This window comes from Cruoricaptor ignavus (assembly GCF_900141665.1).
Taxonomy (GTDB): Bacteria; Bacteroidota; Bacteroidia; order Flavobacteriales; family Weeksellaceae; genus Cruoricaptor; species Cruoricaptor ignavus.
Map to the genome: position 1 here is coordinate 1 of NZ_FQYI01000005.1, position 57,671 is coordinate 57,671.

Sequence of the window (57,671 nt, forward strand, 5' to 3'; positions counted from 1 at the left end):
TCAATGGACTTAAATTCAGCCAAAATAATCAAGCCAATCAACTCTATATCAGATAGTTTTGGTTTTATAGGTTTAAAATAAAAATCTTCAGTTTCGGAAATGTCTCTTAAATTATTTAAAATTAAGTTGTAACTTGCCTCAAGGTTGCTCATAATTGTATTTGATTGGTAGTCAATACAATATACTAATTTTTAGTCACTTGAGCAACCTTTTTTATAATGCACTACGGGTTAAATTAGTACGATGCTTGTTCAATAAAGTCCCTTTTCAATTCTTGCTCTATTTCTTCCTGTTTCCAGCGGATACACTGTTCAAAATGCTTTATATGCGCTGCATAGTCTAAAAGGTTTGGTAAAGTTTTAATCGTTGCCACAACCTTTTCTAGAAAATTAATTTTTGACTGAATAATTGGTACACGGCTTCCTGACCAACTTTCCGTTCGGCTAAAGCTTATTTCTTTTAATAATTCCGTGTCCTTATTAACAAGCAATAATTCCCTGAAAAACTCAAAAAACCAATCATTGAACTTATCGTAAACCACATTGAGTAAAGCTATAACAACAAAATTGTCCTTCGCGTGTTTGCGTAGCATTTGTAAGATGAAGAACTTCATTTTTTCAATTAGATTAACGGAGTTTTCATTGACATTAAACAACGCATTCATTTCTTCCTCTCTCACAAAACCATAGGTATTCGAATCCCTTATCAAAAAAATAAGCCCTTCAATTATCTCGAAACAGTTTTCTAAACGCCACAAAGCCTGAAGCTTCATCCGTTCAAAGCCTGAACCATATCCGAGACTTATTTTCCCTCGTTTAATTCCATCATTTATAGCTTTACTATTAATTCTTAAAACCGCTTCAAGTTCTTTTCCCTCAAAATCAAATCCCGGATCCACTTCTACGATTTTCCAATAAACATCTGTGAGTAAGTCTTTTTGGTCACCAAAATAGTTGCTATAATCCTGAAAGATGCGCCATCCGAAGTTCGATCGATTGATAATTTCTTTATCCAGAATTAGTGAAGTTAAATAGGTAATTATGTTATGAGAAACTAGTTCTATCTTTTCCACTTTATATTTTTCAAATTGGTCACTATATTTTAAAAAATCGGACATTTGAGAAATATATATTTTTCCTTTTGCTGTTTTAAAAACATATATTAATCTTTCAAGCATCAACTGATTTATCTCATTTTGAGGAAGGTAAGATAAAACAGCGGAAACCCAAAAATCACTGCCATTAACATTATTAGCGTCAATAATATTTAATATGTCCTTACCCGCGCAAAGGCTCTCACCCAAAGGTATTCTAACGATATTAGAAGTCAAAACAAATTCAATTTTACTCTCAAAAAACAAATGCAAAGCTTTTAAATAATCGGCCATGCTCTTTCTTGCAAGCAAAATAAAAATTTCAGTAATCGAATAATCAATATCCCAAAAAGTTCGGTCTAACTGCTGCTTATTTAGATTACTTGCCGAAATAAAAAATTTAGAAATATTCGACCAGTTATTTTCTTCAACAAATTTTCTAAAATTCTCTTTCCGTTCGACTTCGCACTCATCTAATGATTTTGTTCTGTCAATTTTAAAAGCCCAAGCTGGTCTCAAAAAATTTGAAAGTTTTACCACATCCGAATGCGTAAAAACCTCCCAATCGTCTGGAGGAGTTCCTTTAGCGTCTATTATTCTGTCGCTGAGTTCTACCACAAATTTGCAGTGTGAGTACTGATTTACATTCAGTTGAGAGATTATCTTGTCATAAAAAGGAATTTCATTCAAATACAGTTGTGCATCAAAATTTCCCCGAGGATTTGTAATAACCTGCAAATAACTATTCGTCGTCAATTCACTAAAGTTCACATTTTCTGCAAAATGACTTAGAATTTTCCCGCGGAGCAATTCTAAATTTGCTGTTCTATAGAGTGAGAAAGTGTAGGAAGTAAACGCCATTCCTTTGCTTTCAAAATCGTTAAAATGCCACTTCAAAAAATCGGAACCGATTCCCAGTAATATGAGATTACAGATTTCTTTATACTTCTGCTCTGTTGCTAAATTCTTAAAAACTTCATAAAATCTTAACTGTCTTTCATAATCAAGATAAGGGTCTGTATGCCGATAAATAGTACAGTCTGTTATGAATTTCAACACTTCTGTAAAGCGTGACGGTTGTTTGCTTACAAGATCTAATGCAAGTTGAATCGAAGATTCAAAGTAGTCATTTTGTTGGTTCCAAAAACGAGATAAAAAAACAAGATACTTGCCCGGTTGTTGATAATCGTTTGTGTTATATTGTAAAGAATATCCCACTTCATTCGTTTTCTGTTCCAAAGAATCAATCCAATCCTTTACAAAAGTTAGACAGTCTAATTGACGATAAAGCCAGAAGATATCAAAAAATTGATATCTTTCGTTGACACCGGAAATATTTTGTTCCAGATATGTCAAATGAGGTTCTATCTGATCTTTTATATGGGAAAAACCAAAAGTATTATTTACATCTACCAATGTATTTCTTATTTTATAAAAATAATTTTCAATAAAACTTTCAACCCATTTTCCATAATTTATAGCGGCGCTTTTTCTATCAATAAAACATTTATAAAAAACATAAGTTCCCAATACTTGATCCGAAATTCTTGCAACTTCATCGCTGTATAAATCTACCAGTTCCTTTTGGTGCAATTCTAAAATAGACGACCACAATTCGTTCCAATTGATAGAAAATTTACTTTGAAGCAATTCTTGAAGCTTATGATCTTGACGGTCAAGTACACCGAAAAATGAAATAATCGCCAAAGCTTGAAGATTAATTGGGTTGGTTAGAATTTTTGTCTCAGTTGCTATTTTTTCAAAATATTCTTCGTAAAGCAGTACAGGATTCTGAAGATAATTGTTCTTTGCTCCGGGTTGTACGGAAGCCGTAGCCATTAAAGCAATTCGGGCATTTCCTTTTGCTATAGCGACTATAGCTTTTTTTATATCATAGTAATATTGGAGATTGGGTAGCGAAGCCAAAATAATTTTTTCAATATCCTCGTCTTTAAATACTGGGATATTTAGTTCATTGAATGCATAATTCTTAAGCTCGCCCTCAACAATATTTTTTACATAATCGCGAGAAGTAACCACGATTTTAAGTTCATAGGATTTTTTCTCCGTGGTAGTGTTAAGCAAATAATTGAAATTATTCATTCCTTTATTAGCATCATCGAGCAAAACGATATACTTCTCCCCAGCAGAAAAAGCATTCTTTAAATCTTCCCAAATCGGCGGAGATGATCCTTCAATTACAATCGGATGATAGCCCTCCTTGCCGAATTCTTCAAGAATTTTCACAGCTAGTCTGGATTTTCCGACACCAGCGCCACCTGTTAACAATAACTTATCGACACTACGGAGCAAAGCCATAGTTTGATTAAGCTGATCTTCACGGCCAATAAAAGGATTGGTAAGTGACGGTTGAATTGCTTTCTTTGTCTTTTCTAAATAATCAGCCAAAGGATAAATAGCGCCTATGGTGGAATGAATATTCAAATAGGCAGAAAGCAAGTAAGGATGACTTGCCAGTTTGAAGCTTAATTTCTGAATGCTGTAAATTTCAAACTCTGTTAACTTATTGTGTGATGCGACCTTTTCTTTTAGCAGAAAATCTTCCTCCGGTTTTATGATTTCATTACAGGCTAAAATTATTTTATGAACCTTATTTTTAGGAATTTTGGTTACAGTCTCATTAAAACAATGGTCAATATCAGATAATAATTTATAAATAAAAGACCGAGAATTTCCAACTCTTTCCTTTGTAGTATATTCTACAAATAGATAACCACTTTTGTATTCAAAAAAGGAGTCTGGCGATCCCTTTTTATTTTTTTCTTTTGCCTCTACCGTTCCCGGAGCAGAAATAAAATTGTAGCCCTCCAATTGTAACAAGTGGGTTACTAATATTGGAAATTTGGCATCGTTAATGGATTTGAGGGCTTGTTCTATTTTCGGGATTAGATTCATTTTATCAAGTAATAATTTTTTTAAGATATTTTACTATTTCAAACTATTTAATTTTTTATCCAACAAATAAAGCGCAACACCAAAAAATTCTTTATGTTTATTTTCTGATCGAGAACTCCAAAACTCTATCTCTTTTTTAATAAAGCTTTCTTTTAACCGTTTATTTCCAAGATATTTACATTCATTATGAATTCTATCTTTTACATTTTTATACACTTGGCTTCTTGCCTTTTTTAAAGATTGCATATTAAGATTAAGAATTTCGTCAATCTCTAACACAGTTTCCTTACTTTCCCCTGTAATTGTACCATCTGCTTGATAAGTGATTATAGCACTACATAAGGGTGATGCAGACAAGATATCAATAGTTTGCAAATCTTTATCACCTTTCTTACTGTCGCAAGTTTGCAACTGACCTCCTTTACCTTGATTGCCAGTACAAGCAGCGAATAGATTTTTATAATCCAAACCTAAATCACTATAATTATTTTGACATTTAAAATGTTCAATTTTACAGCCTGGTGAAGTTTCTTTTTCGGGAATCCTTTTCATGCAATAGCAACAAACAAATCCCTGTTCTTTCATTAAACTTTCACGCAATTCCTCTTTTGCATCGGAAGGAATATTGCTATAATTTGAATGTGGTCGTGATCGATGCTCCGCTAGTGATCTTGGTTCCCTGCCTTTATTTATTTTCCTCATTTAAGTCAGACTCTAAATAATCAATTTGAATTTTTGCATTTATCAATTCAGGGTCATCTGTACCGAGTAATTTAACTAATTCGTCATATTTCTTTTTTGAATCATTCAAATTTTCATTTTCAATCAATCCAAATAATTCAGTAAGCATTTTCGTAACCTCGGGTATTCTTTCTTCAACATTCATAAGTTCATATAGAATGGTACTAATATCTTTTCCATAGTAATTTGGTGTATAGTTTAAAACTTTGGCGTTTTCAACAATTTTCACTTCAGAATATTTGTTATCTGAATTACTTAATAATTGAGGTGAATGTGTTGTAATTATAAAATGTGATGTATTATCTTCAGATATATTATTCTTAATGAGTTCTATATATTTCCGTTGCCAAGAAGGATGAAGATAGGTATCAGGTTCGTCAAATAGGAATAAAGTGTTTTCTCTACCCGATAATTCAATCAAACCTTTCGCAATTATTAATTGTTGTTCACCCTCACTTAAATGAATAAATTTAGCGTCATCATTATTTTTAAAAGTAAATGAAAATTCAGGTTGAAAACCATCTATAATTAATGTATTGAGAATTTCAAAAAATCGTTTTTCTTCAACAAAATACTCACGGATTGAGTAGATCATTTCACCACCTAAAATTGTAATGTTTAACGCAGTATCTTCCCATGCTTCCATCACCACATTTCCTGATTTTGAATACTCAACAGGAGCTAAATGTAAAGGTTCCTCCAAACTGTCCAAAAATCTCAATAACAGTTCTACTTCACCTTCTGCACCCCAAAATTCATTAATTTTTTTCCTTGCCCATTTTGGTTTCCGAAGTTTAATTTTTACGCTTACAACATTTTTAATCTTTGCAATTTTGAGAAGAAAACCAGGAACATCACCAAATTCATAGGATAATAATGATAATAAAATAGTTCCGAACAATTTTGGTTCGTAGTATAAAAAAGGACGATCTAAATGCTTATCTTCAGAACGTAGATTAAATGATAGCTCCTTATTGAAAGGCTCACAAACTCGCTCCATAATATGAGATTGACCAGAATAGTAGATAACAATATTGCTGGGTAAAATTCGTTCAAAACTACCGTAAATTTCAGCAATCTCTTCCCTTTTTAATTTCCTTCCATTTACAATATATTCTTGGTTAGAATTTTCTTTTTTGTTAAAAATTTCAACCTTAATATAATCCGTCTTGAAATCAGAAGTCATGGAAGTTTGTTCCAGAATTTCCTCTAACCGCAACTCGTACTCTAACTTAAATTGAAATTTTGTCTTTTCATTTCGAAATGCATCACTGAATATCTGAGCAATACTTTCTAAAATGGTTGATTTGCCTGAACCATTGATCCCAATAACTATGGAAATATACTTTTGAAAATCTATTTCAAAATTCTCGAAGATTTTATATTTCTTAATAAATAATTTGGTAATCTGCATTTTATTGGGTTTTAAATACGGTTTCTTCAAATTCAATTTCCGCGTTTTCTTTTAAAGCACTTGCTTCATTCTTCAACATTTCAATTCTGTTTTTCATGTCAGAAATATGATGCGAAATTTCTTTTTGCTTTTCGAGTGTTGGAACAGGAATTATAAAATCCTCCAAAAATGCCTTAGGAACTCTTTGCTGTCCAGCAGAACCTGTAAAAAACAACGTTGCATACTGTAGAAGCTTTGGCAATCTAAGAATATGATAAATAAATTCTAAATCTACGCTCTTACTGCTATTTCTTAAAACATGATATTCAGTAGAGCCACAACCAAAACCATTTTTTAGATTATTGACGATCGCTGATTTTCCATTCTGCATACATGGTGTGATACGAGCCCAGATCAGATCACCGTCCTGAAATTTTGTATATCCTTTTGAATTCAATACTGTTTTTTCTCGCAACTCAACCACTTTACCATATTCATCAGAAATACACTCCATTGGGATAAAGGAAATAACAGTATCTTTATCTGGAAGTATTGTTGTAGGATTTATATCTACGAGATTTTTTAATCTTTCGTTTTTGTACTTATTTGAATGAAAAAATAAATCTTCGCCTTTATTATTATAATCAAACCCCCATTTTTCAACATTCTTAAAATCTACTAAATGTAAAAGAGAATCATTTTTAATAGAAATTTTATTTTTTTCAATCCCCAATTCCTCAAATAAATATTTTTCTATATCTGCTTCTAAGTTTTGGGCTTTTAGTTGCAATTCTTGGGCATCGTTTATCTTTCTCTCGTAGGCTTCCACAATCTTTTGTTGTTCTGAAAGGGGAGGAAGAGGAATTAGTAATGAGGAAATAAATTCGTAAGTCGCCTCGTTTTTTATACCCTCAGCTCGTAAAAAAGACAAATGATTTTTAAAGTTTTGACTACGAATTGCCATTACTAAATATTTATCATTAACAATATCCCGATTAATATGATAAGGTTGATAGTGTGTAGTACACACTAATTTCCCGATTGTGTTTATTGCTAAAGCTCCTTGATGAAAATTAATTTTTGAAACTAATAAATCTCCCTTTTCCAAAGCATATAAATCCATATTGGTTTCCAATTCATCCCTCAAGTGAATAACACCATCAGCAAAAGAAATTTTTTTTACTACTGGAAAGTCCTTTTTATAATCAATTTTTCTAATTTTATTTTTGATTGGAGATATAACATTTCTTAACTCCACCAAACTAAAAGTTGAATCAAAATTATTGGGGTTTATATAATAACTTACAAACCATTTATCAAATTTTGAATAATCTACAAATTTTAGCCAGGAAAAATTTTGTACTGTTCTCATTAATTATAAAAAATTTCAGGTTCAGAAACTTCACCGCTTTTTTCGGCAATCGGCAATCGATAGATATTGTCTTCTATCACTTCATATTTCACCTCTCTAAACTTGTTTTCCCAAAGGTGGTTTTGTTCACGGTATTTTTTAAACTCCTCCGCCAAAGGTTCCAGTTCATTTTCAATTTTAGCACCCGTTGTGCTTATACCAGCTTTTTCTACTTCTGCTATAGGAATTTCGTAGTTAAAACCTTCCTTAATTTCTGCTTTTATATCTGCTGAAATTTTCTCCACAATTTGTTTTAATTCTGTGCGTAGTTTTTTCTTTTCGTCTGCGGAAACTGCATCTTTTCCTTTCAGGGAAAGTTGGTTATTTATTTCTTCAGTTCTTGTATTGTATTTTGCCTTTACTTTTTTTTCAGCCCTTGTTTTTATGTTTTTATATTCTTTGGCTTCTTCTTCTGTAAATTTTTTGAAGAACAGCAAACTCGGCTTCACCGTTGCACCCGAAGCAATGAATACATCCTGCGGAATGGAAGTAATCAGCACAATTTTCGCCTGACTTTCCACAAAATCCCGGATCTTTTGCAAATTGGTATTGTTCAGTACGCCTTCCGGCAAAACAATTCCCATTCTTCCTCCGGGTTTTAGCAAATTCAAGCAACGCTCAATAAAAAGGACTTCCGTCAAAGTACTCATAGCTCCAGTTTTATAGAGACTGATTAAAGATTTACCGATGTTGTTATTCACCTGTTTCAGCGCTTCATCATAGGCTTTGCCGTAGCGTTCTCTATATTTTAAAATTCTTGCGGTGTCGGTATATTTATCAGCTTCGGTTATTTTTAAAGATTTTTCTACTCTTGCCCCAAAAGGTGGATTGGTAAGGATAATATCAAACCTGTTTTCAAAAATTCCGTTCACATTCAGCAAACCGTCGTTATGATGAACGCCACCGTGACCGTCACCGTGCATAATCATATTCATTTTCGCAGTCCGGCTCATTCTCGGGTTGGCATCCGTCCCGAAAATACAGTCGTAACTCAAAACGCGCAACCTGCTTTTTTCGTTGTTAATATCCAGTTCTGCATTTAGTTTTGTAAACAAATCGTTTACCGTTTCATCAACTTTAGCTTTATCAGATTCCGACATTTTTTCATATTCAGCAGTATAAAATTGAGTTTTAATTTTTTCTTTTTGCTCCTGAATTTCTTCCTCAATTTTCGCACGGACAAATTCAAATGCTTTAATCAAGAAACCACCACTGCCGCAGCATGGGTCGCAAATCACTTCGCCTTCCTGCGGATCCAATACATCCACCATAAAATCTACCACAGTTCTTGGCGTAAAGAATTGACCAAGTTCGCCCCTAAAAGTTCTTCCTAAAAATTGCTCAAAAGCAATCCCTTTTACATCATCAGAAGTAGTGGAAAGGTTATAAATTTCAAGTTCCTTTACGATAGCTTCAAAACTGTTTTCACGAATTCTAATGATCTCACTTTCTTCAAATAAATCATCATCCTTAAAATCCTTTTTGGTTAGTTCAAATAGTTTCTGATAAAAAGGACTGTCCGATTCTGCACGATATAAATCATCGTATTTTTTTGCTTTTTTGAATTCCTCCAAAGAAAAAATCTGCCCTTCTGAATTTGATCTTTCATATCTGATTTTTATAAATAAAATCTTGCTGATCTCATCAAAAGCTGCCTCCGGTGAAAGTTTATCATTATTTCTAATGATGTTATGACATTTGAAAAGCAGTTTTGAAAATTCATCTCTAGTAAAAGCTTTTGTTTGCTTCAACAGGGCATTGATTTTCTTATCATCCTTGATTTCATCTGCAGTAGGAATATTGACAATCTCCTCTAATGATTTTGGAATATGTCCTTTTACAACTTTAAAAATTCGAGTTTCTTTTTGATTGGTGGTTACAAAAAAGTCGGCTCCAGCCCAGGAAGCATAATTATATCCCTGGAAATAATCTTCCTCGTGAATTGTGATATGTTCTGCCTTGCATTCAACAACAATTACTGGGCTTTTACGCTCAAGTTTATCTTTTTCATTCTTGAAAATGGCAATATCAGCCATTGCTCTTCCTTGGCCTCTTTGGGAATTATTCACCTTAATTTCCTGCTCCATCTGATTGAGCTCATACCCATATGATTTTACGAGTCGAGCGATATATTCCTGCCGAACTTTTTCTTCGGGTTTCAGAACTAACCATTTATCTTTTAAAGGGGCAAATATTTTATTATCCTTAATTTGTATTTCCATAGTTATTTTGTCGAGTTCAACAAATCTTTTATATCTATATCAAGAAGTTTCGCAATTTCAAGTAAAGTTTCCGTGGACGGTTGAATTTCGTTTGTTACCCAACGCGAAACTGTAACCTCACTTTTGCCAAGTTGCTCAGCCAGCCATTTATTTGTTTTTGACTTTTCTGCAAGAATAACTTTTAATCTATTGATTTTCATTATTTGTTATTTGATTAACATTTAGCGATAAATATACACACTATTTCTAAAATTTCATACTTTTGCTATACTAAAATAAAAACGCAAAGCGTAGTCTATCGTTGGGTAACTGAAAACCGCGAATTTTCAAAAAAAACATCCATCTTCGATAGACTTACGCCTGTGCCATATAGGCGTGGGCTGTAAGTCAAATCCTGGATGTTTGGTTCTTCGCGGTACCACAGTTACAGATTGGCTTCAGTTCCACGCTTTGTTATTTAATAAATGCATTTTGGAACGGATGCAAAAAAATAACACTATGAAAAGATTTAGTCTATTAGTCGTGATTGCCATTTCCACAGTCACATTCGCTCAGAAAATTGACTGCTCAAAAATCAAAGATGAGCTAACAAATGTTAAAACTGAAATTGCAGAACTTACCAAGCAAAACCTCTACTACAAAGAAACACTCGATTTGCTTAAACCACTTGCATCAAATTCCGCCAATAATCTTGATATTAGCATTATCAGCGCTGTCGGAAATAAGGAGGGCAAAACGATCACAATTTCCTATCTTTATCAAAATACTGCGACAGAAGCTAGGAAGTACTTTCAGGCATCACAATCATATTTTGTCGATGCACGTGGAAATCAATCCGAAACCTATGAGGTATATGCATCTGCCAATAGATTGCGAGTTGAGCAAATACAACCCAACATCCCAATGAAAGGATTTATCAAATTCAAGGTTGAAGAAGTTGATTTTCCAATCATCAAACATCTTAATTTAAAGTTTAGCTATGTTGGGAATCAAATAGGAAAACCCGAGGAAAATGTTATTTTTCAAAATATTCCTGTTACTTGGAAATAATTAATATAAAAACTTCAAATTATGAAAAGACAAAATCCGACCGGAAAAACTTACTTGATTGGATCTTCGAATCCATCCATTCTCACACCTCCTACCGAATATTACAACGGTCAAAAAATAGAATTTCGCACTTTTGTTTTAGATGAAAATTCAAACAGCACCTCTTATCAAGATTGGTTAAAAATGGATATGGAACATTCAAAAAACGCATGGTACATCCCTGATACCGAATCGGAAACTAGAATTAAACGCAGACGAATCAATAGAAAACAAGTACGAAATTTTTTAGATTTTCGATATTTGCAGAAATAAAAAAACTAGTTTTCATTAAAAAAATCCGCATTTTTAGTGCGGTTTTTTTTAGTCAGAAAAATTGTTTCAGTAAATGGCGGTTCTTTATTTATTGTTCTTCACGGGCTTTCAAAGGTTATCTTCTTATTTTTTTATGATTATGCTCTTCATTTCTTGAATTACTAATCCTCAAACTATCCTTATATTTCTCTTCCAGCCATTTTTGACTTTGAGTACCTTCAATTTTTAAAATCTTGTTTTTTTCCGTAGTGTCATATTCAATACTCAATTTAAGACTTTCAACCTTGAAACTTTTAAAGTATCGTGAAGAATAGATTTCACCGCTTATATGGATTTCTTGCTTTTCTAACAACTTTTTAATCAGTTCCGGCGGCAACCTCATTTTTTCACATTCGGTAACAATAGGAAGAGAATCTTTGACTTCAGGGTGATATTTCAATACTTTGTCAAAAACCTTATTCTGCTTTTCTAATGTATTTTCAAGTTTTGAAACTGAATCCTGCATCTTTCCTTTTTCTCTGTCATTATCAATCCTAAGAATGTTTATTTCTTTTTTCATTTGTTCATTTTCCTTTTCCAATTTCTTAGTTTTAGAACCCGTTATAGCATTCGCAAAATTTTCAATTATTCTTTTTGAAGAAATATTCTTCTCAATGGCTTTCAATTCAGATTGCTTTTGATTCTTTTCCTTTTCCAACTGTTGATTTTGGAGATGAAGGTCTCGGTAATATTCAGATGTGGAAATATGTTTGGCTTCCGAACCCTCTATCCCTCTTCTTAATCCATATTTTGCCATTGCTGCAGCATAGGTATTCTGATAGTGCTTCAGCTTATTTCTTGCCATTACATCATCGGCACAAAGCCTGTTGGCATTTGAATTTTTCTTTTTATATGTATGAGGATTATTGTCTTTTTTTGCTTTTCTTCTTTCTCCTGTGACTATTGGAATTATAGTAGCGTGAATATGAGGTGTTTTTTCATCCATATGCAATACCGCGGAAACCAAATTCTCTTCTCCGAAAGTTTCTTTAATCCAATCGAGATTATCTTTACACCAATTGTCTAATTGTTTGTTTTTCTCGATGGCTTTCATCGTTTCATGAGTTCCGGACAACATTATGCGAATGGCTCTCACCTGATTGATTCCTATCTTTCTTTTGAGATTGGCATTGTCCAACCTGTATTGTATTGCCGAAGTCCTGTTTTTGATTCCTTCAGGATAGGCAATCATTTCTTTATTGAGATGAGTTAGTGAAGCATCTGCGTTTTTCGGATGGATGGTTCTTTCTATATGGGCTGACATTCCGGAATCATTACCTTTGGCTTTTTCTAAATGTAGAACGGTATATGACATTGCTTTTTAATTTAATTTTTAAACAATTCGGGGGTTTCCAAAGGGGGAGTATCCCCCTTGGCTTATTGGGGCTTTTTTAGTGAAGTGCAACGGAGCGTTAAGAAAAAGCCCTAATAAGCTATGGCTTTTCTTTTCAAAAGCCTTCCGTGCAGCCCTCACCTTTTTCTCCTGTAGGTATTGGCTTGTTCAGGAATTCTACTCTCATCAACATCATTAGCCAAATTATTGTTAAGGATATTTTTGCTTTTGAGATAATCGTTCAGGTCTTTGTGGTCGGAATAGGTTACTGAAAAATCTTTTGCTTCCGGAAATTCTTTCAATAATTTCGAAGTAGCTTTTTGTCCGGCAGCATCATTGTCAAGTATCAGGCTTGGTGTAAGTTTATTTTCCCTTATCCATTCTATGGCTTTATTCAAATTCGAAAGGGAATTCAGAATGATACAATCTACTTTAAACTGTTTTTCATTCTTCAAAGTGAGATGAGACAGAAAATCAAACATCCCTTCGTAGACCATGCATATTGTATTTTCCTGATTGCAGCCACTTCCGTCAACCACAGAAATATTCTGCGAAGTGCAGCCTTTGAAAAATTCGGAACGAAGATGATAGCTCCCATTATTATCGAGCCATCCCAATGCCTTATATTTCCTGTCATCTACAGAATAATGAATCTCCTGTAGATATTTCCGAGCAGTATCAATATTGATGTTGCGCTCCTTTAAATAGTGCAACAATTTTGAATCGTGAAGAGATTGTATCTTTTCAATTTTAATGCTGGATTCTCTTGTGTTATTTTGATTTCCTATTTTCTCTCTCATGTTATTGAAAACAAAATCGGTGTTCAGATTTAAGCCTTTCAGGAAAGTAAGTGCCTCAGAAACATTTATTGCTTTTTGCATGGCAATAATAAGGTCTATGATGGTTCCACCTTGGGCAGAGCCATGGTCGTACCATAGATTCAGTTTGTCATCAACTTTCATCGATGCCGTTTTTTCCGTTCTAAATGGAGAATAGTAAAAATAGTTGTATCGAATAGTTCTTTGCGGTTCATGCCCTAAAGCATTAAGAAAATCAATGATTCTGATATTTTTTGCTGTTTTTGTATTCATGTATTTTGGATTTATTGGGTATTTTTTTCTTTCACCAGCAATCTTGCTATTGAAAAGAAAAAATCAGTATTGGATTATTGGGATTCGATGACTGGTTTAGTCTGGTTTACTACTATATAGTAGTAAACCAGACTAAACCAAATAGCCCATTGAATGATTTTGGAATTAATAGTAGAAGCTGGGGTTGAATTTGTAAAATCTCCCCTCCTTAAAAATCATCGTTTTGTTTTGACAAAAGACCTTCAGTTTTTTAGCCTTATTGGTTCCGAAATCATATCCGAAATGAGCATAGGATTCTATCAATTTTGAGATAAGCTCTCCATAGGAAAGTGATTTTTGGTCTTTGAAAGCGAGTGATAGTGCTTCCCGATGGTTTTGCTCTGAAATTTCGTGATAATCAAATCCCTTGGCTTGACCTGTCTGTATATGATAGTCATCCACAGGCTCAGGTAAACCATCGTCATCAATCCTGAAGGCAAAAGGTTCAAACTCAACATCACGAATACTCATCGGTTTTACAATAGAGATATTCGGGTCTTTTTCATCTCTTACCACTTGTAGTATAGTTTCGGCTTTATTCAGTAGTTCAGTTCCCAAATGTCCCCGTGCATTATCATCCGTTTTATTCACATGCAAAACAGTGTGAATATGCAACTGATAGACTTCTGTCCAGATCATCAGTTTAGAAATAATCTCGGTAGATTCATTCGGGGAATTGATATCGAATACCAAATCTCTGATTCCGTCAATAATGACCAACCCCAATGAAGTGGTGCTTTTAATTGCTTCTTCGATAATCTGTATACGGATAGAAGGATTGAATCTTCTCAGACAGACGAATTCAAGATTCTCGGGTTGAATCTCCTTGCTCATTCCCGATAGTTCAATTATCCTTGACAAGACTTTCTGACTGTGATACGGACTTTGTTCGGTATCGAAGTAAATGATTTTCCTCTTATCATCCGGCATAGCCGCATTATAATTGAGCATTAATCGACAGACCAGAGCAGCTGCGGTCATCGCTGTAACACTAAAGGTCTTTCTGCTTTTGGCTTTTCCAACGGTAGCGGAAAAATTACCCAATGTTCCCACAACAGATTCATCAATACGGATGACCACAGGCGGATATTCAAATTTGTCGGTAATCAAAAGCCTTGACGAATGCCATAGACTCTTAATGTCTTTGTTGTTATCCATCATCATTTTCTTCCTCCGATTTTACGTCCTGCCAATTCTAATGCAAGGTCTGCATCCACGATGATTTTACGACCTATCTGCGTGATGGCTTTATCTATTTTTCCACTCTGCTTGATGCGGTTGGCTGTAGGAATGCTGCACCCGAAAAGGCGTGCGATTCCGGAAATTCCGTAAACGTGTTTTTTTATGGAATTATTGAGAGGAACTGGTGCATCTTCTTTATGCCCATCGGTCTTCTGAAGATAGAGAAATTCTTCGCCTGTCATCTGCCAAAGCGGTTTCTGCTTAAGTTCGTTTAAGTTCATATTTTTTACAATGTTATGGTTAAACAAGCCTTGTACTTCGGCGTTATTGTTCGAACACATTGCAAATCTAGGATGGGAAAAGAGTGGTAAGGTGGTGGATTTATGAAATTTATATCATTGATAATCAATGAGTATTAAATATATTTTAAGTGGTAAAAGTGGTTGCTTATGGGATATCAGGAAATAGTATTGAATATTGACTCAATAACGTCTTTAAATTCTTTATTTTTCTTATTGCCTTCTTCAGAACTTACCGCTACGGTTTTATATTTGGAATTATAAGTCTCCCATTTAATTCCTAATTGATTGAGTAGGGCTGTTCTCCATTCTTTATTTTCATCAGACTGAAGACAATCATATAGTTTTGAAATTAAATGATAGGTTCGCTCTTTTTCACGATTCCTAATGATCAGCTTAGCATTTGATGGTCGCAGATTGAGAATGTTATAAAAATCTATAACACCCAAATTCTCGAATTGCATTCCATTACATTCTTTATGAATGGATGATATTAATTGCATATCAAAATATTCTCCATGTTTTAGTTCGGAATTTTCCTCGGAATTTGGTCTTATTTCATCAAAAAAATAATTATTTAAGACCAAAAGAAAAGAACTTTCCAATTCGCAGATCTTTCCAAAAACATTATCGGCAAACTTTAGGGATTCTTGACGCAATTTTTCTTTCTCCCGATAAAGTTCATCAAGTTTTCCTGGTTCGATCTTATATAAATTGGAAAATTTGTTTACTTTTTCTTCAAACGCCCTAACTCTCACTTCATCACCTTTCCAACTTGCCGATTCCAAAGAATTTTTTGCATCCCTTAATTCTATATACTGATTATTGGTATATTTTTCTTGAGCTTTTATTTTGGAGTCGAAGGAATTGGCTCTATCCCAGCAAATTTCAAATGTATCTATATTATCTAAAGAATTTATATGGTCATTATACTTTTCGATATTCTTTTTTATCACTTTCCGCAATATCGAAAAAAACTGTACTTGTTTTTCCTTGTCTTTGGAAGTGATGAAATTTAAAACTGCTTTTTCAAAATTTTCAAGATTTCTGAATTGATTGAAAAAAGCAACAATTTGCTGTTGTTCTTCAAAATGCAATATTTTGTTTTTCAGTATGTTTTGATATATTTCGTCTAATTTTGTGTATTTCGGCAATATATCCATAATTTGATATAGAGAACCATGAGTTTTATTTTCTTCCATTTGTCAAATTATAATTGATTGAATTTGTCCATTGCACTGGCTTTGATTTCGTCAGCAATATCAATATAGGGTTTCATCGCCTTATAATCACTGTGTCCCGTCCATTTCATGACAACCTGCGCAGGAATACCAAATGAAAGGGCATTACAAATAAATGTCCGCCTTCCTGCATGAGTTCCCAAAAGAGCATACTTTGGTGTCACTTCATCGATTCGCTTATTTCCTTTATAGTAGACCTCCCGTACAGGCTCGTCAATTTCCGCCAATTCCGCCAGTTCTTTCAAATAATCGTTCATCTTCTGATTGGTGATGACCGGAAGAACTTTATCATACTCAAAATGAACTTCTTTATACTTGTCCAGTATTGCTTTGCTGTGGTTGTTTAACTCGATAATTAAACTGTCCGCAGTTTTTACAGTGGTAATTTCGATATGGTTGTCTTTTACATCACTGCGCCTCAAATTGAATACATCTGAATATCTAAGCCCTGTAAAACACTGGAACAAAAAAACATCACGAACTCTCTCTAAGTATTTTTTTGTTTCCGGAATTTTGTATTCTCTCAATTTCGTCAATTCTGCCCAGGTCAAAAATATAACCTTCTTTTGAGTGGTCTTTAATTTTGGTTTAAATAATTCAAAGGCAAAATTGGAGGTGTATCCTTTCTTTTTGCTCCAGCGAAGAAACCATTTTAGAAATCCTATCTGCTTACTGATGGTACTATTTCGAAAGCTCTTCTTGTCACGGAGATAGTTTACAAATTCAGTGAGTTTGTTCTCGTCCCATGATTCGAAAGTCAAATTTTTATCAAAATCTTCCAAATGCTTTTTCGTGGTGGCAAATTTTTCATAGGTTGCTTCTGTCCAATTGTTATGAACTCCGCATTCTCGTACAAATTCATCAAATTTACCCATGAACGAAAGTATTGAGGATTCTAATTCAAGACTATTAGGCAAATCCTTATTTTGCCGATTATTGAATGCTGCTTTAAGTTGTTCAGGAGTAGGAATGATTTCGTTTACTTCACATTCTTTGAAAATATCCTGTATATCCGAATAATATTTTAAAAGATCTGAATTGATTTCGGCTGCGGTCTGCTTAAGTTTATTGGTACAGCCATTTTTTACACGCTGCTTGTCTTTATCCCATTTGGAAAAATCGATACGGTAGCCTGTGGTAAATTCTATCCTTTTATTATAGTAAATAACACGCATACGGATAGGTACATTTTCAATCACAGGAAGACCGTCTTTCTTTCTTCTTTCAAGCGCAAAAACTATATTTCGTTTGATATTCATGGGTGTATAACATATTAATCGACACCCAAATTTACACCCAATTATTGAGATATACAAAGATTTTTTATGATACTCAACTATAACAGCAAATTCGTATTATACCTGATTATCAATATTTTGATATTCTATAATCATCTAATAGGGTTCAGGAGAAAGAGCCTCTCTCTCCGCTGATATTCCTGTAAGTCATTGATTTACAGGTTTTTTTATTTTTAGGTGCTAATTAATATTTTGGATATTTTCTGTTTCCCAATTGACTCTGGCCCATTTATTTTCTTAAATTTACGACGGGTAATCCGCACATTTAGTTTTAATTAAATTCTTAAAATTTATGAAAATAAGGAAGAATTTTCTGTTCTTTTTTCTGTTCGCTTTTTTTAGTTTGAAGTCGCAATCCGTTGATATTCGGGATAACGACGATTATGTGTTTGTATCTGCACACAGAGGTGATTGGATTTTTGCGCCGGAAAATTCGCTAAAGGCGCTTGAAAATGCCATCACTTTGGGAGTGGATATTATGGAAACAGATGTGTGGCTTACCAAAGACGATCAGCTGGTTATTATGCACGACAAAACACTGGACAGAACTACCAATGGCACTGGTAAGATAGCGGAAAAAACTCTAGCTGAAATAAAAACGCTTAGATTAAAAAACGGACAAGGCATATTGACTAATGAAACAGTACCAACACTGGAAGAATATATTCTGGCGGCAAAAGGTAGAATTTATCTATATCTCGACAAAGCCGGGCAGGTAAATTCTGATAAAACAGTAGAATATAAACTTCAGGCGATACTTGCACTTTTGAAGAAACATCAGGCGCTGGGCCAGGCGATATTTGTATTGGATATGCCTTACAGCAAAGCATACAATATTTTTGGTGAAGATTTGAAAAAGATTATTTATTGTCCTGTAGTGGAAGATGGGATAAAAGATTTGGACAATTATATAAGTGAATACCGAAAAAAACTGAAACCGTTAATGTATCAGTTCAGAATCAAAACATTAGAGGATAAATCCTATTCCTACATTCCAAAGCTTAAGGCAGATGGAACCAAGCTGTTTGTCGCTGCTACCTGGGCTCACCATACTGCTGGGCACGATGACTTCATCAGTATAGAAAAGGGTGGTGCCTACGGCTGGCAATGGCTGATTACTCAGGGCTTTACTGTGATTGAAACTAACTATCCACATAATTTGATTGATTACTTAAAGACCACGGGAAGAAGAGCAAGACATTAGGAACAAAAGAAAAAAAGCCCCAAAAAGCATTAGCTTTAAAGGGCTTTCCGAAATATATAAAGAAAATGATGAATGCTTAATATTTTTTATTCCTTGCTTTCAGAAACTTTATCAGCTCTAATGGTCTGTCGGTTTGTATGATGTTAATGTTGTTTTTCAGAAACCAATCGTAAATATTTGGATTATCCAAAGCCACATCATCATTATGTCCTGCATTATGGTGCGGCCAAAGTGAATTTACCCAAACTTTTACACCTCTTTTCCTTAGTTTGCCAAAGTCGATTAGATTTTCTTCAGTTTCACCTACGGTGAATTCAAAGCCGTAGACTTTATAATTTGAGAGGTACTCATCTATTTTCCCCCAGCCTTCTTTTATTTCCAGTCTTATTATTGGCATAAAATGGATTTCGTTCTTTAGATGGCCGTATTTTCTATCAAAATCTTTGTAAGTCTCTGTGCCTTTAATTAAAACTTCATCCAGCATTTTCCTCTTTTTCAATATGGGATATACCAAATCAATGTAGTCAAAAGCCTTATCAAGATTAACAAGCACCTTTCCCTGAGTCTCATCAAGTGCCTCTTCCAAAGTTGGCACTTTCATTTGTGTTTTCACGCCAAGGCCATCTCTCAGATAGAATTCTTTGATTTCGGCGAGCGTATAATCAGACGGCTTACCTTTTCCAGTTGTAGTTCGGTCGATAGTCTTGTCGTGCATCAAAATTAAGACGGAGTCTTTTGTCAATGCTAAATCGATTTCCACCATATCAACACCTTTTTCAATAGCTTTTCTAATAGCCCAAATGGAATTTTCAGGTGCGTTTCTCCAGTCAGCTCTGTGGCTTACCACCATCACTTTATCGTCCGGAAATTTGGACAGCGAAATTGGTTTCTGAGCGTAAACCTGGAAGATTAAAATGTGAAGTATTAGAAGAAAAAATTTTTTAAACATTTTACTTGATTTTTAGATTAACTAATAAAGGCAAATGATCCGAAATTTTAGTATGTAGTCTCTGTTCGGCATAGGCTGCAAATTTTGCAACTTCCAATTTATCATTTATAAATATGTAATCAATGATGTTATTGTCTTTTACTGGCCATTCGAAAGGTGTTCCTGTATAATTGGGCGCATATACCTTCTTCGCAATTTTTCTAGAGTCAATCAATGCTGAAGTTATGTAATTGTAAGTCGGCGAATCCGGCTTAGTATTGAAATCTCCGCAAAGTACCACAGGCTGCCCTTTTGCTATATTTTTGATTTTATCCAAGATAACTTGCGAAGCATTCCTCCTAGCATTTTCACCAACATGGGACAGATGAGTGTTAAAGAGATAGAATGTTTTTCCGCTATTGCTGTGCTGAAATTTCCCCCAAGTGCAGATTCTGTTATAAATCGCATCCCAGCCCTTGCTCGGCTTTTCGGGAGTTTCAGAAAGCCAGAATGTTCCGCTGTCCAGCAATTTCAGATTTTCCTTTTTGTAGAAGATTGACACCGCTTCATATTCTCCATTTGGTTTGCCCGTATCGCTCGGCATATGGATGGAAGAGTATCCCGGCATTAAAGATTGCAGCTCGGGATACATATCATCCATTACTTCCTGAAAACCTACAATATCGGTGTCTTGAAAATCTACGAAATCAGCTATCCATTGCTTTCTAAACTTCCATCCGTTGATTCCGTCGTGGTTGTTGCTGTATCGAATATTAAAACTCATCACAGTCAACTCCTGCGCAAAGCAAGAAGCTGAGAAAAATATGAAGATTAATATTACAAAAGCAACTCTTCTCACAATCTGTTATTTTACATCCCACCACAGTCTTGTGGCACCGGAATCCTTTCCATTAAGCGCGTTGATGCCCGTCTTCACACCATCTGGATTCAAGGTGTACTCAGTGCCTGGGAATTGTAGTCTCTTGATTTTTGATGTTGTTGGAATATCCGCGTTGTCAGAATTGATGACATCATAAATCTTAGGGTAATCGCTTTTTCTCAGACTGCTCCAGGCTTCCCAGCCATTCGGGAACAAGGCAAGCCATTTTTGCATTGCTACCTGATGTTTCTGCTCCTCAAGATCATTTGAAAACTTCACTGGTACAGATGACACTGCCGGACTATTAAACTGGTCGTTCAGTGCTTTCGGAGTGGCGGTGGAATTTACATAGGTATTTGCTGCTGCACCAGTAATTCCCCATTGCTGTAGGGATTTCTTTATGCCTTCTTCGTAGAGGTCTTTGGCGGTGCCGTTCATATTCCAGCCAAGCAGTGCACCTTCGGCTCTTAGGAAATAAGCCTCAGCTGCAGGCATTACGATAAATTTCTGCAATTTACCCGGCTCACCGTAGAAAAATGTGCCGATTCTTGAGACGCTGTTTTTGTTGTACTTATTCATCTGAGTGTTATTAACACCGTTGCGTACGCCATGGTATTCGCCATTTTGTGCAGGCTGAAAGTACACGGGGAGCCTCGGATCACTATATCCTACTAAGATACTTTCCATAGCGGCACTCATCCGATATTCATCCCATTGCGATGTCCAACCAATCGGGTTATTAGAGCTTGCCGTAGCTTTAAACCAAGCTTCATCGGCCACATCCGTAAACACGCCATCTGCAACAGCCTGTTCAGCAAATTTCCGTGCTTCGGCAGGACTCACATCGGATATGCGCATTGCCAGTCTCAGCTTTAATGTATTGGCATATTTTAGCCATTTTTTCACATTTCCCGAATAGATTTGATCGTTTGCACCAAATACAGTAGCCTGACTGGAATTTTTCAAAATAACGATGGCTTCATCGAGCTCCTTAAAAAACTGTGAATAAATATCCTTCTGACTGTCGTATTCGAAAGATTTTCCAGGTGTGCCTATGGAAGAGTATGGAATTGGCCCGAAGTAATCCGTCATTCTGTGAAACATCGTAACTTTCCAAATTAAAGCTAAAGCGTATTCTTCACTCAGTTCCAGCTCTTTCGATTTATTCAAGACCTCGTAAATCTGCGGAGCACCTTTCTGATAGAAAAAATTCCAAGTGTTATTAAGCCAACCTCCAGGCATGGTATAGCGGTCTGACGCAAAGCTTTGAGAAAAGTTCGCAAAATACTGACTGTAGAAATCGCCAAACAAACTTTGCGAAGTTTGATATCTAAATCGGTTCAGTATCAGTCCATTAAACTGAGAGGAAGCATACAGCTGCCCAACTGTAGATTTATCTACAATAGTAATTTTCGTTTCGTCCCTGTTGATTTCATCAAAATCACCGGTGCAGCTTATTACGGATAAAATAATTGCGGTAGAAAGTATTTTTTTCATGTTTTCAAATTTTTAGAATGTTACATTAAGATTAACACCATAGCTTCTGGTATTCGGCAGCGCGAAGGATTCAATACCCTGCGCGTTACCGGTGCTTGGTGCAAGTTCCGGATCAAAATTCTTAGCCTTGTTCTGGAAGAAGAACAAGTTTCTGCCGCTCAGCGAGAGTTTAAGGTTCTGAACAGGAGTCCCCTCAAATATCCTCTTCGGGAAATCATAACCGAGGCTGATCTCTCGCATCCTGATTGTAGATGCATCGGAAACAAACGCCTCTCCCACCGGATTGCTTCTTCCCCCGATGTTTGTCCAGTATTGTTCTGCCGTAATTTTTGTCTCGTTCGGGCTGCCATTCGCTGTCACGCCACCTATAACGAAGCCATCCCTTCCGTTCAGGGTTTCCTCTGTTACACCGGCATAATTTAGCATTGCGTTGGTAAATGAAACCACCGTTCCGCCTTGTTTAAAATCTACCAGGAAGTAGAGATTGATGTTTTTATAATTCAGGCTGGAACTGATACCGCCCGTCCATTTAGGGTTAAAATTCCCCGCATATACACTTTTTGATGATGTAAGTTTCGGCAAGCCATTGTTCAGTACGATAATGTTACCGTTGGCGTCTCTTTCAAAACCTCTTACATACAATTCGCCGAAAGGCCTGCCAACCATTAGTACATTATCTACAAGATAGTCTGATGCTATGGTATATTTATTCAGGTTTTCAGAAATTTCAATGACCTTGCTTTTGTTTTTATTGAAATTAAAACTGATATCCCATTTAAAATCGGAAGTCTTTACAGGCACTACATTGAGCGCAACATCCACACCTTTATTCTCAACCTCGCCGGCATTGATATATTCCGATGAGTAAAGTGATGCCGCAGGAAGATTCACCAATAGCAGCTGATTCCGGCTTTTAGAATTGTAGTAGCTGGCATCCAAGCTCAGTCTTCTGCGGAAGAAGGATGTTTCGATACCTACTTCAACCGAGTTTGTTTTTTCGGGCTTCAGATTTTCGATAGGCTTAATGTTATCAATCGTTACATAACCGTTGTTTCCGCCTGCGGCAAATGTATAAGTCTGGTTTATAAGGTATGGTTTGGCATCATTCCCTACTGTAGCCCAGTTGGCACGCAGTTTTAAAATATCAACCATTCCAGATTCCATTGAAAACAATTTATCCAGTAGAACTGAACCACCGACAGACGGATACAAGTACGACCTTTCAGATGTAGGCATTGTAGAAGACCAGTCGTTTCGCAGCGTTCCGTTCAGGAAAAGGTAATTGAAGATTTCAAAATCTGCCATGGCATACAAAGACTGAATTTCCCTTTTGAATGGTGTATTATTCACCTGATAGAGGAAACTTGCATTGGCGTGATTGAAGAAATTTTCTTTCAGCAGGGAAGTGTTATTGAAGGATTTTAAAGAATTATCCTGCTGAAGGAGATTTCCTCCTATATTCAAGGTGTATTTGAACGCATCAAAACCGTTATTATAGGTAAGCAGGAAATCGTAGTTGGTTTCTAATTTTTCGTAATCTGAAGTGATGTAATTTCCGTTTGTCGCTCTTATGTAGGTATCATTGTTAAGGGAAGTTTCGGATGATGTAAAGGACTTATCCAGTGCCGAGCGGAGCATCAAATTCAGATTATCCAAAATTTTATAATTGATCTTTGCATAGCCGTACAGTCGGTTTTGTTTTTCGGTTACATTTACATTGTGTATCACCCAATAAGGATTTTGGCCGAGGTTTCCTCCGCCACCGCCACCAGGCGTCCAGTAATGCTGCCTGATAAAGCCGTCTGGCGTAGTATATTGATAATCTTTAGCTTGAGAAAGAGGAATGTTACGCGGAATTCGGCTGATCTGCCTCCAAGCATTGAATGTGGATTCTCCTGTGAAAGGCTTGTGCTGAATGTCACTCATTACCCCGGATAATTTTACATCCGCATTAATTTTCGGGCTGATTTTGAATTCTGTTTTAAGATTTACAAAGTGGCGCTTCATATTATTTTGCTCCACGATGCCTCTTACATCCTCGTTTTTATAGGAGAAATATCCGTTTACTTTATCGCCTACCAGGTTAGCCGCTACAAAATTTGAAAAACTTACACCCGTTTTAAAAAAGTCTTTCACATTATTTGGCTGCGGCAGATACTGATAAGTTTTTTCCCCGGTATAGTTTGGGTTGTTCGACCAGGCATCCACTAGCTGGCCGTCCATTACAGGCCCCCAGCTAGATATAGCATTTTTATCATACTTTCCTCCATAGCCCTGCCCGTAAATATTTTGGAATTTTGTAAGAATTACAGGGAAATTCCAGGTGGTAGAATTCGAATAAGAAACGCCGAGGCCTTTTCTTCCCTTTCCTTTTTTAGTTGTAATGACAATCACACCGTTTGCCGCCCTGCTACCGTAAAGCGCGGCTGCATTGGCACCTTTCAGTACATTTACGGATTCTATATCATCAGGGTTAATTGTGGAAATACCGTCTGCGAAAGCATTCTGTCCATTTACTCTGTTGGTAGCTACCTCATTACCGTCTTCCAAAAGATTTACAGAAGAATTGCTGATCGCAACGCCGTCCACCACGATGAGCGGCTGGTTGTTTCCAGAAATAGAGCGGTTACCCCTGATCAAAATTCTCGCATTGCTGCCCACTCCTGCAGAGCCTTCCGTAATCTGAAGACCTGCCACCTTTCCGGATAAAGATTTGGCGATATTATCCTGCTTTACTCTGGTAAAATCCTCTTCCTTCAGGTTCTGAGTGGAATATGCTAGCGTTTTTTTCTCCTTGGAGATACCGAGAGCTGTGATTACAACTTCTTCCAGCGCACGCTCTTTACCGCTTGGTTTTACAGTATCCTGTGCAGAAGCATTTCTGTTTGCAGTTCTCGCTTCGCTTTCAAGCTGAGAAAATGCAACAGGCTCACCCTGCCTTGCAGCAGACCTTTTTACGATGATTGTATTGTTTCTATTTTCAAACTGCAGTGGATAATTTCCCTCTAAAAACTCCAATGTTTCCTGCACTGCACGGTAGTTGATTTTGTTTTCATCTACTTTTAAATCAGCGACATCAGATTTTGAGTAGAAGAATTTTAAATTGTTTGCCTTGCCTAGCTTCTCGATGACTGTTCCTACGGGAACTAACTGGCCTGATTGCTGATAGGTGGTTGTCTGTGCTTTTGCCAACTGAACTTGCGGCACAGAAAGAATTCCCAACATGCAGATACTGATGATGGTTTTTTTCATATTTTTACAAAAATTTAATTATTTCACATGGTTAAGTTTTCATTTCCGGCAACCCCCATTGCCGGATTTTTTATTTCATTTCAATCGTTCTGTTTTTTTCATTTAAACGCACTTGCAGGTTGTAAGGATAAGATATAACCTCTAAAATCTCTTCCAGATTTCCTGCTATTTTCCCCGAAACCATCTGGTTTTTCAAATTTTTCGGATAGTTAATTTTCATCCCATATATTCTCTCCAGATCCGCTATGACTTTTCCAAAAGTCTCATCTTCATAATCGAACGATACTTCATAGTCCTTTGAGAAAAACTGTTTCACCTCTCCATTCGTCCTTTCCCATATTTCTTTCGGCTGCAGTTTCCAGGTTTTGTTTTCTGATAAAATTTCAACCAAACCTTTCTTCAGATTTACCTCTTCACGATTGCCATCGCTTATAAGTAAAAACTGCGTACCCAAAACTTTTACCTCAAAACCTTTAGCAGCTATCACAAACGGATGTGCTGCATCTTCCGTGATTTTGAAATCTCCACTTCCGAAGAACTCTGCTGCCCGAGTTTTTCGGCTGAATTGCTTGTGAAGTACCAGCTTGCTGTGCGGCAGCAACAGGACTGTAGAGCCATCCTTCAAATTTAGGCTCAGCTGCTTTTCCCCACTTTCAAAGACCATCTGCTCTTTAAACTGATCGGCAAAAGAATTTCTTAAAAAAAATCCCAAACCGAAAAGTAGCGCGGCAGCAGCTGCAATGCCAGCATATTTCCTTCTCCGGCGGAAACTCTGAATCCGTTGGAAAATTCTTCCCCAAACTCTTGCCACAGTAATCTCATCTAAATGATGATTTTCTCCAGCTTCTTTCCAAACCTTTTCAGCTTCCGTTTGTTTATTTGACATTGCATTCTATTTTTAATTACGGCGGAACGTTAGAATCGTCCACCCCAAAATCCCATTGTTAATGATTTGTTAATATTGCTTGTGAATTATAGTAAATCACCTATAAAAAACTGTCTGTATTGCGATAACGATAGATGCGAAATTTTCACGGATAAACTTCAGCGCTCTATTGATGTGTTTCTCCACGGCACTTTTGGAAATATTGTATTCTTTTGCTATGGATGCATAACTTCGCCTCTCGAGCTTGTTTTTTAAGAAAATCTCGCGGGTTTTTAAGGGCAACTTATCAATAAGATGAGTAACCTTGTTGAATTGTTCCCTCTGCAATTCCTCATCGAAAACATCAGATTCTTCGGCAATCTCTTCAAAAATCCCCTTAGGCACAGCACTTATCTTGTTCTTGCGGTAGAAATTGGCAATTTCCTGTTTTGCGGTTTTGAATACAATTTGATCCAAGAGTTCTCCCCGAGATTTGAAGCTTTGGTATTTCCATATGTGCACGAAAACATCTTGCACTACATCCTCGATATCCTGACCGTCAGAAATATACCGACTTACGAAATGGTAAACTTTACCGACATATAGATCGTAAAACTCTCTAAAATCTTGCATCGCTTGTGCCTATATATTTTAGCATTCTCCCGTATTCATTAGAATTGATAAGAAATAACGGTTATCACGGTCGAAATTTATATAATTTAAATGTTTATAGTTTTCCCTCTACGGCATAGGTCCTGTTCAAAATTACGTAAATATTTCTGGAAATTTTCTCTGGCAGCCATATACATTGAGCACCATTCGTAAGTCGTTTCTAAAATAAACTATATCTTAAAAAATGAAAATTGAGTTCCGAAATTTTCCAACCCTTTTTCTGAAAAGAAAAAGGCGAGGCGTATTTTACGGGGATGTAGCGCAGCGAAATCCTTCCGAATAAATACACACCTTGCAGGAGCTCCAAAAAATCCCCTTAAACAAAAAACTAAAAAAATGGGCCTGGCTAACTGAGAGAAAAAACCTATTTATCGCAGCAGATGCGCCAAAATTGGTAAAAAATTTAACTACGCTATTTACCCGATAAGTATCACTTCATTAGAACACCGCCAAAATGATGGTGGCTCCCAATGTTAATGTGAAATTTCAATTGAGATTGAAAAAAAATATCGTAGCCCAAAATATAGAATGCTTCGTGCACTTCCGCGCAGTTTTCTATCTCCGTTGTTAGATTGTCAAATGGCATCTTTAGTTTCTTTGCAAGCTCCTGAAAACAGTGCCAGGCTACGAAAAAACCGTCAAAACATTTTATTGGCACCCCGTTTAACAAAACTTCATACTCCTCAAAGCCATCAAATTCAATAATTAAGGTATTTATATCATCTGAGATTGTAACTCTTCCGTCATTGAGTAAAACATTCCTTAAGAATTCTTCGTGGGATTCAATCAACATTTTTTCCAAACAAGGTTTTGATGTAGAATTACAAAATTCACTTTTAGAAAAACAAAGGATAAATAAAGCAGATGTAAATTTAGCCACCCTTTTAGCCACCCTTAAAAATATAAAACGCTGATAATCAAAAGATTAACAGCGTTTTTAGTACCCAGGACCGGGATCGAACCGGTACTCCGAAGAACTGGTGTTTGAGACCAGCGCGTCTACCAATTCCGCCACCTGGGCTTTTTTGAAGACTGCAAATATAATCATTTTTACCCAAAAGAATGACGGTTTGGCTAAAATTTTATTTCCTGGCCATCATACGCGGGGAGAATACCTGCCGGCAGAATTTTGATGAGCTCCGAATGAAAACCTAGGTGGTGGCTGATGTGCGTTAGGAAAGTTTGCCTCGGCCGAAGCTCTTCCACAAGTTTCAGAACATCCGGCAAAATGAAATGAGCGGGGTGCGGCTCGGTTTTGCGAAGGCAGTTGACTATCAAAATTTCAAGATTCCGGAGCTTGCGCTTTTCTTCTTCCGAAATAAAACTTGCATCGGTGATGTAAGCCAAGTCTTTCAGCCTGTACCCGTAAATATCGATAGCCCTATGCCGTACGGTGACGGGAAGGATTTTCTCACCGCAAACCTCAAACTCTCCATCCACCGCGTGGAGGTCAAAGGTAGGGGCTCCCGGGTATTTTTCTTGGGCGAAGGCATATGGGAAGCGCGCGCGTATTTCGTTGCCTACACGCTCCCGACAGTACAACGGCATCCCGGCACCGTTCTGGAAAATGAGCGGCCGGAGGTCGTCCAGCCCGATTACATGGTCGTTATGTTCGTGGGTGATGAGCACTGCGTCCACTCTGGATTCCCTGTTGGCGAGCATCTGCTGGCGGAAGTCGGGCCCGCAATCTATCAGGATTTTTTTCCCCGAATCCGTGGTGATGATGGCGGAGGTGCGCAGCCGCCGGTCGCGCGGGTCGCGGGACAGGCATACTGGATGCGTGCAGCCGATAGGCGGAACCCCCTGAGATGTGCCGGTGCCAAGGAATTTTAGCGTCATATCTAAATTTCGTGCGGTGCAAATTTACTCTATCCTATTGAATTCTTGCAGAATTTTCTCCCTTTGCTTCGCAATCATTTCATTGCCTCAGCCCAAAATTTTATCTTTGGGCAAAAATTTCCATGGCAGAGATCCGGCAGTACCTCACCGCCCGCCAAAAGGCGCTGGCTATCAACCTCAACCCAGATATTTACGGCACCCTTGCGGAGATAGGGGCGGGGCAGGAGACGGTGCGCCACTTCTTCCGTGCAGGCGGCGCATCGGGGACTATTGCCAAGGCAATGTCCGCCTATGATAAGGATTACAGCGACGCCATCTACGGGAAAGAGGAGAAAAACAGGTATGTGACGCGCAGCCGGCTTGATAAGATGCTGAAATATGAGATGAGCCTGATAGAGGAGCGGCTGGACAATTCTGAAAACCCGCGCCGGAAATTTTTCTCCTATGCGAATACCGTAACCACGATAAACTACGCCAAAACCTTTAAGGGGCACGGCTGGGTGGGCATTATTTTCCAGGATAACCCCGGGGAGGAGCCGAGCGAAATCACGCTGCACATCCGCTTTAAAGAAAATGATGCCACCCTGCAGCAGGAAACCCTCGGCAACCTGGGCGTAAACCTGATTTATGGGGCTTTCTATCATTCTGATGACCCGCGCGTGCTGCTCCGTAGCCTGTATGACGATATATCGGTGGATAAAATTGAGATTGATATGATCGACTTCCGCGGGCCGGCTTTCCGCTATGTGGACAACCGCCTTATGAGCCTGCAGCTGGTAAAGCTGGGGATGACGGACGCGGTAATTTTCGACCACGAGGGGGCAAACATCCTCCCGTCGGATTTCCTTTACAAAAAAAATGTCTATGCCGTGCGCGGTAGCTTCCGCCCGGTTACCCGCCTGGTGATAGATATGTTTGAAACCGGGATGCAGATGTTCCGAAAGGATGCGGAAGCAGACCCGGAAGATGTGCGCGTGGTGTTTGAGATTACCACTTCCAACCTGAGCGCGGAGGGGGTGATCGATGAGCGCGACTTTCTCGACAGGGTTGATATTCTCGGGCAGCTTGGCTACACCGTGATGATTTCCAACTTTTCAGAATATTACCGCCTCGTAGATTATTTTTCGGGCTATACCAACGGGTACATCGGCATAGGCATGGGGGTGAACAATCTTCTCCTGGTATTCGAGGAGCAGTACTACCAGCATCTCTCGGGCGGTATTCTGGAGGCGTTCGGGAAGTTTTTCCGCAAGGATATGAGGGTTTATCTTTATCCTTTCTACGACAAGGAAAGCGGCATCTTCCTAAATTCCAGTAATTTAAAGGTGGATGATAATTTGAAGGAGCTTTACAAATATTTTAAGAAAAACAGGAGAATTGTGGATATCGATGATTTTAATGCGAGCCTTGCCAATATTTTTTCAAGAGAAATACTGCAAAAAATCTCAAACGGCGAAAAGGGCTGGGAGGCCGGCGTGCCAGATGGAGTGGCAGAGCTGATAAAGACGCGCGGAATGTTTGGGTATAAAAGAAATCTTTAAGGAGTAAGCAAATGAATATTTTAAAGGAAAAATTAACAGAAGTTTTAACTTCGGGCGGCGCAGTAGAAGAGAGATTACTGCAGATCTGCCAAGTGCTGGATTCTGAGCTGCCGCATTTCAACTGGACGGGTTTTTATTTCAAAAACGAGGATAAGGATGAGCTCATCCTGGGGCCGTATGTCGGCGAGCCTACCGACCATAGAATAATACCTTACGGGCGCGGCATCTGCGGGCAGGTGGCGGTTTCGGGAGAAACCTTTTTAGTTCCCGATGTGCACGCACAGGAGAATTACCTTAGCTGCTCCGCAGATACGAAATCCGAGATAGTAGTGCCGATTTTCAAAAATGGAGAAAATATCGGGCAGATTGATATCGATTCCCATACGGCCAACGCATTTAATGATGGGGATCGGGAATTGCTGGAGTGGCTCTGTGAAGAGCTGGGTGCTCAGCTTTAGTTTATTAGTAAATTTAAGCCTAAAGTAGTTTCCCCGCGAGGAAGAGCCCGGCTACGGTGAAGTAAATAATAAGCCCGGTAACATCCACCAATGTCGCTACGAATGGTGCCGAGGAAGTAGCGGGGTCCAGGTTCAGTTTTTTCAGGATAAACGGAATCATCGAGCCGCTAAGGGTACCCCAAAGTACGATGGCCACGAGAGAGAAGGATACCGTAAGCCCCACAGAGCTCCAGTATTCTCCATAGTCGTACAGGCCTGTTTTTTGCCAGACTAAAATCCGTATATACCCGATGATGCCGAGAATCAGGCCGAGCAAGATACCGGAAACAATTTCCTTGCGCATTACATACCACCAGTCTTTCAGAGTGATTTCCTGCAGGGCCATAGCGCGGATGATAAGCGTGGCAGCCTGGGATCCCGAGTTGCCCCCGCTGGAGATTATCAGCGGTACGAAGAGTGCCAGTACCACGGCTTTTTCGATTTCCTTATCAAAATAGCCCATCGCAGATGCGGTGAGCATTTCTGAAATAAAGAGTATCACCAGCCAGGTACCACGCTTGCGCACCATCTCGGCGAGGGAGGTTTGCGTGTATGGTAGATCGAGGGCATCCAGACCTCCGAATTTCTGGATGTCTTCGGTGTTTTGCTGTTCTATCTGGTCAAGGATGTCGTCAATGGTCACAATCCCTACCAGCACTCCGGCTTCTGTGACGATGGGCAGGGCATTCCTGTCATATTTTTCGAAATACTGAACGGCATCCTCACGGCTTGTTTTCGTATGGATGGCTACAAAATTATTGTCCGTAATCTCGGACACTAGCTGCTCCCGGTCGGCAAGCAGTAGGTTACGGATATCCAGGTCGTCTATCAGGATATTGTTCTGATCCACCACATACAGGTAGTTCAGGGTTTCCACCTTGCCCCCGATTTTTTTTATCTGAGCAAAGCACCGCTCCACAGTCCATTCCTTACGGATCTGCACATAATAAGGCGTCATCATCCTGGCGATGGATTCCTCCGGGTATCCCAAAAGCTCCAGTGCTACGCGCCTTTCCTGCGGGTTGAGGTGGTTGATGGAATATTTAATAAGCTCGTCCGGGAAATCTTCGAACAGCGCCGTACGGTCGTCCGGGGGCATGGCGTTGAGGATTTCTGAGACCTCGCTGCTAGTAATGCTCCGTATCGTATCTTCCTGAAAATCAGGATCGAGATGAGAAAATACTTCGGCTTTAAATTCTTTGGGAACTTTCAGAAATTCCATTACACGGCGCTCTACATCCAGCTCCGAGAGGTGCTCAGCGATATCAGCAGGGCTTAGTATGGACTGATTTTCTTCCAAAGAATTTTACAGAATTCGGCTGCAAAAATAAACGAAAAAATGCAATCCTCACAGGTATATTTTATTAACTTTTAAGATTCTTCCTTGTAGCTCTTCGAATTTCTTTCTTTATGTCGTTCATTGCGCCACTTGTACCTATCTTCACGGAGTTTTCAGTGCTGCCAAGCACCCGGTACTTGCGCCGGAGCGTATCATAGCTGCTTTCGGAAATTAAATTCCCCTCTTTGTCAAAAAGTTTCATGCTTACTACGGCCTGGTTTGAGAAGACATACTGCCCTATCCCTACCTTAAAGTATTGAATTTTTGGGACTATGGCAAAATCCGCATCGTTATTTTCACAGAAAATTTTCACAAGTTCGTCATCCACATCGTCATAGTTCAAGGGATCCTCCACGCGCAGCATCGACCTTTTTTTAAACTGCTCCGCATGGTCAGAAACGGCGGAGAAAAAAGCTTCGTAGGTGGGTGCCTTCAATTCATCAATATCCGGCTCTATCTCCGGGCTGAAGTAGAGAATGCGGCTGAAACCCTTTCCCTCCGGCAGTGCGTGTCTTTGGCCCGCCGCGAGCTGAAAGGAAAGTACGGCAAGGAAAAGCGGTATGACAGGGGATAGCCTTATTTTCATTTATAATCTTGCACAGCAAATATTTAACCAATTGATGTGAGTTATGGGGTAAAGGTAATGGGAAAAAAATAAACCAAAAAGTTTTTGTAATTCAAAAATAATTTTTAATTTCGCGGCTTGTTACATAATAATCATTAAAATAATATTGGCATGTACTTAGCACCTGAAAAAAAGGCGGAAATTTTCGCAAAACACGGAAAATCTGAAAAAGATACCGGCAGCGCAGAAGGACAGATTGCGCTGTTCACCTACAGAATCAATCACCTATCTCAGCACCTGAAATCGAACCAAAAGGATTTCGTGACGGAGCGCTCGCTGGTGGCATTGGTAGGTAAGAGAAAAAGGCTTCTGGATTATCTGAAGAAAAAGGATATCGAGCGATACAGGGCCATCATCGCAGAATTGGGCTTAAGAAAGTAAGCACAAAGGCAACTCGGAAATCGGGTTGCTTTTTTTGTTTTAAATTTTATAAATTCGTGGCTATGGAAACCGTAAAGATTTCATTTGAAATTCTGGACGATGCAGATCTGGTGCAGGTGAAAAAGGTAATTCGTGCCATCGGCGGAAAAAAAATCAGAACCGAAAATCCGAAAATTCCCACAAAACTTGAACGCCGCATCGCAGAAGCCGAAAAGGAAAGAGCCGAAGGAGAATTAATCCCTGTGGATCCCGAAAATTTATGGGAAAGTTTAGGATTAACCTGAGTAAAGGCGCTGCGCAGGATTTGAAAAAGCTTTACAAATCCGGCAGGAAGGCAGATGTTTCCAAAGTTCAGAAAATTTTCGTAGAACTGGAAGAAAACCCGAGAGAAGGCACGGGAAATCCGGAGCAGCTAAAGCACTACGAAATCCCAACCTGGAGCAGGCGCATCAATAAGAAGGATAGATTAGTTTATCAGATTTTTGATGAAGAAGTGGTAGTTACCGTGCTTCAGGCACTTGGTCATTATAATGACCGGTAAAATCATAAAATCTAATTACTTTTTTCTGAACAGCCGTTTCTTCAATGGCAGTTTTGTTTGGATGCCCAATCTCTAAACGCCATTTTTTCATTACCTTTGCCGGTGAAAATTTAAAAAGTTTAAATAGGTAACGCGTGCAATACGGCGCGCAAAATTCAAACAGTTTTATGAATGCTCCCGAAGCAATTATTGAAAAATTTCAGCTGAAAGATGGGCGAGAAGTGTCCATAGAAACGGGCAGGCTGGCTAAACAGGCCAATGGCTCCGTAGTTGTAAAATGCGGCGGCACGATGCTGCTGGCAACCGTGGTGGCGAATAAGGATGCCAACCCCGGTGTGGATTTCCTTCCATTGACGGTGGATTACCGCGAAAAATTCTACGCCGGCGGAAAAATTCCCGGCAATTTTTTCAGAAGAGAGGCGAGGCCTTCCGATGAAGAAATTCTGACGATGAGGCTGGTGGACAGGGTTCTGAGGCCGCTGTTCCCAAGCGATTTCCACGCAGAAGTTCAGGTGATGATTTCCCTGATTTCTTACGATAAAGAGACCCTGCCGGAAGCATTGGCAGGTTTGGCAGCTTCCGCAGCGATAGCGATTACCGATATCCCGTTCAACGGGCCTATGTCCGAAGTTCACGTCGTTCGTATTGATGGGCAGCTTTCCGTGAACCCAAGCCTTGAAAACCTGAAAAAAGCCGACCTTGATATTATGGTGGGCGCTACGAAGGATTCCATCGTAATGGTGGAAGGCGAAATGAAGGAAATCACCGAGCAGGAAATGCTCGAGGCGATAAAATTTGCACACGAGGAAATCAAAGTGCAAATCGAGGCGCAGGAAAGGCTGGCGGCAAGAATTCCGGCTGCTGCGGTGAAGAGAACTTACGAGCACGAAACGCACAACGAAGAGCTTCGTGAGCGCATTACGAAAGAGCTTTACGATAAGGTTTACGAGGTTGCCAAAACGCCTTCTGCAAAGGAAGAGCGCCACGAGAAATTCGGAGCCGTTCTGGCGGATTTCCTTGCGCAGTATTCCGAAGAGGAACTGCTGGAGTACGAGGCATTAGCAAAAACTTACTACCATGATGTGGAAAAGGAGGCGATGCGCCAAATGATCCTGAACGAAGGCGTAAGGCTGGATGGCAGGGATCCGAAAACCATCCGCCCTATTTGGTGCGAGGTGGATTATCTGCCTGGTGCACACGGCTCGTCCATTTTCTCACGCGGTGAAACTCAGTCCCTTACAGCCGTAACCTTAGGCTCGATGAAGGATGCCAACCTTGTGGATTCCGTAGCTGCGGAATTTGACGAGAAATTCTTCCTACACTATAACTTCCCGCCGTTTTCAACCGGCGAAGCAAGGCCTTTGAGAGGAACATCGAGAAGGGAAGTAGGGCACGGCAACCTGGCTCAAAGGGCGCTGAGCAATATGATTCCGGAGGAAAATCCTTATACAATCCGTGTGGTTTCGGACATTCTGGAATCCAACGGTTCATCATCTATGGCTACGGTTTGCGCCGGAACTTTGGCACTGATGGATGCCGGCGTTCAGATTAAGAAACCAGTTTCCGGAATTGCGATGGGATTGATTACCGATCCAAAATCCGGGAAGTTCACCGTGCTTTCCGATATTCTGGGTGATGAGGATCATCTCGGCGATATGGATTTCAAGGTGACGGGGACTGCGGATGGAATTACGGCTTGCCAAATGGATATAAAAATCCAGGGACTAACGATGGATATAATGGAAACAGCGCTGGAACAGGCCAGGGAAGGTAGGCTACACATCCTAAATGAAATGATGAAGACGATTTCTGAACCGAGGGAAGATGTGAAACCACACGCACCGAAGATGGAAGTGCTGGAAATTCCGAAAGACTTCATAGGCGCCGTGATTGGCCCTGGCGGAAAAATCATTCAGCAGCTGCAGAAGGATACCGATACGGAAATTGCGATTGAAGAAATCGGTGAAATAGGCCGCATTGAAATTGCGGGCGTTGACCGTGAGAAAATCCGCGCAGCGATTGAGGCCATTAATGAAATTACCTTCGTACCGGTTGTTGGCGAAGTTTACAAAGGCAAGGTGGTGAAGGTGATGGATTTCGGTGCGTTCATCGCTTTGGCGAAAGGTACGGAAGGCCTTCTGCACATTTCTGAAATCGACTGGAAGCGCACGGAAAAAGTGCCGTACGCTGAAGGAGACGAGGTGGAAGTGAAATTCCTGGGCTATGATGACCGCAAGAAAATGCGCCTTTCCCGGAAAGTGCTCCTGCCAAGACCACCACGACCAGAGAAACCGAAAAATGAGCGCCCGAAAAAAGACAGCGGCAATCCTGAAAGCAGCGAGCAGCAAAACGAAAGCAGCGAAGTATAAACAAAATCCCTGGGAATTCTCAGGGATTTTTTTCTGTTTCTAAATTAATTTTGGTGCAACTTTTGATTTTGAGCAAACCGCAATTTGTCTTAATTTTGAACAAAATTTTCAGCTATGGCAGTTCAGTTCCCGCTCTATTTTCCCGGTAAAAGTTCCGATGCGAAGGATGCAATAAAGGTGCTTGCGGTGGATCTCAGGAAAACGCGTTCCACATTTGCAATTTATCAGGTGGAAAACTGCAACCTGAAACTTGAGTGCAGGAATGAGCTGAAAACCGACGAGTTTTCGTCCTTTACAGAAATGGCGAAGGCTTATCTTTCAACCTGCGATTTGCCTTTTGACCGAGTTTCCATCGCAGTTCCTGGTCCGGTAATTCTGGGCAAGGTGGAAACGGCGAACCTTCCGTGGCCACTAGATTTACAAGAAATAACGCAGGAATTAAAGAACGAAAAAGTATGCCTGGTGAACGATATGGAAGCCACGGCCTACAGCCTTGGCGATCTTTCAAATTCTGAAGTCATCACAATTCACGCGCCGGAAGAAATAATGCCTGGCAATGTAGCGCTTTTGTCGCCTGGAAACGGTTTAGGTGAAGCCGGTTTGTTTTGGGACGGTGCTACGCTTCGCCCTTTTGCAACGGAGGGTGGGCACACGGAATTTTCGCCGAGGAATCCTTTTGAAGTGGAATTTTACCAGTTTCTCAACAAAATTTACGGCATCGTAAGTTGGGAGAATGTACTCACAAAATCCGGAATCTACAATATCTACCGCTTCCTTCGTGATGTTGGGAGGCACGAAGAAAAACCAGAATTATCCGGCACAATTACGCAGGGCGATTTCATCAAAAATTTGGCAGCAGCAGGAAATGACGAGCCTTCAAGGCTGGTGCGCACAACCTTGGAATGGTTTGCGGAATTTTTGGCAAGGGAAGCGAATTATCTGGCGTTAAAATTAAAATCAACCGGCGGACTTGTAATCACCGGAGATTTGGCGAAAGAGCTGAGGCATTTCATCGACGCAGAGCAGTTTTACAAATCGTTCAAAATTTCGGACAAGATGGATAAACTGCTGAAAGACATACCGTTATATTTCGTTTTCAACGACGATGCTATTGCAGAAGGTGCCGCACTTTATGGCGCATATTATGAATAATTCCGATGAAAGTTTACATGGTGAGCGGACTTGGCGCTGATTTCAAAGCGCTGGAAAAGCTGCAATTCAACGAAAATATAGAGCCGGTTTTTCTCGATTGGCTAATGCCAGAAGAGCGCGAATCCTTTAACCATTATGTGGAAAGGATGGCAGCCAGGGTGGATGATTCAGAGCCGTTTTACTTGCTGGGCTATTCTTTCGGCGGCATCATCGTTCAGGAAATTCACAAGCGGAAAGCCGCGGAAAAAGTGGTAATTTTGGCAAGCATTAAAGCCGGGAAAGAGCGTTCCAGATTTATGGAACTCGGCAGAATTACGATGATTCCAAAGTATTTGCCGGCACGCTTTTACAACCAGAAAAGTGCGGCGGCCTATGCGGTTGTGCGCCGGTATTTCGATCCTACAAATCCCAAGCTTCTGGAATATTTTACGGTGAGGGAGCCTTATTATCTGAAATGGTCAGTGGAAAAAATCGTGGAATGGAACGGTGCGGAAAACCCTGAAATCATACAGATAATGGGCGATAAAGACATCGTGTTTCCCATCAAGAATTCTTCGCCGGATTTCGTGATAAAGGGCGGCACGCATCTTTTTCCCGTGATGAAACCGAAGCCTGTGTCCAAAATCCTGGCGGATATTTTTGTGTAAACCATTGGATCAATAAGTTATGAAAAGGCGGAAATTTTAATATTTTTGTCTGATGCAATCCATTAGTGTTTTTGAGATTATCAAGGTGGGCATCGGCCCTTCCAGTTCGCATACGATGGGCCCTTGGAACGCCGCCGAACTTTTCATCCAAAAAATTAAACGCGAAAATTCCATTGAAAATGTTCAGGAAGTTTTCGTGGAATTTTTCGGCTCATTGGCAAAAACGGGAATTGGCCACGGCACCGATATTGCCGGTATGCTGGGACTTTGCGGCTATGATTTTCGCACGATAGATACCGGAAGGATTGATGAATTCATCGCCGAAATCAAAAATTCGCAAAAACTGAATTTAAACGGTGAGAAAATTCTGCCGTTTGTTTACGGTCATCATCTGATTTTAAACAAGGAAAAAACTTTGCCGTATCATCCTAACGGAATGATTTTCAGGGCATTGCTGAAAGATGGCTCGGAAATTTCCCAGGATTATTATTCGATTGGGGGTGGCTTTGTAGCAACGCAGGAGCATACGACGATTGAGAAGCACTGCACGAGAACGCTTTATCCTTGTCATCGTGGCGGTGATATTTTGTTTTTCGCCGAAAGGCTCGGGCTGAAACGCGTTTCGGATTTGGTTTACCTGAACGAAGAAAGCTGGCGGACAAAAGCGGAGACCGATGAACAGGCGCTTTACATCTGGCAGCAAATTCGGGAATGCATATATAAAGGTGTGAACCGCGAAGGAATTTTGCCTGGCGGTTTGAATGTGGTGCGGCGTGCACCGGAAATCAACCGCAGGCTTTTGGGCGGAAAAAAGTATGGCAACGCTGATGAATGGTTTGAACTTTTGAAGGAGAGTGACGGCAGTTTCAACACGATAAACAAGTGGGTGTCCTGCTTTGCGCTGGCTGTGAACGAAGAAAATGCGAGTTTTGGCAGAATCATCACGGCGCCAACGAACGGGGCAAGCGGCGTAATTCCGGCGGTTTTAGCTTATTCGCAGGTTTTCACATCGTTCAATTCCGATGAAGATGTGGTGAGATTTTTGCTTGTAGCCGGAGAAATCGGAACTTTATTCAAGAAGAACGCCACGATTTCCGCAGCGATGGGGGGCTGCCAAGCTGAAGTGGGCGTTTCTGCATCGATGGCTGCGGCAGGCCTTACGGAAATAATGGGCGGAACTCCGGCGCAAGTTTTGATGGCGGCGGAAATTGCGATGGAACATCATTTGGGCTTGACCTGTGATCCGATTGGTGGGCTGGTGCAAATCCCTTGCATCGAACGGAATTCGATGGGTGCGATGAAGGCGATAACCGCCGCCAACATTGCGATAGACAGCGACCCTGCGAAAGCGAGAGTGAGCCTGGATGAAGTGATACAATCGATGTGGGATACCGCGCAAAGTATGAATGAACGGTTTAAAGAGACTTCGGAAGGTGGGCTGGCCATCGCTGTAAATGTAGCTGAGTGTTAACGAAAATTTAAAATATTATGAAATTAATTGTGAATTTGTTAATTACGGCGGTTTCTGCCGTTTTGCTTGAGCAGATTTTGCCGGGCATTCAATTTGATAATTTTGGGAAGGCCTGCATTTTCGCTTTGGTGCTGGGGCTTTTCAATGTTACGATTACGCCTTTGCTGAAGATTTTAGGACTGCCTTTGACGATTTTAACCTTCGGGCTTTTCTCATTGGTAATCACAGCAGCGGTTACGCTTTTTACGGCTAATATTCTGAACGGTGTGTTTATAGACGGCTTCTGGTGGGCATTGCTGTTCAGTATTCTGCTGTCGTTCGTTACTTCTTTAATCAACAAAATAATTTATCCCAATAAAAAGTCGTATCGATGAAAATTAAATTTTTTCTGAGTTTTATTGCGATTTTCATAATATCGGTTTTTAATGGGCAAAATGTGATGACACCGGAAAAACTGTGGTCGCTGAACAGGCTGAGCGTGCAGGCTGTGGCACCGGATAATTCTGCGCTGATTTATTCCCTGGCGAAAACCGATTTGCAAACTGAGAAAAGCAGCAGCGAAAAATTTTTGCTGAACCTGGAAAATAATAGGGCTGAAAAATTGGATTTGGGAAAAAAATCCGTGATACAGTGGGATGCCAACGGAATTTATGCCAAGGAAAACGGCGTGCTTTTCCTGAGCAAAGATGCCGGAAAAAGCTGGACGGTATTTTATAAAATAGGTGATGATGCGGGGAATATCGTGATTTCGCCGGATGCTAAAAAGGTGGCTTTCAGCAGAGAGGTTTTGCTGGAAAAAATTTTGGCGAAAGACAAATACAGCGATGTTCCAAATTCCACGGCGCACATTTACACCGACCTAAATCACAGGCATTGGGATGCGTTCAGCGAGGGAAAATTCAACCATATATTCGTCGTGGAAACTTCGCAAAGCGTTGAAAATGCGACGGATATTCTTGCAGGGAAAAAATGGGATACGCCACAAAGACCCTTCGGAGGAAGTGAAGATTTTATTTTCAGCCCGGATTCTTCGCAGCTAATTTTCGTGCTGAAACCATTGAGCGGAATAGAATACGCCAAATCCACCAACACGGATATTTTTGCTTACGACCTGAAAACCAAGGCGTTACGAAATTTATCGGCATTCAACAAGGGCTACGATGTGAAGCCGAAATTTTCGCCGGATGGAAAATATTTGTCCTGGCTCTCAATGCCGAGAGACGGTTTTGAATCTGATAAGAATAATCTGATGCTAATGGATTGGAAATCAGGGAAGTACCGGAATTTAACACAGAATTGGAATGAGAGCATTACCGGAGATTTTGCCTGGAACGCGGACAGCAAAGGTCTGTTTTTCACGGCGGCTTTTCGCGGTTCCAAGCAGCTTTTCGGTGTGGAGATTAATCAGCCAAAAGTAAGGAAAATAGCTGGCGGAAATTTTGACATCAACAGCATTCACGCGCAAACGAAAAATGCGCTGATTATTGGCAGAACGGACTTTAACCATAATAATGAACTTTTTTCAGCGGATGTAAAAAGCGGAAAGATGCTGCAGATTTCCGATGTGAACCGTGAAAATTACAGCCAAATTTCGCCATCGAAATCGGAAATGAAAATGGTGAAAACGAGCGACGGAAAGGAAATGGGTGTTTGGTTCATCTACCCGCCGAATTTTGACCCGAATAAAAAATACCCCGCATTACTGTATTGCCAGGGCGGTCCGCAATCTGCATTAACGCAGTATTTCTCAATGCGCTGGAATTTCGCTTTGATGGCAGCGCAAGGCTATGTCGTCATCGCGCCAAACCGCCGTGGAATGCCAGGTTGGGGCACCGAATGGAACGAGGCGATTTCCAAAGATTGGGGCGGGCAACCGATGAGAGATTACCTTGCGGCAACGGATTTTGCGAAGACTCTGCCATTTATCGACGGTGAAAGAATCGGAGCTGTGGGTGCAAGCTACGGCGGATACAGCGTGCTGATGCTGGCAGGAATTCACGAGGGAAGGTTCAAAACTTTCATTTCGCACAACGGGCTTTTTGATATGAAAATGTGGTCGCTGACCACGGAAGAACTTTGGTTTGCAGATTGGGATGCGGGCACGATTTTCGATAAGCCGCTGCCAAAATCCTTCACGGATTATAACCCTTCAAATTTCGTGGAAAAATGGAACAGGCCGATGATGATCATTCAGGGGCAGAAGGATTACCGCGTGCCTTACGAGCAGGGGCAGGCAGCGTTTCAGGCGGCGAAACTCCGCGGATTGAAGGCGAAATTCCTGTATTATCCTGATGAAAATCACTGGGTGCTGAAGCCGCACAATGCGATAGTTTGGCAGCGGGAATTTTTCGATTGGCTGAAGGAAACGCTTTAAAAATCAATTGTTTAACTTTGGAAAAAAGTACGATGGAAATCACGAGCCTGAATCAGCTGGATCTGGATAAAACCTACACCTATGCCGATTATCTTCTTTGGAAATTTCAGGAAAGAGTGGAGCTTTTGAAAGGGCGGATTTTCAAGATGAGCCCCGCGCCAAACCGAAAGCATCAGCGTTCGGCGCAATACATCAATCAGGTTTTGTATAGGTATTTTGAAGGTAATTGTTGCGAAGTTTATTTTGCGCCTTTCGATGTGAGATTGCCGAGCAAATCGGGTGAAGTTATCACGGTGGTTCAGCCGGATTTGTGCGTGATTTGTGACAGGACAAAACTTGACGACAAAGGCTGCAACGGTGCACCGGAACTGATTGTGGAAATTCTTTCGCCGGGAAATTCCGCTAAGGAAATGGGCATAAAATTCAATCTCTACGAAGAAAGCGGCGTGCAGGAGTACTGGCTTGTGCAGCCAGCGGAAAAGGCCATCCTGGTTTACACTTTGGAGGAAGGAAAATTCATCGGGCTGCAACCTGTGACTTTGGGAATGACGGCGAAATCGCGGAAATTCGATGGGTTGGAAATTTCTGCCGATGAAGTTTTCCGTGATTTTTAAACCCGAAAATTAATGAGCGAAAATCGGGTTTGTTCGTTTCCGCCGATTATTTTTCCGGATTCAAAAATTTTGATTCTGGGCTCAATGCCTGGCGTAAAATCGCTGGAAATGCAGCAGTATTACGCTCATCCGCAAAATAAATTCTGGAAAATTCTCTTTGCAATCTTCGGTGAAGAATTCACCACGGATTATGAATTGCGCAAGGAATTTTTGGCCGAAAATAAAATTGCAGTGTGGGACACCATCGAAAGCTGCACGAGGAAAGGCAGCCTGGATGCTGATATCAGGAATGAGGAAGCGAACAAAATCCGTGAGCTTCTGGAAAATCATCCGCAAATCCGGGCGATTTATTGTAATGGTCAAAAATCTTTTGCCAACACCTTAAAATTACTCGGTAAAGATTTCAGACTTCCAATTTTTGCGATGCCTTCCACAAGCCCTGCCAATGCATCAATCCCTTACCAAACCAAGCTGGAGCGCTGGAAGGGAATTTTGGAGTTTGTCTGAGAATAACTTTCGGTTGTCCCAAATTGTCAACCGCTTGACTTCCGCTTTTCATTGTCGTATCTTTGCAGGCTGAATTTTTAAACCGTAATTTAAAGATGAAAACTTCTGATTTTAATTTCAATCTGCCAGACGAACTTTTGGCAGAGCATCCGTCTGAGCACCGCGACGAAGCAAGGCTGATGGTGCTGGACAGGAAAACGGAAACCATTGAGCATAAGCTGTTTAAAGATGTCATCGATTATTTCGATGAGGGCGATTTGTTCATTTTCAATAATACCAAGGTTTTCCCGGCAAGGCTGTACGGCCACAAGGAAAAAACAGGCGCGAAAATCGAGGTTTTCCTGCTGAGAGAGCTGGATTCTGAAACCAGGGTTTGGGATGTGCTGGTAGATCCTGCGCGGAAAATCCGCATCGGAAATAAGCTGTTCTTCACCGAGGATGAATCGCTGGTTGCTGAGGTGGTTGACAACACCACTTCTCGTGGAAGAACGCTGCGCTTCCTTTATGACGGCAGCTACGAAGAATTCCGCCAGAAACTGAAAGACCTGGGCGAAACGCCTCTGCCAAAGTACATCAAGCGACCTGTGGAGCCAGAAGATGCGGAACGCTATCAGACGATTTATGCCAAAAATGAAGGTGCTGTGGCAGCGCCAACCGCCGGACTTCACTTCTCGAAACACCTGATGAAGCGGATGGAAATCAAGGGCATCAATTTTGCGGAAATCACGCTGCATGTAGGTTTGGGAACTTTCAACCCGATCGAAGTGGAGGATTTGAGTAAGCATAAAATGGAATCCGAAGAGGTGATTATCACCGAAGAGCAGGCGAAGATCATCAATAATGCGGTGGACGAAAACAGGAGGATTTGTGCGGTGGGCACTACCACGATGCGTGCGCTGGAAACATCCGTTTCTTCCAACCGGAAAATCGGGCCGTACCAGGGCTGGACGAATAAGTTTATTTTTCCGCCGCACGATTTTGGCGTGGCAACATCGATGATTACGAACTTCCACACGCCGAAATCTACGCTGATAATGATGATAGCAGCGTTTGCCGGAAAGGATTTCGTGATGCACGCCTACGAAGAAGCCATCAAGGAAAAATATAAATTTTACTCTTATGGCGATGCGATGCTGATTCTGTGAAATCAAAGATTTTAGAGCCAAAAGTGAAGAATCAGAATTTAAATTAATTCTCTGCTTGTAGAACGGCTCAATTTTCACCTTTTCACTTTTTAAATGGAGGATCTTCGCAAACTTTCACTTCAGAAGCTTACCGATTTTTTTGTGCAAATCGGTGAGAAGCCGTTTCGTGCGAAGCAGGTTTACGACTGGCTTTGGAGCAAGAACCTGCATTCCATCGATGAGATGACGAATCTTTCGAAAGATTTGCGAGAGAAACTTTCGGCACATTTCACCATAAAGCCAGCTTCGGAAGATGTAGTGCAACATTCGGTGGACGGAACCATAAAAAACGGCGTGAAACTGCACGACGGATTAACGGTGGAATCCGTTCTGATTCCCACAGAAACCCGTACCACGGCCTGTGTTTCTTCTCAGGTGGGATGCTCTCTGAATTGCGAATTCTGTGCAACCGCCAAGCTCAAAAGGATGCGTAATCTTGAAGTTGCGGAAATCGTAGATCAGGTAGCATTGATTGACAAGCAGAGCAGGGAAAATTTCGGCAGGCCGCTCAGCAACATCGTGTTCATGGGAATGGGCGAGCCGATGATGAATTACAAAAATGTGGTGGATGCCATCCGGAAAATCACCGAGCCAGAAGGTTTGGGTATGTCGCCACGAAGAATCACGGTCTCAACTTCCGGAATTCCCAAAATGATAAAAATGCTGGCGGACGAAGATTTGAAGGTGAAACTCGCGCTTTCGCTGCACTCTGCCATCGAAGAAACGCGCAACGAAATTATGCCGTTTTCGGAGAAATTTCCGTTGACTGAAATAATGGAATCGTTGCAGTACTGGTACCGGAAAACCGGCTCTGTAATTACCTTTGAATACTGTGTATGGGGAGGAATTAACGATGATGATGCACACATCAAGGCGCTGATAAAATACTGTAAGAAGGTGCCTTCGAAAGTGAATCTCATCCAGTATAATCCGATTGGTGAAGGGAAATTTGACCACAGAAATCCTGAGGCGGAAGAGCGGTATTTAAGGGAGCTGCAGAAAGCGGGAATTACCGTGATGGTGCGCAAAAGCAGGGGTGGAGACATCGATGCTGCCTGCGGACAACTGGCAAATAAAACGGCGGTTTAATTAAATTTAAAATGAAAAAGCTACTACTTTTCTTATACCTAACTATCTCATTCTCAGCATATTCTCAGAAGGTTGAAAATTTTGACCTGAAGAAATTCCGGGTGGCTACGCTTCCTGCGGAACTGCGCGAAACTTCCGGGCTGGCCTTTTACAAGGGCGAACTTATCACCATCAATGACAGTGGGAATTCATCCGAAATTTTCGTGATGGATAAGCGGAACGGCGCCGTGAAATCTCGCATAAAACTACCGCTGCGGAACTACGACTGGGAGGCGATTTCCACAGATTCTGCGAATATTTTTGTGGCAGATTTTGGCAATAATGCGGGCAACAGAAAGGATCTGCAGATTCACAAGATCTCCCTGCCAATGGATTCTTCCTCGATTAAAAGCATTAACTTTTTCTACCCTGAGCAAAAGGATTTCGCGGTGCGCTTCGGTTTGCACGATTTCGATGCGGAAGCCCTAATCATTAAAGACGGCAAGCTTAATGTGTTCACGAAGGAATGGGCTTCAAGAGGTGTGAAACGCTACATCCTGAATGACGAAGCCGAACTTCAGCCAGCACAGAAAATTGAGGAATTCAGCATCGGTTTTATGGTGACGGACGCTGCATATTTCCGGCAAAAACTTTATTTCGTAGGCTACACGAAAAAGCTGGAAGTTTTTATGGCCGTGTTTGATGAGGATGATAATGGCCTGTTTTTCAATACTTTACCAAAAAAATATTTCCTCGGCGAAAGCACAAATCTAGGGCAGATTGAAGGCATCGCGGTAAACGATGAGGGCATCTACATTTCCGGCGAGGAATTTAATGCGCGGCTTTTCAAGGTTCCGCAGTCGTTTTATTTCATTCCGCACGAAAAATTTCCCGTGAGCATTTCCGCCGAATAGCCTATATTTGTGAGATTTTTAGACAGAATTTCCGGAAAACGGTGGCAAGCGCGATAGAAGAAATCAAAAGGCCGATAGCTGAGGAAATGAAACTTTTCGAGAAAAAGTTTCGCGAATCGATGCGCAGCAATGTGGCTTTGCTGGACAGGGTGACGCACTTTATCGTGACCACGAAGGGTAAGCAGATGAGGCCGATGTTCGTGTTTCTCACGGCAAAACTGGTGGGCGAAGTTACGGAAAAAACTTACCGCGGCGCATCGATGATTGAACTTATACACACCGCAACGCTTGTGCACGATGATGTGGTGGACGAAAGCTATAAACGCCGCAACTTCTTCTCTATCAATGCTTTATGGAAAAATAAAATTGCAGTGCTGGTTGGCGATTTTCTTCTGGCAAAATCCATTTTGCTGCCTTCCGAAAATGATGAGATTGATTTGCTGAAAGTAGTTTCCCGGGCGATAAAGGAAATGAGCGAGGGCGAACTGCTGCAGCTTGAAAAAGCGCGCAAGCTGGACATCACGGAAGATGTTTACTACGAAATCATCCGGCAGAAAACGGCGGCGTTGATTGCTGCGTGCTGTGAAATCGGTGCGGTTTCCAATGACTGTGATGAGGAGCTTGCCGTGAAGATGCGGAATTTCGGGACCTTTACTGGGATGGCTTTCCAGATCAAGGATGACCTTTTCGATTATTTGAGCTCGAATGTTATCGGGAAGCCTGTGGGGATTGATATAAAGGAGCAGAAAATGACTTTGCCGCTAATTTATGTTCTTTCCAAATCGCCAGAAAAGCAGCGCAAATATTATTTTGATACCATAAAACGGCATAATAATAATTCTAAGCGAGTGAAGGAACTCATTGAATATGTGAAACTTACGGGTGGTTTGGATTATGCTGTGGGCGTTATGAACGATTATCTGCAAAAGGCGAAAGACATCCTGAATGAATTTCCGGATTCTGAAGCGAAGACTGCTCTTCACAGTCTTTTGGATTATGTGGTAGAGCGCAAGTTCTGATTTCCGCTTGAATTATTCTTAAATTTTTTTCCAATAAATTATTAATTCCGCAAACTGAAATATCGGTTTGAAATATTTTGCTATATTTGTTGGAAACTACAGCAAATGTCATCCAACTATATTGAAACACAGACGCTTTCTTTTGAAGATTTCCGAGAAAACATCCTCGATGATTACAAACTTGGCAGAATTTCTCGCGAAATGTCATTAATCGGCAGAAGGGAAGTTTTGACAGGAAAAGCCAAATTCGGAATCTTTGGAGACGGTAAGGAATTACCGCAATTGGCGATGGCAAAGGTTTTCCGGGATGGAGACTGGAGGGCAGGATATTACCGTGACCAGACTTTTGCGATGGCCATCGATGCGCTTACTGTAGAATCCTTCTTTGCGCAGCTTTACGCTGATACCGATGTAGAAAGAGACCCTGCTTCAGCAGGACGGCAAATGAACGGCCACTTCGCTACGAGAAGCCTGAACGAGGACGGCAGCTGGAAAAATTTAACAGAACAAAAGAATATTTCATCCGATATTTCGCCGACTGCTGGCCAAATGCCCAGAGCTTTAGGATTGGCCTACGCATCCAATGTTTTTAAAGAAATCGAATTTGAAGATTCGCAAAAATTTTCACGAAAAGGTGAAGAAATCGCATTTGTGACAATTGGGGATGCTTCTACTGCGGAAGGCCATTTTTGGGAAACGCTGAATGCAGCCTGTGCACTGCAGGTTCCGCTGGTTGTGGCAATTTGGGATGATGGTTACGGAATTTCTGTGCCTACTCAAAACCAAAGAGCGAAGGCGGATATTTCTGAAATGCTGAGCGGTTTCCAAAGGAAAGATGGCGAAAGGCAGGGATGCGAAATCATTCAGGTGAAGGCCTGGGATTACCCAGCCCTGATGGATGCTTTCGCAAGAGCGGAGCAGTTTGCCAGAGGAGAAAGCGTGCCTGTAGTAGTGCATTGTGTGGAGGTTACGCAGCCGCAGGGACATTCAACTTCCGGGTCGCACGAAAGGTATAAAAATGCCGAGCGATTGGGTTGGGAAGCGGAGTTTGACGGCCTTGTAAAATTCCGGCAGTGGATTCTGAACTATGCTCAGGAAAATGAAGGCGTTACACTGAAACTGGCCACCGAAGAAGAGCTGGCAGCGATAGATGCCGAGGCAAAAAAGCGTGCGAGGGACGGACAGAAAAAGGCGTGGGAACTTTACCAGAAAAGCATTAGCGATAGTCGTGAAAAAGCACTGCCTGCCGTGGAAAAGGTAATTGCGGAAAATTCAGGAATGGAGGAGATTCTTTCCGAATTTAATAAAAAGGTTTCCGTGGCGAAAAAGGAAATTTTCACATTGGTAAGAAAAGCCCTGATTTTTTCACGAAATAATAAAACTGAAAACCGCGCGACTTTAGAACAAATTTATCGTGAAATTAATGAGGCAGAGCAGGAAAATTACTCTTCTCACCTTTATTCCCAATCGGAGTGGAGCGCGCTGAATGTTGCGGAAATTAAGCCGATTTTTTCTGAAAATTCCGAGGAGCTTGACGGAAGGGTGGTGCTTCGGAACAATTTTGACAAGATTTTTGAAAAATATCCGCAGGCTTTGGTTTTCGGTGAAGATACCGGAAACATAGGCGATGTAAACCAAGGCCTGGAAGGGCTTCAGGAGAAATACGGTGCGCTGAGAATCAGCGATACAGGAATTCGCGAAGCCACCATTCTTGGGCAGGGCATAGGTATGGCAATGCGTGGCTTGAGGCCGATTGCGGAAATTCAGTACCTGGACTACATCCTGTATTGCCTTCAGGGAATGAGCGACGATTTGGCAACGGTGCAGTACCGCACAAAAGGCGGGCAGAAAGCGCCAGTAATCATCCGCACAAGAGGGCACAGGCTGGAAGGCATATGGCATTCCGGTTCCCCAATGGCAGGAATTCTTAACCTGGTGAAAGGCATTATGGTGCTGGTTCCCAGGGATTTAACGCGTGCCGCCGGATTTTATAATACAATGCTTCAGAGCGACGATCCGTGCGTGATCGTGGAGTGCCTGAATGGCTACCGCCTGAAAGAAAAACAGCCGGATAATATCGGAGAATTCACGGTGCCAGTCGGAAAAATTGAAATTACGAAGCCAGGCAGCGATATTACGCTGGTAACTTACGGCTCAACTTGGAAGGTTGTAACCGAGGCTGCGAACGAACTTGAGAAACTTGGGATTTCTGCGGAAGTTATTGATGTTCAATCACTTATACCTTTTGATTTGGCTTGTGAAATTGCGGAAAGCGTGAAGAAAACCAGCCGGCTTGCCGTGATTGATGAAGATGTGGAAGGCGGAGCATCGGCTTTTATTTTGCAGCAAATTCTCGAGAAGCAGAAGGTTTTCCGATATTTGGACAGCGAGCCGATTACCATAGCTGCGAAAAATCACAGGCCTGCCTATGCGAGCGACGGCGATTATTTCAGCAAGCCATCTGCCGATGATATTGTGGAGAAAGTTTACGCGCTTTTCCACGAGAGCAATCCGGGGAAGTTTGTGAGTGTTTAAAAACTGAGCAGAAAGCTTCAAGGAAAAAGGCGAATTTAAAATTTCTTGCCTACGCTTGCGGTGCTCTTGTGCGAAAATTTCAGCCTCACTCTTTCAGCTAAAATTTCCAAAAAACCCAAACTTCTTGGTTTCCTCGATTTTCAAAAGGCCGTGGGCAATAAGATCCTCTACAAACTCTTCTTCGCTGTTATGTCGCAATTTAATGTCTTCAAAAGTTGCCTTACGGTGCGCATAGGTGTCCATAAATGCCTCATTTGATTCAAAATGCTGCATATCGTGTCGCCTCATCCAGGTTACGAATTGCCTGTGGTCGGGCGCAATGGTGCTTTTGTTCCTTTTTACAAGCGTATATTTCATGGTGGAGGTTTGCAGACAAATTTACTTAAACTGATATATATCATCATATTAATTTTATATTAAAATTTGTGATGTGCATTACCAGGAAGGGATGTCTTTTAGACTGTTTTTTTCGTAAATTCGCAGAAAGTTTTTTACAATGAACTACGATATCATCGTCATCGGTTCTGGTCCCGGTGGATATGTTGCGGCAATTCGTGCGGCGCAGCTTGGTTTTAAAACGGCAATCATCGAAAAGGAAAACCTTGGCGGCATCTGCTTGAACTGGGGCTGCATCCCAACGAAAGCGCTTCTGAAATCTGCCCAGGTTTTTAATTATCTAAAGCACGCCGAAGATTACGGCCTTAATAAAGTTGAAAATCCAGGCTTTGATTTTGACAAGGTAGTGCAGAGAAGCCGCGGCGTAGCGCAGAAGATGAGTGGCGGAATTTCCTTCCTGATGAAGAAGAACAAGATTGATGTGATTATGGGAACGGCGAAGCTGAAGCCAGGCAAAAAGGTTTCTGTTTCGGATGAAAATGGCGAAACGAAGGAGTATTCTGCAAGCCACATCATCATAGCAACCGGTGCCCGTTCAAGGGAACTGCCGAATCTTCCGCAGGATGGCAAGAAAGTCATCGGTTACCGCCAGGCTCTGAATTTGCCGCAGCTTCCGAAATCGATGATTGTGGTAGGCTCCGGAGCGATAGGTGTGGAATTCGCGGATTTCTACAACTCTATGGGAACGAAGGTTACGATTGTGGAGTTTATGCCTACAATTCTTCCGGTGGAAGATGAGGAGGTTTCTAAGCATATGGAAAAATCCCTGAAGAAATCCGGCATTGAAATTATGACGAGTTCTTCTGTGGAAAGTGTGGATACTTCCGGCGAAGGCATAAAAGCGAAGGTGAAAACGAAAGACGGCGAAACCACGCTGGAAGCGGACATCCTGCTTTCTGCGGTGGGCATCACTTCCAATGTGGATGGGCAGGGCTTTGAAGAAGTGGGCATCAAAACCGAAAAAGGTAAGGTGGTGGTGAACGAGTGGTACGAGACTTCTGTGCCGGGCTACTATGCAATTGGCGATATTCTGCCCACGCAGGCTCTGGCACATGTTGCGTCTGCGGAAGGCATTACCTGCGTTGAAAAAATCAAGGGACTTCATACGGAAAAAATCGACTACGGCAATATTCCTGGCTGCACTTATTGCCATCCTGAAGTGGCATCCGTAGGCCTTACGGAAAAGCAGGCGAAGGAAAAAGGCCTGGAAATAAGGGTAGGGAAATTCCCGCTTTCAGCTTCTGGGAAAGCCACTGCCAACGGAAATACGGATGGCTTCATCAAAGTGATTTTCGATGCGAAGTACGGTGAGTGGCTGGGCTGCCATATGGTGGGCGACGGCGTAACGGATATGATTGCAGAAGCTGTGGTAGCGCGCAAGCTGGAAACTACGGGCCACGAAATTCTGAAATCCGTGCATCCGCACCCTACAATTTCCGAAGCAGTGATGGAAGCCGTAGCAGCAGCCTACGGTGAAGTGATACATATTTAAAGCGCCAAGGCTTTTTTAAGGCAAAAAAAGGCAAGGGTAAAAAGCGTTCCGCCTGGTTTTAGCTTAAAACTTTTACTTTTTTAGCTGACAAACTTTTCGCCGCACTTCTTGCAGTAAACGGCATCCAAATCATTATCGGTCTGGCAGCGTGGGCAGGCTTTGCAGCTCCTCGCCTGTTCCCGAAAGCGCGCCGTAACGATACCGGTAGGTACGGCGATGATGCTATAACCGGCAAGCATCACCAAGATGGACAGGAATTTACCAATTGCGGTAGAAGGGGTGGCGTCTCCATAACCTACGGTGGTAATTGTAACCACCGCCCAGTAAATACTTTGAGGAATGCTGGTAAAACCTTCGCTACCGCCCTCTACTACATGCATGGCCGCGCCGATAATAGTTATGAAGATTATCATAAAAAGCAAGAAAACATAGATTTTCCTGGAACTTTCTTTTAATGCGGAGACGATGTAATGCCCGTCATTCATATAGTCTGCAAGATTGAAAATCCGGAAAATCCTGAGCAGGCGCAGCATCCTGAAAATCATAAAATAATGTAAATCAGGGTATACCATTCCCAGATAGAACGGCACAAGGGATAAGACATCCAGCAGACCGAGAGGGCTGAGGATATAATCCTCCTTGTTTTTTACGGAGAGGATTCGCAGTAAATATTCAATAGTGAAAATAGTGGTAATTGCCGCCTCGGTGTAGAAAAACACACGGTGGTAGAGGATGTCGATTGCCGGTACGGTCTCCAGCATAATCACCATCGTACTTATGACGATCAATATGAGGAGGATAATATCAAAAATCTTCCCGCCAGGCGTATCCGAATAATAAATGATTCGGAAAATTTTTTTCAGAAATTTATTGTTTACGGGCACCAAGTTGTGTTCTGGCCTAATTCTATGCGTTTCCAAAGCAGAGGTTTTTCACTGCAAAAATATTAACTTAGCAAAAAAAACCGATGACAATTCGTGATTTTTCTGGATGGCTTGACGAAAAATTCAGCATCCGGCAGGCTGAAGATTTTGATAATGCAGGCTTGCTCTGCGGAAAAGCGGACAGGGAAATCCGTGCCGTGCTGATTTGCCACGATGCGCTGGAAAGCGTTGTGGACGAGGCTTTGCAGAAAGATGCGAATTTTATCTTGTGCTTTCATCCCATCATTTTTTCGGGAATAAAATCTTTAACCGGGAAAAACTATGTGGAAAAGGCGGTGATGAGGGCCATCGAAAATAAGGTGGCGATATATGCGGTGCACACAGCTTTCGACAATGATTATTGGGGCGTGAATTTTGAGATTTGCGAAAAATTGGGGCTGGAAAATCAGAAGATATTAATGCCGAAGAAGGAAAACCTGCAGCAGATAGTGGTGCATACGCCGAAAGATGCGGTGGAAAAGGTGAAGCAGGCGGCCTTTGATGCTGGTGCAGGAAACATTGGCTTTTATGATGAATGCTCTTTCAAAGTTAGTGGTGATGGCACTTTCCGGCCTTTGCCCGGTTCAGATCCTACCACCGGAGATATTGGTGAGAGGGAAGAGAGCGCGGAAGATATGCTGTTCTTCATCTTTGAAAAATTTAAGCAGAATAAAATCCTGAACGCGTTAAAAGCCGTGCACCCGTACGAAGAAGTGGCGTACCAAATTTATCAGCTGGAAAATGAAAACCAGTATTCCGGTTTGGGAAGGTACGGCGATTTTGCCGAGGAAATTTCCGCGGAAGATTTCCTGCAAAAGGTGAAGGAAACCTTCGGGCTGAAAGTGATACGGCATTCGGAAAATTTTGGCAAGAAAATAAAGCGGGTAGGTGTACTGGGAGGAAGCGGCGCGTCCGGAATTTCGGCGGCAAAGGCTGCAGGCTGCGATGCGTACCTTACCGGAGATTTGAAGTACCACGATTTTTTTCAGGCGGAAGGCAGGCTGCTGCTTTGCGACATCGGGCATTTCGAATCGGAGCAGTGGGTAAAGTTGCAGCTTTTTAAAATTTTGTCCGAAAAATTTAGTAATTTTGCCGTCTTACAATCAGAAGTAGATACCAATCCTGTAAAATATTACCTGTAACAATGGCGAAAACGAATACCGAGATTTCCGTAGAGGACAAGCTGAGAGCGCTGTATGATTTGCAAATCATCGATTCAAGGCTGGATGAGATCCGAAATACGCGTGGCGAGCTGCCGATGGAAGTGGAAGACCTTGAGAACGAGATAGAAGGGCTGGAAAAGCGCGCCGAAAAGTTCCGCACCGAGATTAAGGAGCAGAACGATGAGATTAAAAATAAGAAAGAGGTTATTAATCATGCTAATACACTGATTGAGAAGTATAAATCTCAACAAAATAATGTGCGTAACAATAAGGAATTTGAATCTTTGGGCAAGGAGATTGAATATCAGGAGCTGGAAATTCAGCTGGCGGAAAAGCGCATCAGGGAGTTTGATGCAAAAATTTCTTTAAAGAAAGAGAACCTTGACGAATTGACTGAAAAAATAGCGAGCTCTGCAGAACATCTCAAGTTTAAGAAAAACGAGCTGGAAGGCTTAATCAGCGAAACGCAGAAGGAAGAAGAATACCTGCTTGAAAAATCTCAAGAGTTTGCGGCAAAAATCGATGAGAGGAATCTTGCGGCATACAGGAGAATCCGCGAAAATTCCGTGAACGGGCTTGCTGTGGTAGGTGTAGAAAGAGGTGCAGCGAAAGGCTCTTATTTTACTATACCGCCGCAGAAGCAAATGGAAATAGCCCAGAGGAAAAAAATCATTATTGATGAACATTCCGGGAAAATCCTCGTAGATGACGAGCTTGTGAATGAAGAAAATGAAAAAATGAAGGAAGTGATAGCATTTCGTGAATAAAAAAAACCGCTGATTTCAGCGGTTTTTTTATTTTCTGCCGTACAGCTTATTGATTTTATCTTTATATTTTTCTTTAATTACCTTTCGCTTCAGTTTCAGAGTTGGTGTCAGCTGGCCATCATCGATTGACCATACATCTGCAGTAAGTTCAATTTTTTTAATTTTTTCCCACTTGCCAAGGCTTTTGTTCAGCAATTCGATATCCTGCATTATCCGGTCCTTTAAAAGCTGATTTTCTGCAATCTCTTCCGGAGTTCGGCCGATATCATATCCTTTCCGCTCTGCCCACATTTGTGCAAAATTAAAGTCCGGCTGAATGAGCGCGGTCGGCATTTTTTCACCTTCGCCTACCACCATTATCTGTTCTATAAATTTTGAAGCTTTAGCCTGATTTTCAATTATTTGCGGTGCAATATACTTTCCTCCGGAAGTTTTAAACATTTCCTTCTTGCGGTCGGTGATTTTCAGAAAACCATCCGAGTCCAGATGCCCTATGTCGCCCGTTTTAAAGAAGCCGTCTTCAGTGAACGCTTCCTTGGTAATCTCATCGTGGTTGTAGTAGCCCATAAAGACCGAAGGCCCTTTCACAGTAATCTCGCCATCCTCAGCGATGCGTACCTCGTAGCTTTTCAGAGGCAGCCCCGTGGTCCCTATTTTGTTGTGCTGAAAAGAATTTACCGATATTACAGGAGAGGTTTCCGTAAGCCCATAGCCTTCCATTACCGGGATTCCTGCATTGGTAAATAGCTTGTTGATGCGTTCTGAAAGCGCCGCAGAACCGCAAATAAGAGAAACAATATTTCCGCCAAGTCCTTCTCTCCATTTGCTGAATACGAGTTTGTCGGCGATGTGCTCGCGAAGGTTGGAAGGCTTACCGGTAGTATTGCGGCATTCGTTCACTCTAAGAGCCCAGTGGAAAATCTTTGATTTTATTCCTCCTGCCTGATCGCCCTTCTCATAAATTTTGTCATACATTTTCTCCAGCAGCCTCGGTACCACGGTCATATAATGTGGTTTTGCAAATTGGATATTTTCACTAATATTTTCGATGCTGTCAGAAAAGTTAATAGAAATACCGTTATAAATATACAGATAATACACCATTCTCTCAATTACATGGCATATCGGCAATACACTTACCGCACGAAGATCCCTATAATCTGCATTGGCATCAATGGGGAACCGCTCGCTGCATTCCATCATATTGTTAATCAGATTTTTATGGCTCAGCATCACGCCCTTTGGCCGCCCAGTAGTGCCCGAGGTGTAAATGATTGTCGCCAGATCTTCGTGTTTAATGTTTGCTGAAATCCCGTCGACCTCCTTCTGATTTTCCTCAGGAATACCGAGGTGATAGACCTCTTTCCAGCTTGCCGCCCCGGGAATATCGTCAAAAGTATAAACCGCCTTCAGTGTGGGCACTTCCGACCTGATTGCCTCTACTTTTTCGTAAAGTGAAAGGTCTGAAAGAAAGCAGTAGTTTACCTGCGCATCATTAAAGATAAATTTATAATCCTGCTCGGAGATCGTAGGGTACACAGGTACGGAGACCGCGCCGACTCTGGAAATTGCAAATTCTGCCAATGCCCATTCGATACGGCTGGATGAGGTTATAAGCACAATTCTGTCTCCTGGTTTAATGCCGAGTTTCAGTAGGCCGCGGGCAAGCGTGTTGCCCATATTGATAAACTCCTCTGTACTGATTTTCTGCCACACCCCGTTGAGTTTGGATGCCATCATCACGGGCTGAGGATAGCGGTTTAATGCATAGTATGCTACATCAAATAAGCGTTCAACTTTCATTTGTTTAATTTTTCATAAAGTTAAACAATATTTTCAATATGACAAATGTCATAGAAAAATTTCGAAAAAAAATAATTTCAATGATCCCTGCTTACTCATCTTCTGCCGTACATCTGATCAATCAGATCCCTATATTTTTCTTTAATAACTTTCCGTTTAAGTTTTAGGGTAGGGGTGAGCTCTCCGCCGTCGATAGACCAGACATCCCCGGTAAGCTCAATTTTTTTAATCTGCTCCCAATTTCCAAGGGTTTTATTCAGAAGCTCTATGTCCTGCATAATACGGTCCTTCAATATCTGGTTTTTTGCAATTTCTTCGGGCGTATTTCCGATGTTGTGGCCTTTTCTCTCTGCCCAGGCCTTGGCAAAATCAAAGTCAGGTTGTATAAGCGCAGTCGGCATTTTCTCCCCTTCGCCCACAACCATAATTTGCTCAATGAACTTTGATGCTTTTGCCTGGTTTTCAATGACTTGCGGAGCTATATATTTCCCTCCGGAAGTTTTAAACATTTCTTTCTTTCTGTCAGTAATTTTCAGATATCCTTCGCCGTCTATATGGCCTATGTCGCCGGTTTTAAAGAAACCATCCTCCGTAAAAACATCGCGGGTCATTTCCTCATTGTTGTAGTAGCCCAGAAATACGGACGGCCCTTTCACGGTGATTTCCCCGTCCTCCGCAATGCGCACCAGGCAGCTCTCCAGCGGGATGCCTACGGTGCCCAGCTTTCTTTTCTGAAAAGAATTTACGGCTATTACGGGGGAGGTTTCGGTAAGGCCGTAGCCCTCCAAAATTGGGATGCCGGCGTTATTGAATATTTTATTCAGCCTTTCGGAGAGTGCCGCGGAACCACAGATCAGTGCGGCGATGTTCCCGCCCAGTGCCTCGCGCCATTTCCTGAAAACCAGCCTGTCAGCGAGGATTTCCCGCAGGTTCTTCGGTTTGGTAAATTCCTTTCTGCCCTCGTTTACTTCCAGCGCCCAGTGAAATATTTTTGATTTAAATCCGCCGGCTTCTGTGCCTTTCTGATAAATTTTATCATATACTTTTTCTACCACGCGCGGCACCACCGTCATAAAATGCGGTTTTATTTCCTGCATATTTTCGCTCATTTTATCGATACTTTCCGCGAAATACACGGAGAAGCCGTTGATCTGATACATATAGAAAAGCATCCGCTCGAAGACATGGCAAATCGGCAGAAAGCTCAGCGCCTTGGTGTCGCTAGTCTCCACACCGCGCAGCTTCGGGATCCGGTGCGAGCAGTCTTTAGCATTGCTCACAATGTTTTTGTGAGATAGCATCACGCCTTTCGGCTTTCCGGTGGTGCCGGAGGTATAGATGATAGTAGCCAGATCTTCCTCGTGGATGGCTTTCGCGAGGTCGTCAACTTCTATTTGCGTCGTTTCATTTTTTCCAAGATCGGGGATTTCGTTCCAGTTTGGCGCGCCCTCCACCTCATCGAAGGTAAAAACGCCCATCAATCCAGGAGCATTCCGCTTTGCGGACAGCACTTTTTCATACAGTTCAGCATCGGAAACAAAGCAATAGTTCA

The 57,671-nt window shown here is 41.1% G+C and carries 50 protein-coding genes, 1 tRNA gene and 1 pseudogene (1 of these 52 running past the window's edge); 24 read left to right on the top strand and 28 right to left on the bottom strand.

Annotation, left to right across the window (positions count from 1 at the left end):
* From BUB43_RS11615 to BUB43_RS06035, 7 genes and pseudogenes are all read right to left on the bottom strand, one after another.
* Positions 1-152 (bottom strand): annotated as a pseudogene (locus BUB43_RS11615) (IS982 family transposase); the annotation flags it as partial.
* A gap of 83 nt (positions 153-235) precedes the next feature.
* A complete protein-coding gene (locus BUB43_RS06010) occupies positions 236-4,009 on the bottom strand; it encodes an ATP-binding protein (protein ID WP_073179277.1) in 3,774 nt (1,257 codons plus the stop codon).
* Positions 4,010-4,042: 33 nt separating this feature from the next.
* Positions 4,043-4,711, bottom strand: a complete 669-nt coding sequence (locus BUB43_RS06015) for a retron system putative HNH endonuclease (protein WP_073179279.1) — start codon at positions 4,709-4,711, stop codon at positions 4,043-4,045.
* Positions 4,695-6,164 (bottom strand): ATP-binding protein, encoded by a 1,470-nt coding sequence (locus BUB43_RS06020; RefSeq protein ID WP_073179281.1) that lies wholly within the window; start codon positions 6,162-6,164, stop codon positions 4,695-4,697. Before BUB43_RS06020 ends, BUB43_RS06015 begins: the two co-directional genes overlap by 17 nt.
* A 1-nt stretch (position 6,165) precedes the next feature.
* Positions 6,166-7,515 carry a restriction endonuclease subunit S gene (locus tag BUB43_RS06025; protein WP_073179282.1) on the bottom strand — a complete coding sequence of 450 codons (1,350 nt, stop codon included), beginning with the start codon at positions 7,513-7,515 and terminating at the stop codon, positions 6,166-6,168.
* Positions 7,515-9,776, bottom strand: a complete 2,262-nt coding sequence (locus tag BUB43_RS06030; protein WP_073179284.1) for an N-6 DNA methylase — start codon at positions 9,774-9,776, stop codon at positions 7,515-7,517. The genes BUB43_RS06025 and BUB43_RS06030 overlap by 1 nt, the downstream gene beginning before the upstream one ends.
* Before the next feature lie 2 nt (positions 9,777-9,778).
* Positions 9,779-9,976 (bottom strand): helix-turn-helix transcriptional regulator, encoded by a 198-nt coding sequence (locus tag BUB43_RS06035; RefSeq protein WP_073179286.1) that lies wholly within the window; start codon positions 9,974-9,976, stop codon positions 9,779-9,781.
* A gap of 298 nt (positions 9,977-10,274) precedes the next feature.
* On the opposite strand from BUB43_RS06035, the gene BUB43_RS06040 reads away from it, so the two are divergent.
* Both BUB43_RS06040 and BUB43_RS11100 read left to right on the top strand, forming a co-directional pair.
* Positions 10,275-10,826: a hypothetical protein gene (locus tag BUB43_RS06040; protein ID WP_143154049.1), complete on the top strand. Its 552-nt coding sequence runs from the start codon at positions 10,275-10,277 to the stop codon at positions 10,824-10,826.
* A 21-nt stretch (positions 10,827-10,847) separates the two neighbouring features.
* Complete coding sequence (locus BUB43_RS11100; protein ID WP_143154050.1) at positions 10,848-11,138, top strand: hypothetical protein; 291 nt, start codon at positions 10,848-10,850, stop codon at positions 11,136-11,138.
* Positions 11,139-11,253: 115 nt separating this feature from the next.
* Here BUB43_RS11100 and mobV read toward each other — a convergent pair whose 3' ends face one another.
* The 6 genes from mobV to BUB43_RS06070 all read right to left on the bottom strand — a co-directional run bounded on the left by mobV (position 11,254) and on the right by BUB43_RS06070 (position 17,621).
* Positions 11,254-12,492 carry a MobV family relaxase gene (gene mobV, locus BUB43_RS06045; RefSeq protein WP_073179290.1) on the bottom strand — a complete coding sequence of 413 codons (1,239 nt, stop codon included), beginning with the start codon at positions 12,490-12,492 and terminating at the stop codon, positions 11,254-11,256.
* A gap of 155 nt (positions 12,493-12,647) precedes the next feature.
* Positions 12,648-13,472, bottom strand: coding sequence for a toprim domain-containing protein (locus BUB43_RS06050; protein ID WP_073179292.1), 825 nt, complete (start codon positions 13,470-13,472; stop codon positions 12,648-12,650).
* Positions 13,473-13,766: 294 nt separating this feature from the next.
* Positions 13,767-14,804 (bottom strand): AAA family ATPase, encoded by a 1,038-nt coding sequence (locus BUB43_RS06055; protein ID WP_260200474.1) that lies wholly within the window; start codon positions 14,802-14,804, stop codon positions 13,767-13,769.
* Positions 14,801-15,103, bottom strand: coding sequence for a DUF3853 family protein (locus BUB43_RS06060; protein WP_073179546.1), 303 nt, complete (start codon positions 15,101-15,103; stop codon positions 14,801-14,803). The genes BUB43_RS06055 and BUB43_RS06060 overlap by 4 nt, the downstream gene beginning before the upstream one ends.
* Before the next feature lie 176 nt (positions 15,104-15,279).
* Positions 15,280-16,323: a hypothetical protein gene (locus tag BUB43_RS06065; protein WP_073179294.1), complete on the bottom strand. Its 1,044-nt coding sequence runs from the start codon at positions 16,321-16,323 to the stop codon at positions 15,280-15,282.
* Positions 16,324-16,331: 8 nt separating this feature from the next.
* Positions 16,332-17,621 carry a site-specific integrase gene (locus tag BUB43_RS06070; RefSeq protein WP_073179296.1) on the bottom strand — a complete coding sequence of 430 codons (1,290 nt, stop codon included), beginning with the start codon at positions 17,619-17,621 and terminating at the stop codon, positions 16,332-16,334.
* A 331-nt stretch (positions 17,622-17,952) separates the two neighbouring features.
* Here BUB43_RS06070 and BUB43_RS06075 point away from each other — a divergent pair, with 331 nt between their 5' ends.
* Entirely contained in the window at positions 17,953-18,864 is a 912-nt protein-coding gene (locus BUB43_RS06075) for a glycerophosphodiester phosphodiesterase family protein (protein ID WP_073179298.1), read from the top strand.
* A gap of 76 nt (positions 18,865-18,940) precedes the next feature.
* On the opposite strand, the gene BUB43_RS06080 is transcribed toward BUB43_RS06075, so the two are convergent.
* The 9 genes from BUB43_RS06080 to BUB43_RS06120 form a co-directional block, all read right to left on the bottom strand.
* Positions 18,941-19,813: a glycerophosphodiester phosphodiesterase family protein gene (locus BUB43_RS06080; protein WP_073179299.1), complete on the bottom strand. Its 873-nt coding sequence runs from the start codon at positions 19,811-19,813 to the stop codon at positions 18,941-18,943.
* A gap of 1 nt (position 19,814) precedes the next feature.
* The gene (locus tag BUB43_RS06085) at positions 19,815-20,576 is read right to left on the bottom strand and encodes an endonuclease/exonuclease/phosphatase family protein (protein WP_083541179.1); all 762 of its coding nucleotides are present in this window, start codon (positions 20,574-20,576) and stop codon (positions 19,815-19,817) included.
* Positions 20,577-20,657: 81 nt separating this feature from the next.
* The gene (locus BUB43_RS06090; protein ID WP_073179303.1) at positions 20,658-22,169 is read right to left on the bottom strand and encodes a SusD/RagB family nutrient-binding outer membrane lipoprotein; all 1,512 of its coding nucleotides are present in this window, start codon (positions 22,167-22,169) and stop codon (positions 20,658-20,660) included.
* A gap of 12 nt (positions 22,170-22,181) precedes the next feature.
* Complete coding sequence (locus BUB43_RS06095; RefSeq protein ID WP_073179305.1) at positions 22,182-25,421, bottom strand: SusC/RagA family TonB-linked outer membrane protein; 3,240 nt, start codon at positions 25,419-25,421, stop codon at positions 22,182-22,184.
* Positions 25,422-25,491: 70 nt separating this feature from the next.
* Entirely contained in the window at positions 25,492-26,307 is an 816-nt protein-coding gene (locus BUB43_RS06100) for a FecR family protein (RefSeq protein ID WP_073179307.1), read from the bottom strand.
* Between the two features lie 96 nt (positions 26,308-26,403).
* Positions 26,404-26,919 (bottom strand): RNA polymerase sigma factor, encoded by a 516-nt coding sequence (locus tag BUB43_RS06105; RefSeq protein WP_073179308.1) that lies wholly within the window; start codon positions 26,917-26,919, stop codon positions 26,404-26,406.
* A gap of 469 nt (positions 26,920-27,388) precedes the next feature.
* Positions 27,389-27,850: a hypothetical protein gene (locus tag BUB43_RS06110; protein WP_159430230.1), complete on the bottom strand. Its 462-nt coding sequence runs from the start codon at positions 27,848-27,850 to the stop codon at positions 27,389-27,391.
* Between the two features lie 49 nt (positions 27,851-27,899).
* A tRNA-Leu gene (locus BUB43_RS06115) sits at positions 27,900-27,979 on the bottom strand.
* A gap of 53 nt (positions 27,980-28,032) precedes the next feature.
* Positions 28,033-28,797, bottom strand: coding sequence for an MBL fold metallo-hydrolase (locus BUB43_RS06120; protein WP_073179312.1), 765 nt, complete (start codon positions 28,795-28,797; stop codon positions 28,033-28,035).
* A gap of 122 nt (positions 28,798-28,919) precedes the next feature.
* Here BUB43_RS06120 and BUB43_RS06125 point away from each other — a divergent pair, with 122 nt between their 5' ends.
* A complete protein-coding gene (locus BUB43_RS06125; protein WP_073179314.1) occupies positions 28,920-30,338 on the top strand; it encodes a nicotinate-nucleotide adenylyltransferase in 1,419 nt (472 codons plus the stop codon).
* 11 nt (positions 30,339-30,349) lie between these two features.
* A complete protein-coding gene (locus tag BUB43_RS06130; RefSeq protein WP_073179316.1) occupies positions 30,350-30,796 on the top strand; it encodes a GAF domain-containing protein in 447 nt (148 codons plus the stop codon).
* Between the two features lie 19 nt (positions 30,797-30,815).
* Here BUB43_RS06130 and mgtE read toward each other — a convergent pair whose 3' ends face one another.
* Both mgtE and BUB43_RS06140 read right to left on the bottom strand, forming a co-directional pair.
* Entirely contained in the window at positions 30,816-32,135 is a 1,320-nt protein-coding gene (mgtE, locus tag BUB43_RS06135) for a magnesium transporter (RefSeq protein ID WP_073179317.1), read from the bottom strand.
* 64 nt (positions 32,136-32,199) lie between these two features.
* Positions 32,200-32,760, bottom strand: a complete 561-nt coding sequence (locus BUB43_RS06140; protein ID WP_073179319.1) for a hypothetical protein — start codon at positions 32,758-32,760, stop codon at positions 32,200-32,202.
* A gap of 150 nt (positions 32,761-32,910) precedes the next feature.
* On the opposite strand from BUB43_RS06140, the gene rpsO reads away from it, so the two are divergent.
* From rpsO to BUB43_RS06220, 16 genes are all read left to right on the top strand, one after another.
* Complete coding sequence (rpsO, locus tag BUB43_RS06145) at positions 32,911-33,180, top strand: 30S ribosomal protein S15 (RefSeq protein ID WP_073179321.1); 270 nt, start codon at positions 32,911-32,913, stop codon at positions 33,178-33,180.
* A 62-nt stretch (positions 33,181-33,242) separates the two neighbouring features.
* Positions 33,243-33,464, top strand: coding sequence for a hypothetical protein (locus BUB43_RS06150; protein WP_073179323.1), 222 nt, complete (start codon positions 33,243-33,245; stop codon positions 33,462-33,464).
* The gene (locus BUB43_RS06155) at positions 33,440-33,721 is read left to right on the top strand and encodes a Txe/YoeB family addiction module toxin (protein ID WP_073179325.1); all 282 of its coding nucleotides are present in this window, start codon (positions 33,440-33,442) and stop codon (positions 33,719-33,721) included. The genes BUB43_RS06150 and BUB43_RS06155 overlap by 25 nt, the downstream gene beginning before the upstream one ends.
* 167 nt (positions 33,722-33,888) lie before the next feature.
* A complete protein-coding gene (locus BUB43_RS06160) occupies positions 33,889-36,090 on the top strand; it encodes a polyribonucleotide nucleotidyltransferase (protein ID WP_073179549.1) in 2,202 nt (733 codons plus the stop codon).
* A 114-nt stretch (positions 36,091-36,204) separates the two neighbouring features.
* Positions 36,205-37,242, top strand: coding sequence for a glucokinase (locus tag BUB43_RS06165; RefSeq protein ID WP_073179326.1), 1,038 nt, complete (start codon positions 36,205-36,207; stop codon positions 37,240-37,242).
* A 5-nt stretch (positions 37,243-37,247) separates the two neighbouring features.
* Positions 37,248-37,889, top strand: a complete 642-nt coding sequence (locus tag BUB43_RS06170; protein ID WP_073179328.1) for an alpha/beta hydrolase — start codon at positions 37,248-37,250, stop codon at positions 37,887-37,889.
* 52 nt (positions 37,890-37,941) lie between these two features.
* Positions 37,942-39,360, top strand: coding sequence for an L-serine ammonia-lyase (locus BUB43_RS06175; RefSeq protein WP_073179330.1), 1,419 nt, complete (start codon positions 37,942-37,944; stop codon positions 39,358-39,360).
* Positions 39,361-39,377: 17 nt separating this feature from the next.
* On the top strand, positions 39,378-39,734 hold the full coding sequence (locus BUB43_RS06180) for a phage holin family protein (RefSeq protein ID WP_073179331.1): 357 nt from the start codon (positions 39,378-39,380) through the stop codon (positions 39,732-39,734).
* A complete protein-coding gene (locus BUB43_RS06185; RefSeq protein ID WP_073179333.1) occupies positions 39,731-41,734 on the top strand; it encodes a S9 family peptidase in 2,004 nt (667 codons plus the stop codon). The genes BUB43_RS06180 and BUB43_RS06185 overlap by 4 nt, the downstream gene beginning before the upstream one ends.
* Before the next feature lie 32 nt (positions 41,735-41,766).
* Positions 41,767-42,348: a Uma2 family endonuclease gene (locus BUB43_RS06190; RefSeq protein WP_073179550.1), complete on the top strand. Its 582-nt coding sequence runs from the start codon at positions 41,767-41,769 to the stop codon at positions 42,346-42,348.
* Between the two features lie 12 nt (positions 42,349-42,360).
* Positions 42,361-42,855, top strand: a complete 495-nt coding sequence (locus BUB43_RS06195) for a DNA-deoxyinosine glycosylase (RefSeq protein ID WP_073179335.1) — start codon at positions 42,361-42,363, stop codon at positions 42,853-42,855.
* A gap of 95 nt (positions 42,856-42,950) precedes the next feature.
* Positions 42,951-44,000, top strand: coding sequence for a tRNA preQ1(34) S-adenosylmethionine ribosyltransferase-isomerase QueA (gene queA, locus BUB43_RS06200; RefSeq protein WP_073179336.1), 1,050 nt, complete (start codon positions 42,951-42,953; stop codon positions 43,998-44,000).
* Positions 44,001-44,093: 93 nt separating this feature from the next.
* Complete coding sequence (gene rlmN, locus BUB43_RS06205; RefSeq protein WP_073179338.1) at positions 44,094-45,128, top strand: dual-specificity RNA methyltransferase RlmN; 1,035 nt, start codon at positions 44,094-44,096, stop codon at positions 45,126-45,128.
* Positions 45,129-45,139: 11 nt separating this feature from the next.
* A complete protein-coding gene (locus BUB43_RS06210) occupies positions 45,140-46,021 on the top strand; it encodes a hypothetical protein (protein ID WP_073179340.1) in 882 nt (293 codons plus the stop codon).
* A gap of 41 nt (positions 46,022-46,062) precedes the next feature.
* Positions 46,063-47,040: a polyprenyl synthetase family protein gene (locus tag BUB43_RS06215; RefSeq protein WP_073179341.1), complete on the top strand. Its 978-nt coding sequence runs from the start codon at positions 46,063-46,065 to the stop codon at positions 47,038-47,040.
* Positions 47,041-47,145: 105 nt separating this feature from the next.
* Positions 47,146-49,575, top strand: a complete 2,430-nt coding sequence (locus tag BUB43_RS06220) for an alpha-ketoacid dehydrogenase subunit alpha/beta (RefSeq protein ID WP_073179343.1) — start codon at positions 47,146-47,148, stop codon at positions 49,573-49,575.
* A gap of 93 nt (positions 49,576-49,668) precedes the next feature.
* Here the strand turns inward: BUB43_RS06220 and BUB43_RS06225 are convergent, their stop codons facing one another.
* Positions 49,669-49,932, bottom strand: a complete 264-nt coding sequence (locus BUB43_RS06225; RefSeq protein WP_073179345.1) for a hypothetical protein — start codon at positions 49,930-49,932, stop codon at positions 49,669-49,671.
* Positions 49,933-50,071: 139 nt separating this feature from the next.
* Here BUB43_RS06225 and lpdA point away from each other — a divergent pair, with 139 nt between their 5' ends.
* The gene (lpdA, locus tag BUB43_RS06230) at positions 50,072-51,463 is read left to right on the top strand and encodes a dihydrolipoyl dehydrogenase (protein ID WP_073179347.1); all 1,392 of its coding nucleotides are present in this window, start codon (positions 50,072-50,074) and stop codon (positions 51,461-51,463) included.
* A gap of 80 nt (positions 51,464-51,543) precedes the next feature.
* On the opposite strand, the gene BUB43_RS06235 is transcribed toward lpdA, so the two are convergent.
* The gene (locus tag BUB43_RS06235) at positions 51,544-52,383 is read right to left on the bottom strand and encodes an ion transporter (protein ID WP_073179349.1); all 840 of its coding nucleotides are present in this window, start codon (positions 52,381-52,383) and stop codon (positions 51,544-51,546) included.
* A 47-nt stretch (positions 52,384-52,430) separates the two neighbouring features.
* Here BUB43_RS06235 and BUB43_RS06240 point away from each other — a divergent pair, with 47 nt between their 5' ends.
* Positions 52,431-53,528, top strand: a complete 1,098-nt coding sequence (locus BUB43_RS06240; protein ID WP_073179350.1) for a Nif3-like dinuclear metal center hexameric protein — start codon at positions 52,431-52,433, stop codon at positions 53,526-53,528.
* Between the two features lie 2 nt (positions 53,529-53,530).
* The gene (locus BUB43_RS06245; RefSeq protein WP_073179352.1) at positions 53,531-54,316 is read left to right on the top strand and encodes a zinc ribbon domain-containing protein; all 786 of its coding nucleotides are present in this window, start codon (positions 53,531-53,533) and stop codon (positions 54,314-54,316) included.
* A gap of 27 nt (positions 54,317-54,343) precedes the next feature.
* On the opposite strand, the gene BUB43_RS06250 is transcribed toward BUB43_RS06245, so the two are convergent.
* Positions 54,344-56,119, bottom strand: a complete 1,776-nt coding sequence (locus tag BUB43_RS06250; RefSeq protein ID WP_073179354.1) for an AMP-dependent synthetase/ligase — start codon at positions 56,117-56,119, stop codon at positions 54,344-54,346.
* 95 nt (positions 56,120-56,214) lie between these two features.
* Positions 56,215-57,671, bottom strand: the 3' portion of a protein-coding gene (locus tag BUB43_RS06255; RefSeq protein WP_073179355.1) for an AMP-dependent synthetase/ligase. The gene runs 319 nt beyond the window's last position; the window shows 1,457 of its 1,776 coding nt (coding positions 320-1,776); its start codon lies off the right edge, out of view; its stop codon occupies positions 56,215-56,217.

What these genes read in the sequence shown, in the direction of transcription:
- BUB43_RS06010 (WP_073179277.1), bottom strand. Translation starts at nt 4,009, where the DNA reads ATGAATCTAATCCCGAAAATAGAACAAGCCCTCAAATCCATTAACGAT.
- BUB43_RS06015 (WP_073179279.1), bottom strand. Translation starts at nt 4,711, where the DNA reads ATGAGGAAAATAAATAAAGGCAGGGAACCAAGATCACTAGCGGAGCAT.
- BUB43_RS06020 (WP_073179281.1), bottom strand. Translation starts at nt 6,164, where the DNA reads ATGCAGATTACCAAATTATTTATTAAGAAATATAAAATCTTCGAGAAT.
- BUB43_RS06025 (WP_073179282.1), bottom strand. Translation starts at nt 7,515, where the DNA reads ATGAGAACAGTACAAAATTTTTCCTGGCTAAAATTTGTAGATTATTCA.
- BUB43_RS06030 (WP_073179284.1), bottom strand. Translation starts at nt 9,776, where the DNA reads ATGGAAATACAAATTAAGGATAATAAAATATTTGCCCCTTTAAAAGAT.
- BUB43_RS06035 (WP_073179286.1), bottom strand. Translation starts at nt 9,976, where the DNA reads ATGAAAATCAATAGATTAAAAGTTATTCTTGCAGAAAAGTCAAAAACA.
- BUB43_RS06040 (WP_143154049.1), top strand. Translation starts at nt 10,275, where the DNA reads ATGAAAAGATTTAGTCTATTAGTCGTGATTGCCATTTCCACAGTCACA.
- BUB43_RS11100 (WP_143154050.1), top strand. Translation starts at nt 10,848, where the DNA reads ATGAAAAGACAAAATCCGACCGGAAAAACTTACTTGATTGGATCTTCG.
- mobV (WP_073179290.1), bottom strand. Translation starts at nt 12,492, where the DNA reads ATGTCATATACCGTTCTACATTTAGAAAAAGCCAAAGGTAATGATTCC.
- BUB43_RS06050 (WP_073179292.1), bottom strand. Translation starts at nt 13,472, where the DNA reads ATGAAAGTTGATGACAAACTGAATCTATGGTACGACCATGGCTCTGCC.
- BUB43_RS06055 (WP_260200474.1), bottom strand. Translation starts at nt 14,804, where the DNA reads ATGATGATGGATAACAACAAAGACATTAAGAGTCTATGGCATTCGTCA.
- BUB43_RS06060 (WP_073179546.1), bottom strand. Translation starts at nt 15,103, where the DNA reads ATGAACTTAAACGAACTTAAGCAGAAACCGCTTTGGCAGATGACAGGC.
- BUB43_RS06065 (WP_073179294.1), bottom strand. Translation starts at nt 16,323, where the DNA reads ATGGAAGAAAATAAAACTCATGGTTCTCTATATCAAATTATGGATATA.
- BUB43_RS06070 (WP_073179296.1), bottom strand. Translation starts at nt 17,621, where the DNA reads ATGAATATCAAACGAAATATAGTTTTTGCGCTTGAAAGAAGAAAGAAA.
- BUB43_RS06075 (WP_073179298.1), top strand. Translation starts at nt 17,953, where the DNA reads ATGAAAATAAGGAAGAATTTTCTGTTCTTTTTTCTGTTCGCTTTTTTT.
- BUB43_RS06080 (WP_073179299.1), bottom strand. Translation starts at nt 19,813, where the DNA reads ATGTTTAAAAAATTTTTTCTTCTAATACTTCACATTTTAATCTTCCAG.
- BUB43_RS06085 (WP_083541179.1), bottom strand. Translation starts at nt 20,576, where the DNA reads ATGAGTTTTAATATTCGATACAGCAACAACCACGACGGAATCAACGGA.
- BUB43_RS06090 (WP_073179303.1), bottom strand. Translation starts at nt 22,169, where the DNA reads ATGAAAAAAATACTTTCTACCGCAATTATTTTATCCGTAATAAGCTGC.
- BUB43_RS06095 (WP_073179305.1), bottom strand. Translation starts at nt 25,421, where the DNA reads ATGAAAAAAACCATCATCAGTATCTGCATGTTGGGAATTCTTTCTGTG.
- BUB43_RS06100 (WP_073179307.1), bottom strand. Translation starts at nt 26,307, where the DNA reads ATGTCAAATAAACAAACGGAAGCTGAAAAGGTTTGGAAAGAAGCTGGA.
- BUB43_RS06105 (WP_073179308.1), bottom strand. Translation starts at nt 26,919, where the DNA reads ATGCAAGATTTTAGAGAGTTTTACGATCTATATGTCGGTAAAGTTTAC.
- BUB43_RS06120 (WP_073179312.1), bottom strand. Translation starts at nt 28,797, where the DNA reads ATGACGCTAAAATTCCTTGGCACCGGCACATCTCAGGGGGTTCCGCCT.
- BUB43_RS06125 (WP_073179314.1), top strand. Translation starts at nt 28,920, where the DNA reads ATGGCAGAGATCCGGCAGTACCTCACCGCCCGCCAAAAGGCGCTGGCT.
- BUB43_RS06130 (WP_073179316.1), top strand. Translation starts at nt 30,350, where the DNA reads ATGAATATTTTAAAGGAAAAATTAACAGAAGTTTTAACTTCGGGCGGC.
- BUB43_RS06140 (WP_073179319.1), bottom strand. Translation starts at nt 32,760, where the DNA reads ATGAAAATAAGGCTATCCCCTGTCATACCGCTTTTCCTTGCCGTACTT.
- rpsO (WP_073179321.1), top strand. Translation starts at nt 32,911, where the DNA reads ATGTACTTAGCACCTGAAAAAAAGGCGGAAATTTTCGCAAAACACGGA.
- BUB43_RS06150 (WP_073179323.1), top strand. Translation starts at nt 33,243, where the DNA reads ATGGAAACCGTAAAGATTTCATTTGAAATTCTGGACGATGCAGATCTG.
- BUB43_RS06155 (WP_073179325.1), top strand. Translation starts at nt 33,440, where the DNA reads ATGGGAAAGTTTAGGATTAACCTGAGTAAAGGCGCTGCGCAGGATTTG.
- BUB43_RS06160 (WP_073179549.1), top strand. Translation starts at nt 33,889, where the DNA reads ATGAATGCTCCCGAAGCAATTATTGAAAAATTTCAGCTGAAAGATGGG.
- BUB43_RS06165 (WP_073179326.1), top strand. Translation starts at nt 36,205, where the DNA reads ATGGCAGTTCAGTTCCCGCTCTATTTTCCCGGTAAAAGTTCCGATGCG.
- BUB43_RS06170 (WP_073179328.1), top strand. Translation starts at nt 37,248, where the DNA reads ATGAAAGTTTACATGGTGAGCGGACTTGGCGCTGATTTCAAAGCGCTG.
- BUB43_RS06175 (WP_073179330.1), top strand. Translation starts at nt 37,942, where the DNA reads ATGCAATCCATTAGTGTTTTTGAGATTATCAAGGTGGGCATCGGCCCT.
- BUB43_RS06180 (WP_073179331.1), top strand. Translation starts at nt 39,378, where the DNA reads ATGAAATTAATTGTGAATTTGTTAATTACGGCGGTTTCTGCCGTTTTG.
- BUB43_RS06185 (WP_073179333.1), top strand. Translation starts at nt 39,731, where the DNA reads ATGAAAATTAAATTTTTTCTGAGTTTTATTGCGATTTTCATAATATCG.
- BUB43_RS06190 (WP_073179550.1), top strand. Translation starts at nt 41,767, where the DNA reads ATGGAAATCACGAGCCTGAATCAGCTGGATCTGGATAAAACCTACACC.
- BUB43_RS06195 (WP_073179335.1), top strand. Translation starts at nt 42,361, where the DNA reads ATGAGCGAAAATCGGGTTTGTTCGTTTCCGCCGATTATTTTTCCGGAT.
- queA (WP_073179336.1), top strand. Translation starts at nt 42,951, where the DNA reads ATGAAAACTTCTGATTTTAATTTCAATCTGCCAGACGAACTTTTGGCA.
- rlmN (WP_073179338.1), top strand. Translation starts at nt 44,094, where the DNA reads ATGGAGGATCTTCGCAAACTTTCACTTCAGAAGCTTACCGATTTTTTT.
- BUB43_RS06210 (WP_073179340.1), top strand. Translation starts at nt 45,140, where the DNA reads ATGAAAAAGCTACTACTTTTCTTATACCTAACTATCTCATTCTCAGCA.
- BUB43_RS06220 (WP_073179343.1), top strand. Translation starts at nt 47,146, where the DNA reads ATGTCATCCAACTATATTGAAACACAGACGCTTTCTTTTGAAGATTTC.
- BUB43_RS06225 (WP_073179345.1), bottom strand. Translation starts at nt 49,932, where the DNA reads ATGAAATATACGCTTGTAAAAAGGAACAAAAGCACCATTGCGCCCGAC.
- lpdA (WP_073179347.1), top strand. Translation starts at nt 50,072, where the DNA reads ATGAACTACGATATCATCGTCATCGGTTCTGGTCCCGGTGGATATGTT.
- BUB43_RS06240 (WP_073179350.1), top strand. Translation starts at nt 52,431, where the DNA reads ATGACAATTCGTGATTTTTCTGGATGGCTTGACGAAAAATTCAGCATC.
- BUB43_RS06245 (WP_073179352.1), top strand. Translation starts at nt 53,531, where the DNA reads ATGGCGAAAACGAATACCGAGATTTCCGTAGAGGACAAGCTGAGAGCG.
- BUB43_RS06250 (WP_073179354.1), bottom strand. Translation starts at nt 56,119, where the DNA reads ATGAAAGTTGAACGCTTATTTGATGTAGCATACTATGCATTAAACCGC.